Below are 55,675 nucleotides of genomic sequence, written 5' to 3'. Positions count from 1 at the left end.
TCCCGGCCGTGCGGGGTCAGCCAGTTGGACAGGTCGGGGCCGAGCGGCACCACGCCGGTCGGGTTGATGTCCCGGTGCACCTCGTAGTAGTGCCGCTTGATGTGGTCGAAGTCGACCGTGTCGCCGAAGCCCGGGGTCTGGAACAGGTCCCGCGCGTACGCCCAGAGCACCGGCATCTCGGTCAGCTTGCTGCGGTTGCACTTGAAGTGGCCGTGGTAGACCGGGTCGAAGCGGGTCAGGGTGGTGAAGAGCCGGATGTCCGCCTCGGTGATGGTGTCGCCGACCAGGTAGCGCTGCCCCGCCAACCGCTCGGTCAACCAGTCCAGCCGGTCGAAGAGCTGGTGGTACGCCTTCTCGTACGCCTCCTGACTGCCGGCGAAGCCGCACCGGTAGACGCCGTTGTTGACGTCCCGGAACAGCACCGCGCTCATCTCGTCGATCTCGTCGCGCAGCCGCTCCGGGTAGAGCTGCGGCGCGCCCTCGCGGTGGTAGGCCGTCCACTCGGTGGACAGGTCCAGGCTCATCTGCCCGAAGTTGTTGGTGACCACCTGCCCGGTCGGCACGTCGACGATCGCCGGCACGGTGATGCCCCGCTCGTAGCCGGGGAACCGGGCGAAGTACGCCTCCTGGAGGCGCTCGATGCCGAGCACCGGGTCACGCCCGCCCGGGTCCAGGTCGAACGTCCAGCTCCGGGCGTCGTGGGTCGGCCCGGCCACCGCCATCGAGATGGCGTCCTCCAGCCCGAGCAGCCGCCGTACGATGATCAGCCGGTTCGCCCAGGGGCAGGCGCGGCTGACCGCCAGCCGGTACCGCCCCGGCTCGACCGGGTAGCCGTCCCGCCCGTCGGCGGTGATCCGGGTGGCGATGTAGCGCTGGTCCCGGGTGAACTCACCGCCCGGCTCGACGTACTTGCCTCCGGTCGTTGCGCCTGTCGTCTCGCCCACGTCGCCCCCTGGAATCCGTCCGTCGTGTCCGTTCCCATCTTTGCCGATCTCCCGCGTCCCGACCCGGTGACCGCCGTTGTCGGGGCCGCACGTGTGGCGTCTGGGTCCCGGCGGCGGGTGGCTAGGCTGCCCGGATGACCGATCTGGAGGCGGTGGCGCGGCGCTTCGTCGCCGACGTGTGGAACGCCGGGCGCGAGGAGTCCGCGTACGAGCTGGTCGGGGCGGAGTGCCCGGGGCTCGGCGGGGCCGGGCCGGAGGCGACCCTGGCCTGGCATCGGGACCGCCGAGCGGCCTTCCCCGACCTCCGCTACAAGATCGTGGACGTGGTCGCCGCCGGTGACCGGGTGGCGGTGCGCTGGCGGGCGGCCGGCACCCAGGCCGGGCAGTTCGGCCCGGTGCCGCCGACCGGGCAGGTGGTCAGCTACACGGGAGCGACCTTCCTGCGCTTCGACGGCCAGGGGCGGATCGTCGACGTGTGGAGCGTCAACGAGCTGTTCCAGCTCCTCCAGCAGCTCGGCGTGGAGATGCTGCCGCCGGCCTGACCTGGATTTCCCTGCGGCTCGGCTCGTCCGGCTCCGTCACCGACGGTCACCTCGCCGGGGACGCGCGGGCGGATGAGCGTGATACCTCAGAGGCATCAAAATGACTCTGAGGTATCACGCTCGTACCGGCATCCGCCTCCGGCACCGGGCCGGCGCGCGGTCCGTCCACGGCACGGCGGTGGGAAGGGCCGCGGCCCGCGTCGGCGCCCTTCGCGGGGGACTGCCGGCACGGGCCGCGGACGCGCCGGGGCTCAGCCCGGCTTGGAGGGGCCCTCCCGGGTCGCGACCGGGACGGCCAGGCACGTGCTCCCCGGCACCAGGCGGATGCTGTCGATCACCTGCTGCGGGGCGAGGGTCACCACGGTCGGCCGGGGAGTGCTCCCGGCGCCCCCGGTCGCGCCGCCGGCCACGTACCAGCACGGCTTGCCGCTGCCCGGCAGGTAGCGCAGCAGCAGCGGACCGGCCGGCAGGCCGACCATCGCCTCGTCGTACGCCCGGTGGTAGACCGCCACCAGGTCTCCGGTGCTCGGGTGGTACGCCTCGACCGACCAGCTCGTGCCCGCGCCGGCGCCCACGTCGAACTGCCGGATCGTGCAGTCGTAGGGCAGCGTGACCGGCGGGGCGGTCACCGTCGCGTCCGCCTTCACCTGCACCGGGGTGGCGAGGTACCGGTTGGTGGCGTTGCCGGACCAGGCCAGCGCGAAGGGCGAGTCGTCGCCGATCCACTGCCCGGTGTACTGCAACGGCCACCGGTACGGGCCGAGCCCGCTGATGGTGAACCGGCCCTCGTACGGGGTGGTGAACACCGTGCACCCCTTGGCCGCTCCGCCGGGCAGATCCGGCTGGTCGGCGCCGGCCTGCACGCAGCCCTCGACGAACTTGCCGTCCGCGCCCTGGACGGTGCCGGTGATCGAGCCGGCCCGGTCGAGGCGGATCGGTGCGGTGCTCGTCACCGTGCCGGCGGCGAGGTTGAGGACGCTCGCGGTGCGCCGGTCGCCGGTGCCGCCGGTGGTGGCGTACCACTGGGCGCCCCACGGCTTCGTCGACTGCACGAAGAGCTGCGTCGGACCGGCGGGCAGCGGGCCGAGGGTCACCGTGCCCGAGGCGTCCGAGCAGTACCGGCGCTCCTGGTTCTCCTGCCGGAGCGGGGTGGTCGGGACCGAGTGGCCGGAGACGGGCTTGACGCAGACCCCGGCGACCTTGTTGCCCGCGCCGTCGACCACGCTGGTCTTCACCGTGGCCGCCGGCTCCATCTCGACCGTGAGCCGGGTGATCTTGCCTGACGTCACCCGAATGTTGCCCACCGAGCGCTGCCAGTACCCCGCGCCGGGCGTCACCCGGGCGGTCTCCGTCCGCTGGGTGGTGGCCCAGACCACCGGGAAGGTGACCCGGTTGGAGCCGCTCGGGGTGCAGGCCTTCTCGACCGACTCGACCAGTTCCACGCAGCCACTGACCGGGGCGCGGGTGCTCTGGTCGATCAGGTCGATCTCCACCGAGCCGGCGGGCACCAGCCGCTCGTCGACGACGGTCGTCCCGCCCTCGGCGACGTGGACGATGGCCGCCTCCTCCGCGGTGGCCACGCCCGGGTGGAACTGGCGGGTCCGGCCGGCGGCGTAGAAGTAGACCCGGTAGTCACCGGCCGGCACCCGGTCGAGCTGGTACTCGCCGTCGACGGCCATCACGCTGCCCCGCCAGGAGTCGTCGACCGCCTTGGCCGCCACGGACAGCGACCAGGGCATGGTGCCTCCCTCCTCCGGCGTGACCCGGCCGCGGATGGTGCCGCCACCGACCCGCAGGGCCACGTCGACCGTGGTGACCTCCTCCCCGGAGACCGCGTAGAGGGCCGCGTTGTCGAAGTCGTTGGCGTCCCTGGCCCACTGCTCCGGGAAGCCCGTCGCCTGCACCCGCAGCCGGTAGCGGTACTGGTACCAGAGGCGCTCGATCCGGTAGCGGCCGGTCGCGTCGGTGCACGACCGGCCGACCTCGCCGCCGAGGTCGGCGTTGACGGCGGTCACGCAGGCGCCGGCGACCGGCTCCCCGGTGGCCCGCGCCGTGACCAGGCCGGTGATCGTGCCGTTGCCGATGCTCGTCGGCGGCGCGACCGAGACGTACCGCTCGTCGACCGTGGTGGTGCTGCCGGCGGTGACCGTGAAGACGGTCCCGTCGCCCTGGCTCGCCTTGCCCGGCACCCACTGCTGGGGGACCCAGCCCTCCGGCCCCACGCCCAGCCGGTACGCGCCGACCGGCAGGTTGACCAGCCGGTACCGGCCCTCGTTGTCGGTCATGGCCCGGGCCCGCCAGTCACCGTCGACGGCGACGGCGGTCACCGCACTGGCGTACGCGGGGCTGCCGTCCGGGTGGGTGATCCGGCCCTGGAAGCCGCCCACCTCGGTGACCATGCTGAAGTCGGCCCGGCCGGTCGTGCCCGGATCGACGTGCAGCGGCTCGCCGTTGAGGTAGTCCGGGGCGCTCGGCCACCAGACGTCGGGCCGGCCGGTCGCCCGGGCCCGGAGGTGCACGCCCCAGAAGGACTGGCCGGTGACTCCGGTGAAGGTGTAGGTGCCGGCGGCGTCGGTGCAGCGCGTCGTCAGCGCCCGCTCCGCCGTCGACATCAGCGAGACGCAGGCGCCGGCGAGCGGCGCACCGGTCGCCCGGTCGGTCACCGTTCCGGTGATCGTGGCGCCGGGCTCGGCCTGGGCGGCCGTTGTGCCGAAAAGCACGGCGGCGAGCGCGGCCACCGCCGCGATCACCCGGGTGGTGGTCTTCTTCATCCGGCCGTGGTCCCCTCGTTCGTCGGCCGGAGCAGCATAGATGATCAGCTAAGTCCCCAGCCGCCTGCGCCGGTCCCGGGGGTCAGGTCACCCGCGGCGGGGGGTGATCCGGGCCAGGGGCACGTCGATCTCCCACGGCTCGGGCAGCAGGATGCCGTCGGTCATCCGGGCCTGCTCGACGTAGACCCGCAGTCGTCGTGCAGCGCGGCGGTCATCGACGGGTCCTTCCCGGTGCGTCGTTCTCCCCAGCGTCACGGTACCGCCGCCAACAGCCGGGTGGCGCTCGCGCGCGCCGGGGGCACAGGGCAGGATGAGCGTCATGAGCGAGCGCAGCGGCATTCCCGGCGAAGGGCTGGTGAAGGGGCTGGCGGTCACGCTGAAGACGATGACCCGCCGGTCGACCACCCAGCAGTACCCGGACGTGGCCCCCGAGCTGCCGCCCCGCTCCCGGGGCGTGATCGCGTTGCTGGCCGAGAACTGCACGGTCTGCATGCTCTGCGCCCGGGAGTGCCCGGACTGGTGCATCTACATCGACTCCCACAAGGAGGAGGTGGCGGTGGCCGGCGCCGCCCGCCCCCGCCAGCGCAACGTGCTCGACAAGTTCGACATCGACTTCTCGCTCTGCATGTACTGCGGCATCTGCGTCGAGGTCTGCCCGTTCGACGCGCTCTACTGGTCGCCCGAGTTCGAGTACGCCGAATACGACATCAAGGACCTGCTGCACGACAAGGACCACCTCGGCCAGTGGATGGCGACGGTTCCGCCGCCGCCCGCGCACGACCACAACGGCGAGCCGGCCAAGGAGGAGTCCACCGCCGCGCGCAAGGCCGCGGCCCCGACCAGCTCCGCCGCCCGCCCCACCGTGGTACGCCCCGAGCCCACCGCCGACGGGGGTACGCCCTGATGACCGGCGCGGATGTGCTGCTGCTCGCCCTCGGCGCGGTGGCGGTCGGGGCGGGCGCGCTGGTGGTGGGCACGAAGCACCTCGTCCGGGCCGGCCTCTACCTGGTGCTCTGCCTCGGCGCGCTGGCCGGGGACTACCTGGTGCTCACCGCCGAGCTGGTGGCCTGGGTGCAGGTGCTGATCTACGTCGGCGCGGTGGTGGTGCTGCTGCTGTTCGCGGTGATGCTGACCCGCGCCCCGATCGGCGCCTCCGACGACCTGGACCGGCCCGGTTGGCCGGCCGCCCTGATCGGCGGGGGCGCGGGCCTGGGCCTGGCCGTGCTGCTGGTCGACGCGTTCCGCTGGTCGCGGGTCGAGCTGCCGGCGGCGGGCACCGCCGAGCGCCTGGGGGAGCAGGTCTTCCGCACCTGGGTGCTGCCGTTCGAGGTGCTCTCGGTGCTGCTGCTGGCCGCCCTGGTCGGCGCGATCGTGCTCTCCCGCCCCGACATCGGCCGCCGCCCCGACGAGGGTGGTCGCCGGTGAGGCCGGTCATCCCGTACGTCACCGCCGCGCTGCTGTTCGGCCTCGGCGTCTACGGCGTGCTGCGCCGCCGCAACGCGGTGCTGGTGCTGATGGCGGTCGAGCTGATGCTCAACGCGGTCAACCTGATCCTGGTCACCGCCGACACCACGGCGAAGGCCGCGCTGCCGCACGGCGGGCAGGTCTTCGCGCTCTTCGTGATCGTGCTGGCCGCCGCCGAGATCGGCGTCGGGCTGGCCATCGTGCTCCAGCTCTACCGGCTGCGGGCCAGCGTGGCGGTGGACGAGGTGCCGCTCGCCGAGGCCCCGACGGAGGTATCGCGGTGACCGGGCTGCTCGGGGCCGCGCTGCCGGCCGTACCCCTGGTGGCGGGCCTGACCGGCCTGCTGCTGCCACCGTCGCCGCGCGGCGCGACCACCGGGGAGGACCGGGCCCGGCGGGTCGCGATCGGCCTCGGGGTGGCCGGCGCGGCCGGGGCGCTGCTGATCGCGCTGCTCCTGCTGGCCCGGGTCGGCGACCCGGTCGAGACCTCCGCCACCTGGATCGACCTGGGCGGCCTGCGGGTCACCCTCGGCGTCCGGCTGGACGGCACCGCGGCCCTGGTCGCGGTGGCCGTGGCGGCGGTGGCCCTGGCCGTGCAGGTCTACTCCACCGCCTATTTGAAGCGGGGCCCGCACGACGACGTCGAGGTCGACCACCGCTATCCGCCCTACGCGGCCCAGATCAGCCTCTTCACCGCGGCGATGCTGCTGGTGGTGGTCGCCGGTGACCTGGTCATGCTCCTGGTCGGCTGGGAGGTGATGGGCCTCTGCTCCTACCTGCTGATCGCCCACGACCGGCGGCTGCCCGAGGCGCCGGCCGCCGCGATGAAGGCGTTCCTGGTCACCCGGGTGGGTGACGTCGGCTTCCTGCTCGGCATCGCGCTGCTCGGCGTCTCGGCGGGCAGCTTCCGGATCGCCGACGTGCTCGCCCACGACCACGCCACCGGCACCCTCACCGCCGCCTGTCTGCTGCTGCTCGCCGGGGTGGCCGGCAAGAGCGCCCAGTTCCCGCTGCACACCTGGTTGCCGGACGCGATGGCCGGCCCGACCCCGATCTCCGCGCTGATCCACGCCGCGACCATGGTCGCCGCCGGCGTGTACGCGGTCGCCCGGCTCTTCCCGCTCTTCGAGGCCACCCCGACCGCGCTGGCCGTGCTCGGGGTGATGGCTTCGATCACCCTGCTGCTCGGCGCCCTCGCGGCGACCGCGCAGGACGACCTCAAGCGGGTGCTCGCCTGGTCGACGGTCTCCCAGATCGGCTACATGACCGGTGCGCTCGCCGTCGGCGCGCCGGCCGCCGCCCTGTTCCACCTGCTCACCCACGCGGCCTTCAAGGCGCTGCTCTTCCTCGCCGCCGGCGCGGTGATCCACGCCGTGGGCACCACGCTGATGTCCCGGATGGGCGGCCTGCGCCGGGACATGCCGGTGACCTTCTGGTGCATGCTGATCGGTCTCGGCGCGCTGGCCGGGGTGCCGCCGCTCTCCGGGTTCTGGAGCAAGGACGGCGTGCTCGCCGTCGCCGAGGCCGCCGCGCTGGACGGCACCGGTCCCGCGCCGACCTGGGTCGGCTGGCTGGTCTGGCTGACCGGGCTGCTCGGCGTGGTGGTCACCGCCTGGTACGCCACCCGCCTGCTGCTGCGCACCTTCCTCGGCGAGGCCCGGATGCCGCTGCTGCACCCGCACGATCCGCCGGCCGCGATGCGCTGGCCGGTGCTGCTGCTGACGATCCCCGCCGCGCTGCTCGGGCTGGTCGGCTTCGTGCAGACGTTCGCGGACCGGCTGCTCGTCCCGACCGTGCCGACGCTGGCGCCGGGCGAGGCGCTGCTGGTCCACGTCGGGCCGGCGCTGCTCCTGCCGACCGTGCTGCTGCTGGTCGGGGCCGGGCTGGCCTGGGCCGGCTGGCGCCGGGACCCCGCCGCCGACCCGGCCCGCGCGCTCGGTCCGCTGCGGCCGGTCTTCGCCCGGGCGTTCCGGCTCGACGACGTCCAGCACGCCCTGGTCGTACGCCCGGCGAGGGCGCTCGCCCGCGTTGCGCGTACCGGTGACGAGGTGGTGGTGGACGGCCTGGTGGAGGGGAGCGGCCGGGGTGCGTCCGGCCTCGGCGGCGGCCTGGCCGCGCTGCACCGGGCGGCGCTGCCCCGCGCGGCGGCGGCGGTGCTCGCCGGCGCGCTGCTGATCGGGGTCGCCGCCGTCCTGCTCGGAGGGCAGCCATGAGCTTCGGAGAGTTCCTGCTGGTCGCGGTGCTGGCCCTGCCGGCGGTCGGCGCGGTCCTGGTGGCCGCGACGCCCCGGGACCGGGCGGCCCGGCTGGTCGGCACGGCGGTGGCCGCGCTGACCCTGGTGGGCGCGGTGCTGCTGGTGCTCGGCGACCACGGCTGGTTCGGCTACGGATCGGCACCGGCCGTGCAGCCCTGGCACCGCCTCGACCTGCCCTGGGTGCCCGGCCTGGACCTGCGCTTCCATCTCGGCGTGGACGGGATCTCCTGGCCGCTGGTGGCGCTGACCGCCCTGCTCACCCTGCTCTGCTGCGGTTACACCCTCTGGCGGGTGCCGGAGGGCGGGAGCGGGCGGGCGCTGGTGGCGCTGCTGCTGGTGGTCGAGGTGGGCATCCTCGGCACCTTCCTCGCCCTGGACCTGGTGCTCTTCTTCGCGTTCTTCGAGGTCGTCCTGCTCCCCATGTACGCGATCATCGCGGGCTGGGGCGGCGCGGACCGGCGCCGGGCGGCGCGGAAGTTCGCCCTCTACACGCTCTTCGGCTCGGTGCTGCTGCTGGTCGGCGTCTACGTGGTGGTGGCCGCCGCGGGCACCGCCGACATCGTCGCGCTCACCGGCGGGGCCGGGCTGTCCCGGGGTACCCAGCTGGCCGCGTTCACCCTGCTGGGGCTCGCCTTCGCGGTGAAGGCCCCGCTCTGGCCGCTGCACTCCTGGCTGCCCGACGCGCACACCCAGGCACCCACCGTCGGCAGCGTGATCCTCGCCGGGGTGCTGCTCAAGATGGGTACGTACGGCCTGATCCGGGTCGCGGTCGGGGTCGCTCCCGAGGGGGCCCGCTGGGCCGCCCCGGTGCTCGGCGTGCTCGCCGTCGCGGCCATCCTGATCGGGTCGCTGGTCTGCCTCGCGCAGGACGAGCTGAAGCGGCTGATCGCGTACTCCAGCGTCGGGCACATGGGCTTCGTGCTGCTCGGGGTGGCCACGCTGACCGCCACCGGCATCCAGGCGGCCCTGATCGGCAACATCGCGCACGGGGTGATCACCGGTCTGCTCTTCTTCCTCGCCGGGGCGGTCAAGGACCGTACGCACACCGGCGCGCTCGCCGAGCTGTCCGGGCTGCGGGAGACCGCGCCCCGGCTCGCCGGGCTGCTCGGCTTCGCCGCGGTCGCCTCGCTCGGCCTGCCCGGGCTGGCCGGCTTCTGGGGCGAGGCGTTCGCCGTGTTCGCCGCCGTCCAGCGGGGCGGGCCGTTCTGGACCACCCTGGCCGTGCTGGCCGCGGTCGGCGGGGCGCTCACCGCCGCGTACTTCCTGCGGCTGCTGCGGCAGGTCACCCACGGGCGGCCCAGCCCGGCGGTGGGCCGGCTCACGCCCGGGCTGGCCGGGGCGGAGCTGACCGCCTGGGCGCCGCTGGTGCTGCTCGCCCTCGCGGTCGGGCTGGCGCCCACCCTCGTGCTCGGCCTCGCCAACGGTCCGGTGGACGCCCTGGTCGGAGTGCTCCGGTGAACGCGGGGACCGTGCCGCTCACGGTCGGCGGTGACCCGGTCAGCGGGCGGCGGGAGGGGTCGGCATGAGTCTCGTGCAGAGCGTGGACAACGTGGCGCTGCTGCCGGCGTACCTGGCCGCCGGCACCGCCGTACTGGTGCTCCTGGCCGACCTGCTGGTGGCCCGGCGCGGCGCGACGGTCGCCGTGGCCGCGGCGGGCGCCGTCGCCACCGCCGTCGGCGCGGCGCTGGTCGGCGCGGGGCAGACCCGGCGGACGTTCTGCGTCGGCGCCGACTGCTCCTGGGTCCTGGACGGCCGGGCGGCCCTGGTGGCCGCCGTCTTCGCCCTGCTCACCCTCGGGGTGCTGGGGCTCTCCGGGCCGCTGCTGCGAGACGGGCCGACGCCGCCGGGGGAGTACTGCTTCCTGCTCGCCTGCTCGATGACCGGCGGCGTGGTGCTCGGTGCCGCCGGCGACCTGATCACCCTGATCGTCGCGCTGGAGACGCTCACCCTCCCGCTGTACGTGCTGGTCGGGTTGCGCCGGGGCAGCCTGGCCAGCGCCGAGGCGGCGGTCACCTTCTTCGTGGTCAGCGTGGTCGCGACCACCCTGACCCTGCTCGGCGCGGCGCTGCTCTACGCGGCCACCGGCGGGCTGCACCTGGACCGGCTCGGCACGATCCTGGGCGAGCGCCCCGAGCTGCTCGACCTGCCGCTGACCACCGCCGCCGTCGCGCTGGTGGTGCTCGGGCTGGCCTTCAAGGTCGCGGCGGTGCCCTTCCACGCCTGGGCGCCGGCCACCTACGACGGCGCGCCGCTGCCGGTGGCGGCGTACCTCTCCACCGCCTCCAAGCTCGGCGGGGTCGTCGCCCTGCTCGCCGTGGTGCAGCGCGCGCTGCCGGCCGACGTGACCGGCCCGGTGCTCGCCCTGCTCGCCGTGGCGACCATGACGGTCGGCAACCTGGTGGCGCTGCGCCAGCGGCGTACGGTCCGGCTGCTCGCCTGGTCGTCGGTGGCCCAGGCCGGCTACATCCTGGCCCCGCTGGGCGCGTTGGCGCTGGCCGCCGGGCGCACCGACGAGGCCCGGTCGGCCGCGTACGCCGCCGCGGTCGCGTACGCGGTCTTCTTCGTCCTGCTGGAGCTGGCGGCCTTCGCGGCGCTGGTGGCGCTGCGCCCCGCCGGTGCGGACGGCGGCACGGTCGACGACCTTCGCGGCGCGGCCCGCCGGCATCCGTGGGTGGCGGCGGCCCTCGCGCTGGCGCTGATCGGCCTGGCCGGTCTGCCGCCGGGACTGGCCGGGCTCTTCGCCAAGGTCACCGTGGTCCGGTCGCTGCTGACCGGCGGCGCGGGCTGGCTGGCCCTGGTGGTGGCGGTCAACGCCGTGATCGGGCTCGCCTACTACCTGCGCCTCGCCGCCACCCTCTACGCCGGCGACGGCCGGGTGGCGGGCTCGGGCGACCGCCCGGCTGCTCGACCGGCCTGGACGGTCGCGGCGGCGCTGGGCCTCGCCACCGCCGCCGCCGTGGTGGTCGGCTTCGCCCCGCAGCTCGTCCTCGACCTCGCCGCCCGCTGACCCCTTCGGCGCGACTCCGGCCCGTCGGGCCGGAACGGCCCCGCCCGGCCTGTTCGTGCCCGCCTGCCCCGTCGCGCCCGCCCGGCCCCTTCGGGCCGGGCTGACCCCTTCGCGCCCAGCGCTGCCGCTCCGCTTTGCGGCGTGTCGGGGTGTCCCCGTCGAGGGAAGCCCCCACACGCCGCAAACCGGGCCTGCAGGGGCGCTGCCAGCACGCCCTCAGCGACCTCCAGCCAACTCTCAGTCATGAGCAGGATGGTTGACGGGTACCGGTGACGTTGGACCGGTCAGCGGGTCCCGCGTGGCCCGCGCACCGAAGGAGCGATCGTGCATCACAACCGTTTGAAGACCGCAGCGCTGCTCGGCCTGTTGACCTCGCTGATCCTCGCGATCGGCTACTGGTTCGGCGGCAGCGCCGGCCTCGTCATCGCCGTCGTCGTCTCGTTGCTGATGAACGGCGTGAGCTACTTCTACTCCGACAAGCTGGCGCTGCGCTCGATGCGGGCGCAACCGGTCAGCGAGGCGGAATTCCCCGAGCTGTACCGGATGGTCCGCGAGCTGGCCACCGAGGCGCGGCAGCCGATGCCTCGGCTCTACATCAGCCCGACCTCGCAGCCCAACGCGTTCGCGACCGGGCGTAACCCGGCCAACGCGGCGGTCTGCGTCACCCAGGGGATCACCGAGATCCTGGACTACCGCGAGCTGCGCGGGGTGATCGGGCACGAGCTGTCGCACGTCTACAACCGGGACATCCTCATCTCCAGCGTCGCGGCCGGTCTGGCCGGCATCATCACCGCGCTGGCCAACATCGCCTGGTTCATCCCGCTCGGCGGGGGCGACGACGAGGACGCCCCGAACCCGGCCGTGCTGCTGCTCACCCTGATCGTCGGCCCGATCGCGGCCACCGTGATCCAGCTGGCGATCAGCCGGAGCCGGGAGTTCCAGGCGGACGCCTCCGGCGCCCAGCTCACCCGGGACCCGCTGGCGCTGGCCAGCGCCCTCCGGAAGATCCACATGGGTACCCAGACCCGTCCGCTGCCCGCGCAGGGCCAGCTGACCAGCACCGCCCACCTGATGATCGACAACCCGTTCAAGCGGGGCGGCGGCATCGCCGCGCTCTTCTCCACCCACCCCCGGATGGAGGAGCGGGTCGCCCGGCTGGAGCAGCTGGCCGCCAGCAGCGGCCCGGTCCAGTTCGAGCGCTGACGTACGACACCTGCGCCCGCGTCCGGCCCGCCGGACGCGGGCGCAGTCGTGTCGGAAGGCACTAACCCGTTTCCCCGGCGAGGCGGCCGGCGTTAGGGTCGAAACGTCTCCCACCCGTTACACCGATGGAGGTCGACCGTGGCCGCACTGCGCCAGTACCTGGGCGTCTGGCGGATCCCCGGCGCGCCGATGCTGCTGATCTTCGGCATCATCGGGCGGCTCGGGATCGGCATGACGCCACTGGCGTTGCTGCTGGTGGTCGAGCAGGTGACCGGGCGATACTCGCTCGCCGCGGTCGCCGGGGGCGTCTACGCCCTCTCCGGTGCCGCGCTCAGCCCCGTGGCCGGCCGGATCGCCGACCGGATCGGCCCCACCCCGGTGCTGCTGACGACCGCCGTCGCCCACCCGTTCGCCCTGTTCGGGCTGCTCTGGGCGAGCCGGTCGGAGGCCGGCAGCCTCGGCCTGATCTACCTGGCCGCCGGCGTGGCCGGTGCGACGTACCCGCCGCTGACCGCCGCGATCCGGGGCGCCTGGAACGACCTCACCGGCCCCAACTCCGGGCGGTACCACCTGCGCAACACCGCGCTGGCCGCCGAGACCTCGCTCTTCGAGGTCGTCTTCGTGCTCGGCCCGCTGCTGGTGGCCGGCTTCGTGCTGGTCGCCGACGCCGCCACCGCCCTGGTCGGCGCCGCCCTGGTGACCCTGGTCGGCACCGCCGCGGTGGCGCTCGGGCGGGTCATGCGCGGCTGGCGGCCGCACCCGCGCGAGCACCACGCCAAGGGTCTCGGCCCGCTGCGGGTGGGGGGCTTCCCCGCGCTGCTGGTCTGCGTCGCCAGCCTCGGCATCGCGTTCGGCGCGGCCGGGGTGATCGTGCCGGCCTTCGCCGGCAACCAGCCCACCGGCGACCCGGAGAGCCTCGCCGGCGTCCTGCTCGCGGTCTGGGGCGTCGGCAGCGCCGCCGGGGGCTTCTGGTTCGGCGTACGCAAGCCGTCGGCGAACATGACCCGGCAGTTCGCCTGGCTGCTCGGCGCGGTGGCCGCCAGCTTCGCCGTCTTCGCGGTGATGCCCACCCCGGTGGCGCTGGGCGTCGCGCTGGTCGTCGGTGGAGCCACCATCGCGCCGGCGCTCACCCTGGAGAACACCCTGGTCGGGCGGATCGCCCCGAGCGGCATGCTCAACGAGGCGTACACCTGGGTGGTGACCATGTCGGTGGCGGCGAGCGCCGCCGGCGGCGCGGTGGCCGGGCTGATCGTCGACCATGGCGGCGGCGTGCCGTGGGCGTTCCTCTTCGCGGGGGCCGCCGTCGCCGTCGGGGCCGCGGTGGCCGCGCTCCCCGCCGGGCCGATCGCCCGGGCCGAGGCGACCGCGGTACGCGCCGAGCAGCCGAGCCTGGTCTGACCGGCCGCCCGACCCGGAAACGTCTTCGCGGCCGTTCCCTGCGGGGAACGGCCGCGATGGTCTGCATCCCGTCGATCGGGGTACAGCGTCCGCATGTTCTTCTTCTTCTCGAACCGGGTGGGATGCCTCGGCTCCCTGCTGATCAGCGCGATCCTGACCGTGGTGCTGCTGTTGATCTTCGCGGCCTGAACCAGCCATGCTTTCGGCGACCGATGCCCGTGGGCGGGTGTCGGTGCTGCTTGAGCTTCAGTCGTCGTCTTCCTTCTTCTCTTCCTCCTCCCTCTTCTTCTTCTCCTCATCCTTCTTCTCTTCGTCCTTCTTCTTGTCGTCGTCCTTGTTCTCGCGCGGGGGCGTGACCGGCCGGGCGGTCTGGCCGGCCACGGAGAGCAGCGATTGGCAGGTAGTGCCATTGAGCGTGAAGGTGGTGGGAAGGGCGTTCGTGCCTCGATAGGTCGCGTCGAAGCGGGCCGCGACGGAGGCCTTGGCCGCTAGGTCGCCGCCGTGAACCTGCACGGAACGGCCGCTCTGTTTCCACGTACCTGGCGAGCCCTGTAGGAGACGCTGGCCCCCAGGTAGGGCGAAGGTCAGCTGCCAGCTGTTGACGGGCGTGGTTCCGGTGTTGGAGATGGTGAGGGCGCTGGAGAAACGACCCGCGACGGCACGTCGGACGGTGTAGTGGACCGTGCATTCTGGTTTCCGTTGGCCCATGGCGCTGATGGCGGCGGGAGCTTCGACCGGCACCTGGTCATCTCCCCGGTGTGATCCTCGGGCCAGCCAGTTGACGCCACCCAGGCACAACACGAGCAGCGCGGCAGCAGCGGCCGCCCCGGCATGGCGACGTCTGGCCTGGGGAAGTTGACTCCACCGGCCGAGGAACCGCTCGTACGGGAGTGGTGCCAGGAACCCGACGGCGGTCCTGGTCGGGTTTCCACCGCGAGCATTCGGCGGGAACGGCGATACGGCCTCAGTGGTTCCGGTCTCGGTGCTGGCATCCAGGTGGGGCAGCACGAGGGTGGTCGGGGCGAGTCCGGCGAGGTCGCCGAGAATGGCGGCTACCTCAGCCGCCTTGGGCCGCTGACTGGGCTCTTTACTCAGGCAGCGCCAGCACAGCTGGGTCACCTCGGGCGGGAGGTTCTCGATGGCCGGCAGTCTGGCTGGTTCCTGGTAGCGGTGGGCGGTCAGCATCTGCGTGGTGGTGGAGGCGTGCCACGGCAGGGTCCCGGCCAGCGCCCGGTACAGCAGCAGACCCAGCGCGTACACGTCGGTCGCCGGCTGTACCACCCCTTTGGTCAGCCGTTCGGGAGCCAGGTAGGCGGGAGTGCCGAGCAGGGGCCCGCCAGAACCGTCCGCGTCGCCGGAAGCGGCAGAGACGCCGAAGTCGACCAACTTCACCCCGGCCGCGGTCACCATCACGTTGCCGGGTTTGACATCACGATGGACGATGCCGCGGTCATGGGCTGCGGCCAGCGCGGCGGCGACCTGCGCGCCGATCAGCACCGCCAACCGCCACGGCAGGGCACCGCCGGTCAACAGTTGCGCGAGCGAGCGGCCCTCGACCAGCTCCATGACCACGTACGGCAGCCGGCGCCGGTCGCCGTCTGCAGTTTCGCCGTAGTCGTAGACCTCGACGATGTTCGGGTGGCGCAGTCGCGCCGCCGAACGAGCCTCCAGCCGGACGCGCTGCAGCAGTTGCGGGTCAGCGGCCAACTCGGGCGACAGCATCTTGACTGCCACGTCCCGTCCGAGCACCTCGTCGTGGGCACGCCAGACAACTGCCATGCCGCCCGCGCCCAAGCGGTCGGCCAGTCGGTAACGACCGTTGAGCAGCCGCCCGGTCTCCATGCCCAATTCGTGCCCAGGTAGGCACCGGACGAAACAGCCGTCCCGGCCGGTCAGAGCGATGCGGTCGGCTCCGACCGAAGACCGATCAGCGGCTGGGCACGACCTGCGCGAGCTGCGCCAGCCCGGCGGCGAGGGTCTGATAGCCGGCGGCGGAAAGCTTGTCCTGCTTCCGCAGTTTGACCACCTTCTCGCCAAACTCGGCGAGCTTCTCCCGGGCCTTGTCCCCTTCTCCGGCGGCCAGCTTCTCCTCGGCTTCCCGCAGGCGCTTGGTCAGTTCCTCACCGGCGTCCGAGGACAGCTGCCCGTCGCGAACGAGCCCGGTAATCGTGGTGTGCAGACCCGCGATCAGCTGCGCGGGGCGCAGCCTGGGACGGGAAGACGGGGTCGGCGAGGGCGAGGCTGACGCAGACTCCGTGGGTGCCTCAGTCATCGCCGGTTCGGAAGCCTCAGGTGCAACGTCTCCGCTGGCCGCAGGGAACGCCGGCCTGGCGGCGGACGGTTCAGGATCGCCGCCCGTGAACGTCACGACAATGGCCGCAAGGAGCACCGCGACCAGAGCACCAGCCACGGCCGCCCACATGAACCACCGCGTCCGATCAGGCTCGGTCCGCCGGTGTCCGCCCCTGCGGACCACCGGCATCATGCGAGTCACCGAGTCGTCCGGACCGCGCGGAGTAGGGGTGGCACGGATGTCGGAAGTCATGCCAGAGCCCCCGGCGCCATCCAAACGACGAGGTTCAAACGGTGTGCCCCACCCGTGGGGCACAGGTGCTGCGCCAGCTCACGGCAGCGCAGACGGGAGACCGGAATGTGTCGCTTCATCGGCTCAGCAGCACCACGCTGAGAGCAATGGACCCGACCACAAGGATGATGCCCCCGAACATGGCATATGACCACGGGTCCGAGCGCCTCGGCAGGACCGGGTCAGGGCGAGTTGGCGAGTTCCAGCCGTGAGATGTCGAGGGCCTGGCGTTGGAACCATTGACGTGGGGCCACAGAGCCGACGACCTTCGGTGTGCTGACTGAGCCACGACAACTCCCTACGGCGTACCGGACGGGGATCCGAGGCTGGTCCAGGCGTGCCTGAGGCTGAACAACGTCGCTCCTCAACCACGCCACTCCACGCCGCCCTTCCCTACCTGCGTGAAAGACGGGGCGGGTGTTACACGGGAGTAATGCCCTGCTCCGCCGGGACCCGATGGCTTTACGCCTGTCCGCCAGGTACGAGCGGAAATGATGAAGCGGCCACTCACGGGGGAGCGGCCGCTTCATCGCGCCTGCCCAGGTTGCGCACCGTGGCTGCGGTGACCTGTGGGGTAGCTGGTGCCTTACCTGTAGTTGGTGAACTGCAGGGCCACCCCGAAGTCCTCGCCCTTGAGAAGCGCGATGACGGCCTGGAGGTCGTCCTTCTTCTTGCCGGTGACCCGGAGCTGGTCGCCCTGGATCTGGGCCTGGACGCCCTTCGGGCCCTCTTCGCGGATCTTCTTGCTGATCGCCTTGGCCTTGTCCGAGTCGATGCCCTGGATGACCTTGCAGTCGATCTTGAACACCTTGCCCGAGGATCGGGGGTCGCCGGCGTCCAGGGACTTCAGCGAGATGTTCCGCTTGACCAGCTTCTCCTTGAAGACGTCCAGCGCGGCGCTGACCCGCTCCTCGGTCTCCGCCTGGAGGCTGATCGCCTCCTCGCCCGACCAGGAGATCTCCGCGCCGGTGCCGCGGAAGTCGAACCGCTGCGCGAGCTCCTTCTCCGCCTGCCGGAGGGCGTTGTCGACCTCCTGACGGTCGACCTTGCTCACGATGTCGAACGACGGGTTCGCTGCCATGCTCATGCTCCTGCTGTCCGGCGGTCAGTCACGTACCGTCGTCCGCTGACCAGCGGCACGACCCCCTGACCGTACCCGGTTGCGACGTGGCCGGGGGCAACCGCTATCCTTGTCTCCGCTGCCGCGCGCGAGTGCGGTGGTACGCCCTGGCGGGTTGCCCGAGCGGCCAATGGGAGCGGACTGTAAATCCGTCGCGAAAGCTACAGAGGTTCGAATCCTCTACCCGCCACCAGGTGCGAGAACGGCCCCTGACCAGCAGAAATGCTGATCAGGGGCCGTTGTCGTTGATCCTGCGGACTCCGGCTGAATCCAGCCCGTTGCGACTCGTTGTGAGCAGATCGTGGGCAGGTCGATCATGGCGCTGAGGGCGTACGTGAGCAGTCCTGGCGGCGCGTCGTCGTTCGCCGCGATCACCGACTGGCTGCACGATCTGGACGAGCAGTCCCGCAGCCGGCTCGGCCTCCAGCTATCCGCGAGAAGTGGTGGCGGGGGCGCTTTCCGCGTCTACATGCGGGCTTGGCGGCGGCCTGCAATTGTGCCGGCGGCAAGCGTGATCACCATGACCGCCGTGAGGATAAGGATCGTGGTGATGGAGATTTCTAGTTCCCACCCTGCTTGTTTGAAATAGAGCTGGTAGGTGGCTTGCGCCAAGGCTGGCACCAGGAGAAGCACCGTGGCGACGATGGGCATCCGTGCATCGATGGGCGCGGTGATGACGGCCAGTGCGGCGAACGCGTACAGGGACATCAGTCGTGCGTCCGACCAGCCGTTGATCGGGCTCGGCGTCAAAGCGACGACTGCCAGCGCCCCGAGGACGGGCCAGGCCCACGGTTTGGTCACGGGCGTTCGGGGTGCGCGGAGCAGTAGCAGCAAGGCCAGCGAAGCCAACAGCGCTGGCCAAGACTTGGGAACAATCGCGTGCTGGAGGCTATGAATCGACCAGAACCAGGACGATTGGTCCCACCAATTTGCCGACCAATGTTGCGCGACCACGGTCAAGATCGCCGCAGCGGATGCCAGCCGGTAGCTGCCCCACGCCGCAGCGAAAAGCGCGATGGTCAGCAGCGCCGGAATGACGATGAACCACCATGTGTCGGGTTTGTACGGGTCCTCCGACAGCATGGTCACCAGGACTGAGATCGGATCTCCGGCCCAGAGCGTCATGCCGTACACGAGCAGGGACAGCGCGGACAGTCGCAGCGCGGAGTATCCCAGCGCCGATCGCGAGCCGAGACGGTCAACACCGGTGCGGGCGCGTAGCCCTCCGACCACGAGCGCCGCCGCTTCTCGAAGGCTCGGCCGCCGCCGCTCGTCGTCAGCCGAGGCGAGCAGGGTTTCGAGCATCTCGTCGGCGCGATACTGCCGGTAGGCGCGGGGGTAAGCCCGCAGTAGCCACCGGTAGCGGCGCTCTAGCTCAGTCATGCCGGCACCACCCAACCCGCCGCAGGCGTCGAGCGGACGGAACGGTCACGAACGACGCTGGCCGCCGCAGCCATCCGCTCTGCTTCCGCACGCAGCGCGGACAAGCCTCGCTGGGTCAGCTCGTAGGTGCGGCGGGCGCGGCCGTTGACCACCGCCTCCTCGGCCACCCGCACCATCTCTTCACCGGTGAGCCGGTCCAAAGCGGCGTAGAGGGTGCCCGTCGTGAGGCGCACCCGCCCGTCGGACAACTCCTGCGCCCGCTTGACGATCGCGTAGCCGTGCAAGGGTTCGTCCTGCAACGCGGCCAAGATGAAGTAGGTGGGTTCGCGCATCGACGCCAAGGAACCAGTCATGCTGTCGACATAAGCAGATGATCGACGTATAGGTCAAGACTCGATCTGCGCGACGGCAGCTACGAGGGGTGGATGGCGGCCGCTCGAAGCCGGGCGCGAGTCCTGTGGACGCTCCGGGGTGCGGCTGCCTTCGGCAGTTCCGTGTGGCGGCCATGTCGCCGACGCTGGTCGGAACGGTGTTTGTGCTGGTCAGCGTGGTGGCGTTGGCGCTTTGTAAATCCGTCGCGAAAGCTGGAGAGGTTCGAATCCTCTACCCGCCGCCAGGCAGCGATTAGGCCTGTGATCTGCGGAAACGCAGGTCAAGGGCTTTGTCGTCTCATGCCGGTGGCGGGGGAGGCTGGTAACCCTTGGTGACTTCTGCCCCCGCGCCGACCGGCGACGTTCCGCAGGGCACCCCCATCCGGGGTCGCGCTCCTATCCTGGCCCGATGGAGCTGGAGTTCAGCGGCGACGTGTGGTTCTGGAAGGGCCCGGCGCCCTGGCACTTCGTCACCGTCCCGGAAGAGGACTGCCAGGAGTTGACCGCCACGGCAGCGTCGGTGAGCTACGGCTGGGGCATGGTCCCGGTCACGGCCCGGATCGGCCGGACCCGGTGGGCGATATCGCTGTTCCCCAAGGACGGGCGGTACGTGGTGCCCGTGAAGGCGAGCGTGCGCGAGGCCGAGGGGCTCCAGGTCGGCGACAGGGTCACCATCCACCTGCTCGTCGACCGCTGATTCGGCCGGGCGGTGCGACCGGCACGAGCCCAGCTGACCAGCGAAATTCGGCCGCCGCTCCTCGTCACCGCCGCCGCGGTCCGGTGGTGAGCGTATTCACGTCACTGTCTGTCGGATAGGGGCTGGCGCTTCGGCGTCGGGTGGAGCATTCTGACGGTCGTGGATGTGTGGGCGGTCGGTTGTCGGGGGGAGCGACGGTCGCCCGATTCCCCGCTCGGCTGCGACCGCGACGTCCGGCGGAGCGCAGCCGCGGCCCCGGTCCCCGGGAGGGCTCATCCGGAGGTGCCACCACCCCCCCCCGTCGCTTCTGACCGGATCTTCTGACCGGTTGGCCGTCGGGGCAAAGGTCCCACTCGCGGTGGACGAGGGGAATCGCGGCTAAAGACGGAAGACGCGTCATCTGTGCGCTGCTCAGAGCCGCGAGCCGCCCCGTCTGGCGACTTGTCGTCGACCGTCCGAACCGGCCGGTACGGCCCACGCTGATCGGCCGTCCGTCCGCTTTGCGGGTCGACCCGCTTGTGGCACGATCGTGGAATCTTCACCTCCGACAACCCTGCCGACAGGAGCACGCGAATGTCTGGTCGAAGGCTGGCCCGGCGGGTCAGCGTGATGCTCATGCTCGTCGCCCTCGCCGCTGGTTTCGGCACTGGGCTGGTCGGCCACGGGCCGGTTGAGGTCCAGACCTTTGACTATGTCTGGACGGCCCCGCCGGCTCCGTAGTTTCGTCGGCGCCCGCCCGGGTCTGGGCGCACCTGTCGATGGCGACCTGACGCCGATCAGTCCACGGTCCTCGGCGCGATGACCGATGAGGAGAGTTATGGCCGACCGTCGGTCGTCATCGGCGGGGGCATCGTCCCCTCGGCGGCCCGCCGAACACGCCTGGCTGGTCACCGGCCCGCTGACCCTTGTGGCCATCGTCTTCTCCACCGCGATCGGCCTGGTCACGTCGCCGCCGCTCGGGTCATGGAGCATTGCCGCGGTTCTGCTCACCGTCATGGTGGTGGCGGGCCTGCCGATGCTCAACTTCGTGATCGGCCGACAGTCCTTCGGGGTGCGGCTCACCGAGATCCCGCTGGTCCTGGCCTTCTACTTCCTGCCACCGCTGATGGTGGTGCTGGCGTACACGCTGGCCACCCTGCTCACCCACCTGCGCTACCGCTTCGGCTTCGCGAAGCTCGCGTTCAACGTGGCCAACGCCTCCGCCGCCGCGTCCATCGCCGCGCTGGTGCTGCTGGCCCTCCCGCCGATCCGTGGGGTGGGGCCGGGCACCTGGGGCATCCTCTTCGCCTCGGTCAGCACGTTCACGGTGGCCACCCTGTTCGGCGTGGCAGGGGTCATCACGGTCATGCACGGCTGGCAGGCCGGTGCCAAGGTGTTGCGGAATGCGCCGTCGACGCTGCCGACCTCTGCGATCAACGTGGTGGTCGGTCTGGTCGTCCTCATCGTGCTGAACACCACCTGGTGGTCGGCGGTCCTGATCGCGACGCTGGCGGGCGCCGTCGCCATGGTCTACCGCTCCTATGCCCAGTTCTTCCGCCAGCACCGCACGCTCGGGGGCATGTACGACCTGACCAAGGCGATGACCGCGGAGGGGCAGAGCGGCAACCTGGTGGACGTCCTGCTCGGCCGGATCCGGGCGCTCATGCAGGCCGAGTACGCGACCCTCTGGCTGCCGGCCCAGGGCCGGCACCCGGAGGTCATGCTGACCGCCCGGGTGGACGACTCGGGGCTGCTCGACGTCGCGCCCACGCCCGAGGTGATCCGGGAGGAGACCCGGCGGCAGCAGCGGAGCCTGGCGCTCGGCGTGCGGCTCGGCGGGGACGAGCAGCTGCGCGCGTCGCTGCGCACCACCGGCGTCAAGGACGTCATCGCCGTGCCGCTGCGCTCCGGGCAGGCCGTCATCGGCACCCTGGAGGTGGCCAACCGGCTCAGCGACGTCGGCCACTTCACCGCCAGCGACATCCCCATCTTCGAGACCGTCGCCGCGCACGCCGCGGTCGCCCTGGAGAACTCCCGCCTGGTCGACCGGCTGCGGCACGACGCGTACCACGACGCGCTCACCAAGCTGCCCAACCGCCGCCGGATCAGCGGCGCCCTCGACGAGGCGGTCAAGATCCGCGCGCCGGGCGAGGTGGTGGCGGTACTGCTCTTCGACGTGGACGGCCTGCGCCAGGTCAACGAGTCGCTCGGCCACGCCGCGGGCGACAAGGTCCTGGTCGAGGTGGCCGAGCGGCTGCGCGCCTGCGCCCCCTCCTCGGCGCTGGTCGGCCGGGCCGGCGGGGACGAGTTCCTGGTCACCCTCCGGCTGGAGAACGCCGAGGCGGCGCTGGAACTCGCCGCCCAGTTGCGCGAGCAGATCCGCGACGAGATGGTCTTCGACGCGCTCACCCTCGACGTGGACACCGCGGCCGGGGTGGCCGTCCACCCGGACCACGGCAGCGACGCCGCCTCCCTGCTGCAACGGGTCGACCTGGCCGCGACGGCGGCCAAGTCGGTCCCGGGCAGCGTGCAACTGTTCAACCCCGCACTGGAGTCCCGGTCGCTGCGCCGGCTCGGGCTCGCCGGCGACCTGCGCCGGGCGCTCGACGAGGGCGCGCTGGAGGTCTACTTCCAGCCGAAGGTGACGCTGCGGGACCGGCGACTGGTCGGCGTGGAGTGCCTGGCCCGGTGGGAGCACCCGACCCACGGGACGGTGAGCCCGGAGGACTTCGTCGCGGTGGCGGAGCACACCGGCCAGCTGGACCGGCTCACCGAGGTGGTGCTGCGGGAGGGGCTGCGGCGCAGCCGGGACTGGAGCCACACCGGCCAGCCGCTCGCCGTCGCGGTCAACCTCGCCGCGCGTACGCTGACCGACCAGCACTTCCCGGACCGGGTACGCGAGCTGCTGACCGAGTACGGCGTGCCGCCGCAGCGGCTCACCTTCGAGATCCGCGAGTCCGGGGTGCTGGACGGCACCGACCGCCCGATCCCCACCCTGCGCCGCCTGCGCGACCTGGGCGTACGGCTCTCGGTGGACGACTTCGGCACCGGCGACTCCTCACTGGCGCACCTGCGCCGCCTGCCGGTGCATGAGGTCAAGGTCGACCGCTCCTTCGTGCAGGGCATGGCGACCGATCCGGGGGACCTGGCGATCGTCAACGCGGTGGTCACGCTCTCCCAGCAGTTCGGTCTCGCCGTGGTGGCCGAGGGCGTGGAGAGCGAGCTGACCCTGGAACTGCTCCAGGACATCGGCTGCGAGATCGGCCAGGGCTTCCTGTTCAGCCGGCCCCTGCCGTACGAGCGCCTGGAGGCCTGGTTCGGCGCCCAGGTGGACCCGGAGACGATCTCCGCCGGCGAGTCGCCGAGGCTGCGGGTTGTGCCCTGACCTGCGGAAACGCGGTGCAGGGGGATCCGATTTCACCTCGGCGGCGAGGTCATGTACTGTTACCCCTGCGCGACGCCCTCCGGGGTGATCGGGCAGGCCCCCTTAGCTCAGTCGGCAGAGCGTCTCCATGGTAAGGAGAAGGTCTACGGTTCGATTCCGTAAGGGGGCTCAGAGGGTCCGGCTGGACCCGCCTGCGGCGGTGTAGCTCAGATGGCAGAGCAAGCGGCTCATAATCGCTGTGTCGCCGGTTCAAGTCCGGCCACCGCTACTCTCGTCCTCCGGGCCTGGTTCCCGGCGGCCGGTGGGACGGGCGCCACAGGGCGCCCACTTTGCATGTCCGCGCATCGACCGCGTAGGCTGATGCGTCGTAGTTGATACCCCAGCGAGGAAGGCACTCCGCCGTGGCGAAGGCGACCGATGTCCGGCCGAAGATCACTTTGGCGTGTGTGGAGTGCAAGGAGCGCAACTACATCACGCGCAAGAACCGTCGTAACGACCCGGACCGCATCGAGCTGAAGAAGTTCTGCCCCCGGGACGGTCGGCACACGGTCCACCGCGAGACCCGCTGACCTGCGGCCGGCACTGCCGGCCCGCTCCCTGAGCAGTTCCCGAACGCCGATCCGCATGCGATGGCGCGGCCCTGTGCCGCCCTCCCGTACGGATCGGCGTTCGTGCTTTCCGTGTAGGTTCGGCGGCATGTCTCTGGACCCGTCCTTCGTCGGCCGGACCTATCCGCCGACCGCCCCCTACCAGGTGGGCCGAGAAAAGATCCGCGAGTTCGCCAGCGCCATCGGCGCCACCGACCCGGCCCACCACGATCCGGAGGCGGCCCGGGCGCTGGGCCACCCGGACGTGGTCGCCCCGCCGACCTTTCCCTTCGTGATCACGATGGCGGCGAGCCGTCAGATCGTCGAGGACCCGGCGCTCGGCGTCGACTACAGCCGGGTGGTGCACGGCGACCAGCGCTTCGCGTACACCCGGCCGGTGGTGGCCGGTGACGAGCTGGTCTGCGTGAACACCATCGAGGAGGTCACCAGCCGGGGCGGGCACGGCTTCCTGACCACCCGCACCGACGTGAGCACCGTCACCGGCGAGCCGGTGGTCGCGGTCTGGTCCAAGCTCGTCGTACGCGGGGAGGGCTGACATGGAGCTGCCGACGCAGACGTTCCGGATCACCCGGGCGGATCTGGTCCGCTACGCGGGCGCCTCCGGCGACTTCAACCCGATCCACTGGAGCGACCGGACCGCCACCAAGGTGGGCCTGCCCGGGGTGATCGCCCACGGGATGTTCACCATGGCGCTGGTCGGCCGCGCCGTCACCACCTGGGCGGGCGCCGACGCGGTGGTCGACTTCGGCGTCCGGTTCACCCGGCCGGTGGTGGTCCCGGACGACGACCAGGGCACCGAGATCGAGGTCAACGCGGTGGTCCGGGAGGTCACCGAGGCGGGCCTGACCAGGCTCGACGTGACCGCCACCTGCCTGGGGGAGAAGGTTCTCTCGCAGGCCCGGGCGACCGTGCGGACCCCGCGCTGACCGCTGCCCGGCAAGGCATGGGCGGTACCGGTTGGGAAAGTCGGGGCACTACCCGTACACTGGTCCGCCGTGGGGCAAGTGACTCCTGCCCGGCCCTCGTGGCCGAGCGGGGCGAGCGTTGCCGCACAGGGGTGTAGCTCAATTGGCAGAGCAGCGGTCTCCAAAACCGCAGGCTGCAGGTTCAAGTCCTGTCACCCCTGCGCCTCAGGCCTGACCGTTCCCGTGGGTCGCGCCGCCGAACGGCGGCGTCCGGCCCGTGGTGGTGGCATCGGCGGGGTGGTTCCGAGGCATCGGGGCCCTTCGTCCGGTCCGCCGGCCGCGGCCCGTCGCGGGACGGCTGGTCCGGCCGGCGTGACCACACGCCGCGTACGCCCATGAGGCGTGCGACCGACATCCCGCGACGGAGGGCGAAGTGGCCGAGAGCAAGCGGCGCGGCGAGGACGCCGGCGACGAGGGTCTGCGCGACGAGCGCGACGAGCTCGTCGACGACGTGGCTGCCGACGACGACGCCACCGGCGCGGACGAGCCGGTTTCCCGGGGCGGCACGGCGACCCGCGCGCGGGCCCGTGCCGGGTCGGCCGACAGCAAGCCGAAGACCCGTACGGATTCCGACCGGGTCGGACTGTTCGCCCGCATCGCGCGTTTCTTCCGCGAGGTGGTCGCCGAACTGCGTAAGGTCATCTGGCCGACCCGCAAGGAGCTGTTGACCTACACGGCCGTGGTGGTGGCGTTCGTCGCGGTGGTGCTGACGATCGTCGCCCTTCTCGACTACGGGTTCGCGAAGGGCGTGCTGTGGGTCTTCGGCAACCCCAGCTGACCGGCCGACTGAGCCGATAGTGACGGAAGTGAGCGAGCGTGCCTGAGTACGACGAGACCGCCGAGACCGCGGACGACCAGTCCGCGGTGGCGACGGCGGCCAGTGACGAGTCGGCCGAGGCCGCCAGCGAGCCGGAATTCCCGACCACCGAGCCGGCCCCGGACGAGGAGTACGACCCGGTCGCCGAGCTGCGCCAGAAGCTGCGCTACGCCCCGGGCGACTGGTACGTGGTGCACTCGTACGCCGGCTACGAGAACAAGGTCAAGACCAACCTCGAGACCCGGATCACCTCCCTCGACATGGAGGAGTTCATCTACCAGGTCGAGGTGCCGACCCGGGAAGAGGTCGAGGTCAAGAACGGCAAGCGGTCCCAGGTCCAGGCCAAGGTCTTCCCGGGCTACATCCTGGTCCGGATGGAGCTGACCGCCGAGTCGTACTCCTGCGTGCGCAACACGCCCGGGGTCACCGGCTTCGTCGGTGCCACCGACCGGGCCGACCGCCCCGCGCCGCTGAGCCTCGACGAGGTGCTGAAGTGGCTGGCCCCGGCGGTCGAGGCGGTGGAGAAGAAGGCCAAGCCCGAGGTCAGGGTCCTCGACTTCGAGGTCGGCGACTCGGTCACCGTCACCGACGGCGCGTTCGCCTCGCTGCCGGCGACGATCAGTGAGATCAACGCCGACCAGCAGAAGCTCAAGGTGCTGGTGTCGATCTTCGGCCGGGAGACTCCGGTCGAGCTGAACTTCAACCAGGTCGCCAAGATCTGACGTACGGGTCGCCGGCGGTGGGCACTCGCCCGCCGCCGGCGTACCCGTTTCCGCCCCTCCGTTGGACCTCGACGGACCTCGACGGACGGGGCGGTGCAACGCTGCGCTACCCTAGAACGTCGTCGCTGTCGCATCGCGCTGACCGTGCGCGCCCGCGGCCCGGCACCTTTCCCAGTTCCAAGCCCCAGGAAGTGACATGCCTCCGAAGAAGAAGCTCGTCAAGACGTTCACGCTTCAGCTGAAGGCGGGCCAGGCCACGCCGGCGCCGCCGGTGGGCCCCGCGCTCGGTCAGCACGGCGTGAACATCATGGAGTTCTGCAAGTCCTACAACGCGCAGACCGAGTCCCAGCGGGGCGACATCGTCCCCGCCGAGATCAGCGTGTACGAGGACCGGTCCTTCACGTTCGTCCTGAAGACCCCGCCCGCCGCCCGGCTGCTGCTCAAGGCCGCCGGCGTGGAGAAGGGCTCCGGCGTCCCGCAGAAGGACAAGGTCGGCTCCGTGTCGCAGGCCCAGGTGCGTGAGATCGCCGAGAAGAAGATGGTCGACCTCAACGCCAACGACATCGACCAGGCTGCGAAGATCATCGCCGGCACCGCCCGGTCGATGGGCATCGTCGTCAACGACTGACGTCGGCTCAGCACTCACCCGATCAGTTCGTGGGAGGGCACGCGACGACCGCGGGCCCGCCAGAGACCACAGGAGTAACCAGAAATGCAGCGCAGCAAGAGCTACCGCAAGGCCGCCGACGTCATCGACCGGTCGAAGCTCTACACCCCCGCCGAGGCCGTGAAGCTGGCCAAGGAGACCACCAACGTCAAGTTCGACGCCACGGTCGAGGTCGCGATGCGCCTCGGCGTCGACCCCCGCAAGGCGGACCAGATGGTCCGCGGCACGGTCAACCTGCCGCACGGCACCGGTAAGACCGCCCGCGTGATCGTGTTCGCCGCCGGCGCGAAGGCCGAGGAGGCCGCCGCCGCCGGTGCCGACGAGGTGGGCACGGACGAGCTCGTCGCCCGGATCCAGGGCGGCTGGCTGGACTTCGACGCCGCGATCGCCACCCCCGACCAGATGGCCAAGATCGGCCGGATCGCGCGGATCCTGGGCCCGCGCGGCCTGATGCCGAACCCGAAGACGGGCACGGTGACCATGGACGTCACCAAGGCCGTTCAGGACATCAAGGGCGGCAAGATCACCTTCCGGGTGGACAAGCACTCCAACCTGCACCTGATCATCGGCAAGGCCTCGTTCTCCGAGGCCCAGCTGGTGGACAACTACGCCGCCGTCCTCGACGAGGTGCTCCGCGCCAAGCCGTCGGCGGCCAAGGGCACGTACCTCAAGAAGGTCGTCCTCACCACCACCATGGGCCCGGGCGTTCCGGTCGACCCGAAGCTGGTGAAGAACCTCCACGAGGCTCCGGCCGAGAGCTGAGCACGACCCGCGCAGGGGCCCCGCCACGTACTCGTGGCGGGGCCCCTGCCGTTCGTCCGGCTGTGGCAGGCTCGCGGGCATGCGGCTGGAGGACGTCTGGCTCCGGTACCACCGACGCGGCCCGTGGGTGCTGAGGGCGGCACAGGCCCGGATCGCGCCGGGTGAGGTGGCTCTCGTGCTCGGCCGCAACGGCGCGGGCAAGTCCACCCTGCTCCAGCTCGCGGCCGGGGTGCTCCGGCCGGGCCGGGGCCGGGTCGTCGACCGGCCCCGCCACGTGGGCTGGGTCCCCGAGCGGTTCCCCGCCGACCAGCCCTTCACCGTGGCGGGCTACCTCACCGCGATGGGCCGGGTCGCCGGGCTGTCCCGGCCGGGGGCGGTGCGGGAGGCCGACCGGTGGACCGAGCGGCTGGGCCTGACCCGGTTCCGGGGCGTGAAGCTGCCCGAGCTGTCCAAGGGCACCGCGCAGAAGGTCGGCCTGGCCCAGGCAATGCTCCGCCGGCCGGGCCTGCTGGTGCTCGACGAGCCCTGGGAGGGCCTGGACGCCGCCGCCCGGGACCTGGTCCCTGCCCTGGTCGACGAGGTGCTGGCGGCCGGCGGGTCGGTGCTGGTCAGCGACCATCGGGGGGAGACCGTCCGGCTGCCGGGCGCCCGCCGGTGGACCGTCGCCGACGGCGCGGTGACCGAGGAGACGTCCGCCGGGACGGAGCCGATGGCCGTGGTCGAGCTGGCGGTACCGGCCGCGCGGGTGGCCGGCGCCGTCGCCCGGTTGCGCGCCGAGGGCCACCAGATCCTGCGGGTACGCCCCGACGCCGTCCCGCCCGAGGCCGGGTCACCCGAGCCGGCGGCGGGAGAGGGCGTCGGGTCGGACGGCCCGCCACGGGAGGTGTCCCGGTGATCGCGCTCGTGCGGCTGCGGCTGGCCGGCTTCCTGCGTACCGGACGGGCGCTGGCGCCGCTCCTGGCCGGCCTGCTCGCCCTCGGCGTCCTGTACGGCGGCGGCCGGGCACAGCCGGCGGAGGCGTACGGCGTCTCCGCGGTGGTGCTCTTCCCGGTGCTGGCCTGGCAGACGAAGATCCTGCTCGACGTGGAGCCGGACGTGCAGCGCCGGCTCGCCCTGGTGCTCGTCGGCCCGGCCCGGGAGCGCGCGGCCGGCCTGCTGGCGGCGACCGTGGCCGCGCTCGGCACGGTGGCGATCGCGATGATCTTCCCCTGGCTGGTCGGTGGGGTGACCGGCCCGGTGGGGCTGGGGGACCGGTCGCTGGCGGCGGGTGTCGCCCTCGGGCTCTGGGCCCACCTGCTCGCCCTGCCGGCGGCGGTGGCGCTCGGTGCCCTGGCCAGCCGGGCGGTGACCGGCAGCGCCGGGTACGGCGTCGCCGTGCTGGCCCTGGGCGCGGTCGGCGCCCTGGTGCTCGGCCTGAGCGGCTCGGTGGCGCCCTGGCTGGCACCGCCGGTGATGGCGACCGCCCGCGCGCTGACCGGCCCGCTGGCCGTTTCGACGGCGCTCCTGCTCAGCGCGGGTGCGCTGGCCTGGGCCGCGGTGGCCCTGGCCGGCTACGCCTGGCGGCGTCGGGTCCGCCCGTGAGCGGGGCCGCCGAGGTCGCCGGGCCGGGTCTGGCGGACGGGTGCCGGCCGCGGGGTGACCGGGCGCACGTGGGGGCGATTTGGTGCCCACGGTCGGGTGGCGTAACCTGATGACGAAGTTCCACCCAGAGACCGCTGGTCACCGTGCCCCGGCACGGTCGAAGGTCCCGCGATGACGGGCGACCCGCGCAGGGCGGCAAGCGAAAATCGGTTCCTCCCGTGGTCCGCCGACCATGGTGATCGTGCCGGCCCTCGCCCCGTGCGCCCTGCGCCGGGGCTTTTCTCGTTGTCGTGATCCTCCGCCGCCGTCGGAAGGCCTTCCGGCCTGCCGATGGCGACCAGCCTCGAGCAACGAGAGAGGAGGGACATGGCGGACAAGCCGATCCGGGCCGACAAGGCCACGGCCGTCGCTGAGCTGACCGAGAGCTTCCGTAACGCGGGGGCTGCGGTGCTGACCGAGTACCGTGGTCTGACGGTTTCCCAGCTCACCCAGCTGCGGCGCTCGCTCGGCAAGGAGACCACCTACACGGTCGCGAAGAACACGCTGGCGAAGCGTGCCGCGACCGAGGCGGGCATCTCCGGCCTCGACGAGCTGTTCACCGGTCCTACCGCGCTGACTTTCGTTTCGGGCGACGTCGTCGAGGCGGCGAAGGGGCTTCGCGACTTCGCGAAGGCCAACCCGAAGCTCGTCATCAAGGGCGGTGTCTTCGAGGGCAAGGCCATTTCCGCGGCCGAGGTCACGAAGCTCGCCGACCTGGAGTCCCGTGAGGTGCTGCTGGCCAAGCTGGCCGGCGCGATGAAGGGCAACCTGAGCAAGGCCGCGGCCCTGTTCCAGGCTCCGCTCTCCAAGACCGCCCGTCTGGCGGCCGCCCTGCAGGACAAGCGCGAGAAGGAGGGCGCCGAGGTGGCCTGAGGCCACCCGGCGCACCCAGTTCTTACCTAACAGATTCAGGAAAGGACGCCAGACATGGCGAAGCTCAGCACCGACGAGCTGCTCGACGCGTTCAAGGAGATGACGCTGATCGAGCTCTCCGAGTTCGTGAAGCAGTTCGAGGAGACCTTCGAGGTCACCGCCGCGGCCCCGGCCGCGATGATGATGGCCGGCCCGGGTGGCGGCGGCGCCGCTGCCGAGGCCGAGCCGGAGAAGGACGAGTTCGACGTCGTCCTCGAGGGTGACGGTGGCAAGAAGATCCAGGTCATCAAGGTCGTGCGTGAGCTGACCGGCCTGGGCCTCAAGGAGGCCAAGGACGCGGTCGAGTCCGCGCCGAAGGCCATCCTGGAGAAGGTCAACAAGGAGACCGCCGAGAAGGCCAAGGCCAAGCTCGAGGGCGAGGGCGCCAAGGTCACCCTCAAGTAATTGAGGTACGACCAGGCGCGCGTCCGGCTCACGTGAGCCGGGGCACACCGCATCGCGGCGGGCGGTGATCCGGGAACGGATCACCGCCCGCTGTGGTTGGTGGCTACCGGTGGCAGCGGCGTGAGCAGGACGTCCGACGCCCGGCGTACGGCGCCACGGCGGTGTCCAGTGGTAGTCCTCCGGTGGGAAAGACGGCGGCGACCCGAGAGCGGCCCTTGACGCGGCACCCGGCTCCCAGGCACGCTGACACCAGCAAGACCTTCCGCGCTTGCGACGGCCACCACTTGGGTAATGGCAGCGGCAGCACCGCCGGCTGCGAGACCTGAGCGGCCCGCAGGGACGACGCGTTCCGAGCGGCCCGGCAGACCCGGTTTTCCGGGGTCCCGAGGCACGTTCCGCGCCGACCTGCGGGGTGGGCTGGACAGCGGTTAGCCTCTCGGCTACACTGCTAGTTTGCGCTGCCTTCCGACTTGGCCCCTGCTCGGAAATGTCCGTTTACGGATATTTCTGGTGGGGTCATTGGAGTGCACGCGTACCAGCCGTTCTGCAGCACCGGTCCTCGGAAGGACGCATCTTGGCAGCTTCCCGCCCTGCGAAGACCAGTCGTACGTCGAGCGCTTTCGCTCCCCGCCGAGTTTCTTTCGGCAGGATCACCGAACACCTCGAGGTCCCCAACCTCCTCGCCATTCAGAACGAGTCCTTCGACTGGCTCGTCGGCAACGAGGCTTGGCAGGGCCGGTCGGCGGACGACCCGCACGCACGATCGGGTCTCGCGGAGATCCTCGACGAGATCAGTCCCATTGAGGACTTCTCCGGCACCATGTCGCTCTCCTTCTCGGCTCCGCGCTTCGACGAGGTCAAGGCCTCGATCGAGGAGTGCAAGGAGAAGGACCTGACCTACTGCGCGCCGCTCTTCGTGACCGCGGAGTTCACCAACAACACCACTGGCGAGATCAAGAGCCAGACGGTGTTCATGGGTGACTTCCCGATGATGACGCCGAAGGGCACCTTCATCATCAACGGCACCGAGCGCGTCGTGGTCAGCCAGCTCGTCCGGTCCCCGGGCGTCTACTTCGACAAGCAGCCGGACAAGACCTCCGACCGCGACCTCTCCAGCGTCAAGGTCATCCCGAGCCGGGGTGCCTGGCTGGAGTTCGACATCGACAAGCGCGACACGGTCGGCGTCCGCATCGACCGCAAGCGTCGGCAGGCCGTCACGGTCCTGCTCAAGGCCATCGGATGGTCCGCCGAGCAGATCCGCGAGCGGTTCGGCTGGTCCGAGCTGATGATGACCACGCTCGAGAAGGACCACATCGCCGGCCAGGACGAGGCGCTGCTCGACATCTACCGGAAGCTCCGCCCTGGCGAGCCGCCGACCCGTGAGAACGCCCAGACCCTGCTCGACAACCTCTTCTTCAACCCGAAGCGGTACGACGTCGCCAAGGTCGGTCGTTACAAGTTCAACAAGAAGCTCGAGGTGGACGTCCCGATCACCACGGGCACGCTCACCGAGGACGACATCGTCGCCACCGTGGAGTACCTCTGCCGGCTGCACGCAGGTGAGGACGGCTACGAGGCCGACGACATCGACCACTTCGGCAACCGGCGCCTGCGTACGGTCGGCGAGCTGATCCAGAACCAGGTTCGGGTCGGCCTGTCCCGGATGGAGCGGGTTGTCCGCGAGCGGATGACCACCCAGGACGTCGAGGCGATCACGCCGCAGACCCTGATCAACATCCGCCCGGTGGTGGCGGCGATCAAGGAGTTCTTCGGTACGTCGCAGCTGTCCCAGTTCATGGACCAGACCAACCCGCTGGCGGGCCTGACCCACCGGCGCCGGCTGAGCGCGCTCGGCCCGGGTGGTCTGTCCCGGGAGCGGGCCGGCTTCGAGGTCCGTGACGTGCACCCGTCCCACTACGGCCGGATGTGCCCGATCGAGACGCCGGAAGGCCCGAACATCGGCCTGATCGGCGCGCTCTCCACCTTCGCCCGGGTCAACCCGTTCGGCTTCATCGAGACGCCGTACCGGAAGGTCGTCGAGGGTCGGGTCACCGACCAGATCGACTACCTGACCGCGGACGAGGAGGACCGGTACGTCAAGGCGCAGGCCAACGCGCCGCTGAAGGCCGACGGCACCTTCGCCGAGGACCGGGTCCTGTGCCGCCGTAAGGGCGGCGAGACCGAGGACGTGGTTCCCAGTGCCGTCGACTACATGGACGTCTCGCCGCGGCAGATGACCTCCGTCGCGACCGCGATGATCCCGTTCCTCGAGCACGACGACGCCAACCGGGCGCTGATGGGCGCGAACATGCAGCGCCAGGCGGTGCCGCTGGTCAAGGCGGAGTCGCCGCTGGTCGGCACCGGCATGGAGTACCGGGCCGCCGTCGACGCCGGTGACGTGGTCGTCGCCGAGGTCGGCGGTGTCATCGAGGACCTCTGCGCCGACTACATCACCATCCACCAGGACGACGGCCACCGCCGGACGTACCTGCTGCACAAGTTCCGCCGCTCCAACGCCGGCTCCTGCGTCAACCAGAAGCCGGTCGTCTTCGAGGGCGACCGCGTCGAGGCCGGTCAGGTCATCGCCGACGGTCCGTGCACCGACGAGGGCGAGATGGCGCTCGGGCGCAACCTGCTCGTGGCGTTCATGACCTGGGAGGGCCACAACTACGAGGACGCGATCATCCTGTCGCAGCGCCTCGTGCAGCAGGACGTGCTCACCTCGATCCACATCGAGGAGCACGAGGTCGACGCCCGGGACACCAAGCTCGGCCCGGAGGAGATCACCCGCGACATCCCGAACGTCAGCGAGGAAATGCTCGCCGACCTCGACGAGCGCGGCATCATCCGGATCGGCGCCGAGGTCGTCCCCGGCGACATCCTGGTCGGCAAGGTCACGCCCAAGGGCGAGACCGAGCTGACCCCGGAGGAGCGGCTGCTCCGCGCGATCTTCGGTGAGAAGGCGCGTGAGGTCCGGGACACCTCGCTGAAGGTGCCGCACGGCGAGACCGGCACGGTCATCGGTGTGCGTACCTTCTCCCGCGAGGACGGCGACGAGCTGCCGCCGGGCGTCAACGAGCTGGTCCGGGTGTACGTCGCCCAGAAGCGCAAGATCCAGGACGGTGACAAGCTCGCCGGCCGGCACGGCAACAAGGGCGTCATCTCCAAGATCCTGCCGATCGAGGACATGCCGTTCCTGGAGGACGGCACCCCGGTCGACATCGTGCTCAACCCGCTGGGTGTGCCCTCCCGGATGAACATCGGCCAGGTCCTGGAGACCCACCTCGGGTGGGTGGCCAAGACCGGTTGGAGCGTCGAGGGCGACGATGCCGAGTGGAAGCGCCAGCTCCGCTCGATCGACGCCCACGAGTCCGAGCCGGACACCAACGTGGCCACGCCGGTCTTCGACGGTGCCCGCGAGGAGGAGATCTCCGGTCTGCTCTCGTCGACCCTGCCCAACCGGGACGGCAAGCAGCTGATCGGTGCCTCCGGCAAGGCGCAGCTGTTCGACGGTCGCTCCGGCGAGCCGCTGCCGGACCCGATCGCGGTCGGCTACATCTACATCCTGAAGCTCAACCACCTGGTCGACGACAAGATCCACGCCCGGTCGACCGGTCCGTACTCGATGATCACGCAGCAGCCGCTGGGTGGTAAGGCGCAGTTCGGTGGTCAGCGCTTCGGTGAGATGGAGTGCTGGGCCATGCAGGCGTACGGCGCCGCCTACGCCCTGCAGGAACTGCTGACCATCAAGTCCGACGACGTCCTGGGCCGCGTGAAGGTCTACGAGGCGATCGTCAAGGGCGAGAACATCCCCGAGCCGGGCATCCCGGAGTCGTTCAAGGTGCTGCTCAAGGAGCTGCAGTCGCTGTGCCTCAACGTTGAGGTGCTCTCCAGCGACGGTGTGGCCCTGGAGATGCGCGAGACCGACGACGAGGTGTTCCGGGCGGCGGAGGAGCTGGGCATCGACCTGTCCCGGCGCGAGCCGAGCTCGGTCGAAGAGGTCTGAGGTGAGCGGTCGGGAGCCGGCTCGCCGGCTCCCGACCCCACCCACTAGCTAGCAGTACAGACGACGACATAGGGGACATAGTGCTCGACGTCAACTTCTTCGACGAGCTGCGCATCGGCCTCGCCACCGCCGACGACATCCGTCAGTGGTCGCACGGTGAGGTCAAGAAGCCTGAGACGATCAACTACCGCACCCTGAAGCCGGAAAAGGACGGGCTCTTCTGCGAGAAGATCTTCGGTCCGCAGCGGGACTGGGAGTGCTACTGCGGTAAGTACAAGCGGGTCCGCTTCAAGGGCATCATCTGCGAGCGCTGCGGCGTCGAGGTGACCCGTTCCAAGGTCCGTCGTGAGCGGATGGGGCACATCGAGCTCGCCGCTCCGGTGACCCACATCTGGTACTTCAAGGGCGTGCCGAGCCGGCTGGGCTACCTGCTGGACCTCGCCCCCAAGGATCTCGAAAAGATCATCTACTTCGCCTCGTACGTCGTGACGAGCGTGGACGCCGAGTCGCGTCACCGTGACCTCTCGACCATCGAGAACGAGATCCTCGCCGAGAAGCGGCAGTCCGAGAACAGCCGCGACTCGGAGATCGAGAAGCGGGCCGCCAAGCTCGAGGCCGACCTGGCCGAGCTGGAGGCCGAGGGTGCCAAGGCGGACGTCCGGCGCAAGGTCAAGGAAGGCGGAGAGCGCGAGATGCGCCAGATCCGCGACCGGGCCCAGCGCGAGATCGACCGTCTCGACGAGGTGCTGGACACCTTCCGCAAGCTGGAGCCGAAGCAGCTGGTCACCGACGAGCTGCTCTACCGCGAGCTGCGCGACCGGTTCGGCGAGTACTTCACCGGCGGCATGGGCGCCGAGGCCATCAAGGCGCTGGTCCAGAACATGGACCTCGACGCCGAGGCCGAGAGCCTGCGGGAGACCATCCGCTCCGGCAAGGGCCAGCGGAAGATCCGGGCGCTCAAGCGGCTCAAGGTCGTCGCGGCGTTCCTGAACACCCGCAACTCGCCGCTCGGCATGGTGCTGGACTGCGTTCCGGTCATCCCGCCGGACCTGCGCCCGATGGTGCAGCTCGACGGTGGCCGCTTCGCGACCTCCGACCTGAACGACCTGTACCGCCGCGTGATCAACCGGAACAACCGCCTCAAGCGGCTGATCGACCTCGGCGCGCCCGAGATCATCGTCAACAACGAGAAGCGGATGCTCCAGGAGGCCGTCGACGCGCTGTTCGACAACGGCCGTCGCGGCCGGCCGGTCACCGGCCCGGGTAACCGTCCGCTGAAGTCGCTCTCCGACATGCTCAAGGGCAAGCAGGGCCGGTTCCGCCAGAACCTGCTCGGCAAGCGCGTCGACTACTCCGGCCGTTCGGTCATCGTGGTCGGCCCGAAGCTGAAGCTGCACCAGTGCGGCCTGCCCAAGCAGATGGCGCTGGAGCTGTTCAAGCCGTTCGTGATGAAGCGGCTGGTCGACCTCAACCACGCGCAGAACATCAAGTCCGCCAAGCGGATGGTCGAGCGGCAGCGCCCGGTCGTGTGGGACGTGCTGGAAGAGGTCATCGGCGAGCACCCGGTGCTGCTGAACCGCGCGCCCACCCTGCACCGTCTGGGCATCCAGGCCTTCGAGCCGCAGCTGGTCGAGGGCAAGGCGATCCAGATCCACCCGCTCGTCTGCACCGCGTTCAACGCGGACTTCGACGGTGACCAGATGGCGGTGCACGTGCCGCTGTCCGCCGAGGCCCAGGCCGAGGCGCGGATCCTGATGCTGTCGTCGAACAACATCCTCAAGCCGGCCGACGGCAAGCCGGTCACCATGCCCACCCAGGACATGGTCATCGGTCTCTACCACCTCACCCACCTCACCCCGGGTGGCAAGGGCGAGGGCCGGGCGTTCAGCTCGGACGCCGAGGCGCGGATGGCGTTCGACGCCGGTGAGCTGCACCTGCAGACCCCGGTCAAGATCCGCCTGCGCGGCGTGATCGGTGTCGACAACGGCGCCGGCGCCGAGCCGTGGACCGCCCCGGAGGGCTGGGTCGAGGGCGAGCCGCTGACCGTGGAGACCACGCTCGGCCGGGTCCTGTTCAACGAGACGCTGCCGCAGGGCTACCGCTTCGTGAACTACGAGATCCGCAAGGGCCAGCTCTCCGCGATCGTCAACGACCTTGCCGAGCGCTTCCCGAAGGTGGCCCTCGCGGCCACCCTCGACGGGCTCAAGGAGGCCGGTTTCCACTGGGCCACCTGGTCCGGCGTCACCATCGGCATGGAGGACGTCATCGCTCCGCCGCGCAAGCGGGAGATCCTGGAGAAGTACGAGAAGGAAGCCGACCGGATCGACAAGCAGTACCAGCGTGGTCTGATGACCGCCGAGGAGCGCCGCGGCGAGCTCATCGAGATCTGGACCAAGGCGACCAACGAGGTCGCCAAGGAGATGGACACCGCGCTGCCGCAGGAGAACCCGCTGTGGAAGATGATCCACTCGGGTGCCCGCGGTAACCTGCTCCAGCTCCGGCAGATCGCGGCGATCCGTGGTCTGGTGGCCAACCCCAAGGGTGAGATCATCCCGCGGCCGATCAAGGCCAGCTACCGGGAGGGTCTGTCCGTGCTGGAGTACTTCATCTCCACGCACGGTGCCCGCAAGGGTCTCGCCGACACCGCGCTGCGGACCGCCGACTCGGGTTACCTGACCCGTCGTCTGGTGGACGTCTCGCAGGACGTCATCATCCGCGAGGAGGACTGCGGCACCGACCGGGCGATCCCGATGCAGATCGGGGAGCGGCTGGAGGGCAAGCTGGTCGTGCACGAGCACGCCGAGACCAGCGTGCACGCCCGTACCCTGGCCGACGACATCAAGGGGCCGGACGGCACCGTGGTGGCCCACCGGGGTCAGGACATCAACTCGATCCTGGTCGACAAGATCGTCGCCGCCGGGGTGGAGACCGTCCGGGTGCGCAGCGTGCTCACCTGCGAGTCGAAGCTGGGCGTCTGCGGTGCGTGCTACGGCCGCTCGCTGCCGACCGGCAAGACCGTGGACGTCGGCGAGGCGGTCGGCATCATCGCCGCCCAGTCGATCGGTGAGCCGGGTACGCAGCTGACGATGCGTACCTTCCACACCGGTGGTGTCGCGGGTGAGGACATCACCCAGGGTCTGCCGCGTGTCCAGGAGATCTTCGAGGCCCGGATCCCGAAGGGCAAGGCGCCCATCGCCGACACCCCGGGTCGGATCCGGATCGAGGACGGCGAGCGGTCGCGGAAGATCATCGTGGTGCCGGACGACGGCAGCGACGAGATCGTCTACGACAAGATCTCCAAGCGGGTCCGGCTGCGGACCCACGACGGGGACCACGTCGAGGTCGGCGAGAAGCTCACCGAGGGCACCATCGACCCGCACGAGCTGCTGCGCATCCTCGGCCCGCGCGCGGTCCAGGTCCACCTGACCCAGGAGGTCCAGGAGGTCTACCGCTCGCAGGGTGTGCTCATCCACGACAAGCACATCGAGATCATCATCCGCCAGATGCTCAAGCGGGTGACGGTCATCGACTCCGGCTCGACCGAGTTCCTGCCGGGCGTGCTGGTCGACCGGGCGCTGTTCGAGTCGGAGAACCGCCGGCTCGTCGGCGAGGGTGGCGAGCCCGCCGCCGGTCGCCCGGTGCTGATGGGTATCACCAAGGCCTCGCTGGCCACCGACTCCTGGCTCTCGGCGGCCTCCTTCCAGGAGACCACCCGGGTGCTGACCGACGCGGCGATCAACTCGCGCAGCGACTCGCTGGTCGGCCTCAAGGAGAACGTGATCATCGGTAAGCTCATCCCGGCCGGTACCGGCATCAGCAAGTACCGCAACGTCCGGGTCGAGCCGACCGAGGAGGCGAAGGCCAAGGTCTACTCGATGACCGGCTACCCGGAGACCGACTACGGCTTCGGACCGGCCAGCGGCCAGGCCGTGCCGCTGGACGACTTCGACTTCGGGTCGTACCGCTAAGCAGTGAACGACGAGGCCCCCGGCGTGAGCGCCGGGGGCCTCGTCGCGTTCCGGGATGGTCGCGCAGGTGCCCGGTCCGGGCGGACGCCGGCGGGCATGATGGGGGTATGACGACCGCTCCCGGGCCGCTGCCCGTGGCGCACCAGCTGCCACGCCACCCGCTCGACCCCGACCCGGCTCCCGCCACGAAGGCCCGCGCCGTCTTCGCGCTGGGCCTGATCGGGGCGCTGACCGGGCTCTTCGTCGGCGGGGTGGTGCCCGCGACGGTGGCGCTCCAACTGGCCCGGCAGGCCCGGCGGGAGGCATACGCCTCGGGTGGGTACCTCACCGGCGCGGCCTGGCTGCGGCAGGGGGAGCGGCTGGCCTGGACGGGCCTGGTGCTGGTCGCGGTCGCCGTGGTGACGCTGGTGGTGATCGGCGTGGTCCGGCTGGCCAACGCCCCGTTCGGGCAGGACTTCGCCCCGAACGTGGACTGAGCGCCGGCGGTGCTCGTGCGCCCTGCGCGGCGGTGCGCGCCGACGGTAGCCTGGCCGGTGTCCGTCGCGCGGCGAGGGATCTGGCTTGTCGACAGGAGGACCACGTGACGGAACCGGCGCCGCCGTCGGGAGCCGACCCGGGCGGGCAGCCCGCCGGGCCCCCGGAGACGGGCGCGCCCGGGACCGCTGCGACCCCGTCCGGCGGTACGACCGCCGAAGCGCCAGTGTCGCCCTGGTCGCCGCAGGGGTCCGCCGGCGGTGACCGGCCGGACCAGGGCATCGGCACCGCGCCGGAGGCCGCCCCGATCGGGTACGCGTCGCCGACCGGCCCGCCGCCGGGGCAGCTCTCGCCGGTGCATCCGGGCCAGTTCTCCGGGGCGCATCCCGGGCAGGTCTCGCCTGTGCAGCCGGGCCATTTCCCCGGGGGGTATCCCGGGCAGCTCTCGCCGGTGCACCCGGGTCAGGTCTCCGGGGCGTACCCAGGGCAGTCGTCGCCGGGGCCGGCCGGGGCGTACCCCGGTGGGTTTCCGGGCGGCGCGTGGGGGCGCGGTCCGGGGCAGCTGCCCCCGCCGCCACGGGAGACGCCCAGACCGCCCAAGCGGGTCGATCCGGTACCGGGTACCCCGTTCGGGGTGGTCCATCTCGACGTGCCGGCGGTGACCTCCGGCCCTGCGGTGGGTGCGCTGGTGGCCGGGGTGGTCTCGATCCTGGTGTCGGTGCTGGTCGCCTGCTTCGGCGTCGGCGCGGCACGGTACGGGGGAGCCTGGGCCGCCGGTGCGTTCACCGTGCCGGGCACCCTGGCCGGCGCGGCCGCGATCGTCGCCGGCCTGCTGGCCCGGCGGCAGATCGGGCGGGCGGCGCCACCGCCGGCGGTCCGGTTCACCGGGCGGGGGCTGGCCACGGCGGGTATCAGCTGCGGGGCGGTGGGTGTGCTGCTCTGCCTGTCCGCGCTGGGGCTGGCGCTGCTGCTGCAGTTCGCGTGACGGCCATCGCGGCGGGGGCGACGGGCCGCTTCCGCGGCCAGCCGGTACACTTGGATCCGTAGGTGCCCATCACGGGTGAGCAGGCACCACGGTGTGGCAGACCGGCGGGGTTTGAGATCCGCCGGACCATTCCGTTTTGACCTGCGAGGCTGTGCTAGGTACTCTTTCCCCTTGTGCCCGGGCCTGCCCGGGCAACTCGTGCGTGCGCGGGATCCGGTCCATCCGGTGACGAGCGGCCGCACGACACAGTCCAAGACCCGGCGCGTGGTCCACCGCGTGCCGGCGAACAAATCCGGTGCGCGCGCGAGCGACGGCACCGGGACCGTGAGCTGGGCGACACGCCCGACCGCGGGTGCCGGGACCTCCACCAGGTGGCCCTGGCCGGAATGTAGGAGAGCCTTCCACCAGGACGGCTAACGAGCAGACGGCGCGGCCGCGGAAGCGGCCGAAGGGAGCGGAGAAACCCGGTGCCCACCATCCAGCAGCTGGTCCGAAAGGGCCGCCAGGCCAAGACGACCAAGACCAAGACCCCGGCGCTGAAGGGCAGCCCTCAGCGGCGCGGTGTGTGCACCCGCGTGTACACCACCACCCCCAAGAAGCCGAACTCGGCGCTCCGCAAGGTCGCTCGTGTCAAGCTCAGCAGCCAGATCGAGGTGACCGCCTACATCCCGGGCGTCGGTCACAACCTGCAGGAGCACTCGATCGTGCTCGTCCGCGGCGGCCGGGTGAAGGACCTCCCCGGCGTGCGTTACAAGATCGTCCGCGGTTCGCTGGACACCCAGGGTGTCCGCAACCGCAAGCAGGCGCGCAGCCGGTACGGCGCGAAGAAGGAGAAGAGCTGACATGCCGCGTAAGGGACCCGCTCCGCGGAAGCCGCTGGTCGCTGACCCGGTGTACAACTCGCCGTTGGTCACCCAGCTGGTGAACAAGATCCTGCTGCGCGGCAAGCGTCAGCTCGCCGAGCGCATCGTGTACGCCGCCCTGGAGGGCTGCCGCGAGAAGAGCGGCACCGACCCGGTCGTCACCCTCAAGCGGGCGATGGACAACGTCAAGCCGACCCTCGAGGTCCGCAGCCGCCGTGTCGGTGGCGCGACCTACCAGGTGCCGGTCGAGGTCCGTCCGGCTCGGGCCACCACCCTCGGGCTGCGCTGGCTGGTGACGTACTCCAAGGCTCGTCGTGAGAAGACCATGGTCGAGCGGCTGATGAACGAGCTGCTGGACGCGAGCAACGGTCTGGGTGCCGCCGTCAAGCGGCGCGAGGACACGCACAAGATGGCCGAGTCGAACAAGGCCTTCGCGCACTACCGCTGGTAACACCCTGGTTCCGGCGCCGGACCGGCGCCGGAACCGCCACCAGTTGTGTCGAGACGACGATAAGTAGGGATTGAAGTGGCCGCCGCAGACGCGCTCGCCAACGTACGCAACATCGGCATCATGGCGCACATCGATGCCGGTAAGACCACGACCACCGAGCGGATCCTGTTCTACACCGGTATCACGTACAAGATCGGTGAGGTCCACGAGGGCGCTGCCGTCATGGACTGGATGGAGCAGGAGCAGGAGCGTGGTATCACCATCACCTCCGCTGCCACCAAGTGTGAGTGGAAGGGCCACACGATCCAGATCATCGACACGCCCGGTCACGTCGACTTCACGGTCGAGGTCGAGCGGTCGCTGCGGGTGCTGGACGGTGCGGTCGCGGTCTACGACGGTGTCGCCGGCGTGGAGCCGCAGACGGAGAACGTCTGGCGTCAGGCCGACAAGTACCACGTCCCCCGGATGTGCTTCGTCAACAAGCTCGACCGGACCGGTGCCGACTTCTTCCGCTGCGTGCAGATGATGATCGACCGGCTCAACGCCACCCCGCTGGTGCTCCAGATCCCGATCGGCCTCGAGGGCGACCACATCGGTGTCGTCGACCTGATCGGCATGCGCGCCCTCACCTGGCGCGGGGAGACCCAGAAGGGTGAGGACTACGCCATCGAGGAGATCCCGGCCGAGCTGGCCGACTCCGCGGCGGAGTGGCGCGAGAAGCTGATGGAGACCCTGGCCGACGTCGACGACGCGGTGATGGAGAAGTACCTGGAGGGCGACGAGATCTCCGTCGAGGAGATCAAGGCCGCCATCCGTCGGGCCACCATCGCCAGCAAGGCCAACCCGGTGCTCTGCGGCTCGGCGTTCAAGAACAAGGGCGTGCAGCCCATGCTCGACGCCGTCGTCGACTTCCTGCCGTCGCCGCTGGACGTTCCGGCGATCGAGGGTACGGCCACCGACGGCGAGACCCCGATGCAGCGGAAGCCGTCCAAGTCGGAGCCCTTCTCCGGCCTGGCCTTCAAGATCCAGACCGACAAGCACCTCGGCAAGCTCACCTACGTCCGGGTCTACTCCGGCGTGGTCGAGACCGGTACCCAGGTGGTCAACTCCACCAAGGACCGCAAGGAGCGGATCGGCAAGATCTACCAGATGCACGCCAACAAGCGGGAAGAGCGCAGCTCGGCCCAGGCTGGCGACATCATCGCGGTGCAGGGTCTCAAGCAGACCACCACCGGTGACACGCTGTGCGACCCGGCGAACCCGGTCATCCTGGAATCGATGACCTTCCCGGAGCCGGTCATCGAGGTCGCCATCGAGCCGAAGACCAAGGCCGACCAGGAGAAGCTCAGCACCGCCATCCAGCGGCTGGCCGAGGAGGACCCGACCTTCCGCGTCAAGCTGGACGAGGAGACCGGTCAGACGGTCATCTCCGGCATGGGCGAGCTGCACCTGGACATCCTGGTCGACCGGATGCGCCGCGAGTTCAACGTCGAGGCGAACATCGGCAAGCCGCAGGTGGCGTACCGCGAGACGATCCGCCGCAAGGTGGAGAAGATCGAGTACACCCACAAGAAGCAGACCGGTGGTTCCGGCCAGTACGCCCGCGTCATCGTGAGCATCGAGCCGCTGCCGCTGGACAACGACTCGCCGACCTACGAGTTCGCCAACGCCGTCACCGGTGGCCGCATCCCCCGGGAGTTCATCCCCTCGGTGGACGCGGGTGCCCAGGACGCGATGCAGTACGGCATCCTCGCCGGCTTCCCGCTGGTGGGTGTCAAGCTGACGCTGCTGGACGGTCAGTACCACGAGGTCGACTCGTCGGAAATGGCATTCAAGATCGCCGGCTCGATGGTGATGAAGGAGGCGGCCCGCAAGGCCGACCCCGCGCTCCTCGAGCCGATGATGGCCGTTGAAGTCACCACTCCGGAGGAGAACATGGGTGACGTCATCGGCGACCTCAACTCCCGGCGCGGCATCATCCAGGCGATGGAGGAGCGCAGCGGCGCTCGTATCGTCCGGGCCCTGGTGCCGCTGTCGGAGATGTTCGGCTACGTCGGCGACCTGCGGTCGAAGACCCAGGGCCGGGCTAGCTACAGCATGCAGTTCGACTCCTACGCCGAGGTTCCGCAGAGCGTGGCGAAGGAGATCATCGCCAAGGCGACTGGTGAGTGACGCTCACCTGAGTTGATCCGATGGTTCGAGGCTGGTCGCGGGAGGGCACTCCCCGCCCGCGGCCACCTCGATCGGGTTGTGTGAGACCGGGCCTGTAGGCTTCATCGCCGCAGAACCCACCAAAGCTCTCCGGCCGCCAGGCCGGAAAGGCTGTCGACAGAGTCCTAAGCGCCAATCGGCGCGCCGGGGCGAACGAACCAAGAAGTCCACAGGAGGACACCAGTGGCGAAGGCGAAGTTCGAGCGGACTAAGCCGCACGTCAACATCGGCACCATTGGTCACATCGACCACGGTAAGACGACGCTGACGGCGGCCATCACCAAGGTCCTGCACGACCAGTTCCCGGACCTGAACCCGTACACGCCGTTCGACGAGATCGACAAGGCGCCGGAGGAGAAGGCCCGCGGCATCACGATCTCCATCGCGCACGTCGAGTACCAGACCGAGGCGCGTCACTACGCGCACGTCGACTGCCCCGGTCACGCCGACTACATCAAGAACATGATCACCGGTGCCGCGCAGATGGACGGCGCGATCCTGGTGGTGGCGGCGACCGACGGCCCGATGCCGCAGACCCGCGAGCACGTGCTGCTGGCCCGTCAGGTCGGTGTGCCGTACATCGTCGTGGCGCTCAACAAGAGCGACATGGTCGACGACGAGGAGCTCCTGGAGCTCGTCGAGCTCGAGGTCCGTGAGCTGCTCTCCTCGCAGGAGTACCCGGGTGACGACCTGCCGGTCGTCCGGGTCTCGGCGCTGAAGGCCCTCGAGGGCGACCCGGAGTGGACCGGCCGCCTCATGGACCTGATGAACGCCGTGGACACCGCGATCCCGCAGCCGGAGCGCGAGACCGAGAAGCCGTTCCTCATGCCGATCGAGGACGTCTTCACGATCACCGGTCGTGGCACCGTCGTCACCGGTCGCGCCGAGCGCGGCATCCTCAAGCCGAACGAGGAGGTGGAGATCGTCGGCATCCGCGAGAAGTCGATGAAGACCACCTGCACCGGCATCGAGATGTTCCGCAAGCTGCTCGACGAGGCCCGCGCGGGTGAGAACGTCGGTCTGCTGCTGCGCGGCATCAAGCGCGAGGACGTCGAGCGCGGCATGGTCGTCATCAAGCCGGGCACCACGACCCCGCACACGGAGTTCGAGGCGACGGTCTACATCCTCTCCAAGGAGGAGGGCGGCCGGCACACCCCGTTCTTCCAGAACTACCGTCCGCAGTTCTACTTCCGGACCACGGACGTCACCGGCGTCGTCACGCTGCCCGAGGGCACCGAGATGGTCATGCCGGGCGACAACACCACCATGACCGTGAAGCTGATCCAGCCGATCGCCATGGAGGAGAACCTCAAGTTCGCGATCCGCGAGGGTGGTCGTACGGTCGGCGCTGGTCGCGTCACCAGCATCATCAAGTGAACTGGGTAACCCCGATTAGCGTCGCCGCCGGTAGTGCGGCATACTAGTCAGGTTGCGTAACGACGGTTAGTCACCTGCGTCCGGTGAAAGCTGGACCTCCGGGAGACCAACAGTCGCGCGTAGGGTGGTTGATCGCCCCAGGCGGTCAACCACCCTCGCACGGCGTCCAGATCGCTGTGATGCGATCGGCGCCTTGACCCACCGTGTGGTCTGAGAATCGCTCCGGAGTCCCGGGGCGGAGCCTGGCCCGAGGGCGCGACACGCCCGACCGCGGGGGTCGGCGAAGTGGGCCTGTACCAGCCGGTACAGGCGCCCGCAACACAGCGGCATCGAGAGAAGGAACAGAAGCCACCATGGCGGGACAGAAGATCCGCATCCGGCTCAAGGCCTATGACCACGAGGTCGTCGACTCCTCGGCGCGGAAGATCGTCGAGACGGTGACGCGCACCGGGGCGCAGGTCGCGGGCCCGGTGCCGCTGCCCACGGAGATCAACCGTTTCTGCGTTATCCGCTCGCCGCACAAGTACAAGGACTCGCGCGAGCACTTCGAGATGCGCACGCACAAGCGGCTGATCGACATCATCGACCCGACCCCGAAGACGGTCGACTCGCTCATGCGCCTCGACCTGCCGGCTGGCGTCGACATCGAGATCAAGCTGTAGGGACCGGACAAATGGACAGGCAAGTCAAGGGGATCCTGGGCGCAAAGCTCGGCATGACCCAGGTCTGGGACAACAACCGCGTTGTCCCGGTGACCGTGGTTCAGGCCGGCCCGTGCGTCGTCAGCCAGGTTCGTAGCGCCGAGAAGGACGGTTACTCCGCGGTCCAGCTCGCCTACGGCACGATCGACCCGCGCAAGGTCAAGAAGCCGATCAGCGGGCACTACGCGAAGGCGGACGTGGCGCCGCGCCGGCACATCGTCGAGCTGCGCACCTCGGACGCGGCCGACTACACCCTCGGTCAGGAGGTCACCGTCGCGGAGTTCGCCCCGGGCACCTCCATCGACGTGACCGGCAAGACCAAGGGCAAGGGCTTCGCGGGCGTCATGAAGCGGCACGGCTTCCACGGTCTGCGCGCCAGCCACGGTGTCGAGCGCAAGCACCGCTCGCCGGGCTCCATCGGCGGCGCGTCGACCCCCGGCCGCGTCTTCAAGGGCGTCCGGATGGCCGGCCGGATGGGTGGCGAGCGCTTCACCGTCCAGAACCTGACCGTCCAGGCGGTCGACACCGAGAACAACCTCCTGCTCGTCCGTGGCGCCATCCCCGGCCCCAAGGGCGCGCTGGTCCTGGTCCGTACCGCGGCCAAGACCAAGGTGAAGAAGGGCGGTGCGGCCAAGTGACCACCGTTGACGTCCGCAACGTCGAGGGCGCCAAGAGCGGCTCCGTCGAGCTGCCGGCCGACATCTTCGACGTCCAGGCCAACCTCGCGCTGATGCACCAGGTCGTGGTGGCTCAGCTCGCGGCGGCCCGGCAGGGCACGCACAAGGCCAAGACCCGCGGCGAGGTCGCCGGTGGCGGCAAGAAGCCGTACAAGCAGAAGGGCACCGGTCGTGCCCGGCAGGGCTCGATCCGCGCGCCGCAGTTCGCCGGCGGTGGCGTGGTGCACGGCCCGGTCCCGCGCGACTACAGCCAGCGCACCCCCAAGAAGATGAAGGCCGCCGCCCTGCGTGGCGCCCTCTCCGACCGGGCGCGCGCCGGCCAGGTGCACGTCGTCGAGGCCTTCGTCTCGGGCGAGAAGCCGTCGACCAAGGCCGCTCTGGCCACGCTGGCGAAGCTGACCGAGGCCCGTCGGGTCCTGGTCGTGCTGAGCAGCACCGACGAGCTGAACTGGGTGTCGCTGCGCAACGAACCGCGGGTGCACCTGATCGAGGCCGGCCAGCTCAACACGTACGACGTGCTGGTGGCCGACGACGTGGTCTTCACCAAGGAGGCCCTGGACGAGTTCCTGGGCGTTCCCGCCGAGACCACCGAGGAGGGTGGCAAGTGAGCACGATCGCCGATCCGCGCGACATCATCGTCGCGCCGGTCGTCTCGGAGAAGAGCTACAGCGAGCTGAACCGCAACTGGTACACCTTCCTGGTGCACCCGGACGCCAACAAGACCGAGATCAAGATCGCTATCCAGCAGATCTTCAACGTCCGCGTCCTGACGGTCAACACGCTCAACCGCGAGGGCAAGCGCAAGCGCACCAAGACCGGGTTCGGTCAGCGCAAGGCGACCAAGCGGGCGATCGTGAAGCTGGCTGACGGTGACCGTATCGAGGCCTTCGGCGGCCCGGTCAGCTGAGGGGTGTAGACAATGGCTATCCGTAAGTACAAGCCGACGACGCCGGGCCGGCGTGGCTCCAGCGTCGCCGACTTCGCCGAGATCACCCGGTCGACGCCCGAGAAGTCGCTGCTGGCTCCGCTGCCGAAGAAGGGCGGACGCAACGCCCACGGCCGGATCACCACCCGGCACCACGGTGGCGGCCACAAGCGGCAGTACCGCCTGATCGACTTCAAGCGGGTCGACAAGGACGGCGTGCCGGCGAAGGTCGCGCACATCGAGTACGACCCGAACCGCACCGCGCGCATCGCGCTGCTGCACTACGCCGACGGCGAGAAGCGGTACATCATCGCGCCGAAGGACCTGAAGCAGGGCGACCGCGTCGAGTCCGGTCCGGGTGCCGACATCAAGCCGGGCAACAACCTGCCGCTGCGCAACATCCCGGTCGGTACGACGATCCACAACGTGGAGCTTCGTCCGGGCGGCGGCGCCAAGCTGGCCCGCTCGGCCGGCGTCGGCATCCAGCTGCTCGGCCGTGAGGGTGTGTACGCGACCCTCCGCATGCCGTCCGGTGAGATCCGGCGGGTCGACGTGCGCTGCCGCGCCAGCATCGGCGAGATCGGCAACGCCGACCAGTCGAACATCAACTGGGGCAAGGCCGGCCGGATGCGGTGGAAGGGCAAGCGCCCGACCGTCCGTGGTGTCGCGATGAACCCGGTCGACCACCCGCACGGTGGTGGTGAGGGTAAGACCTCCGGCGGCCGCCACCCGGTCAACCCGCAGGGTAAGCCCGAGGGCCGCACCCGTCGTAAGGGCCAGCCGAGTGACCGGCTGATCGTCCGCCGTCGCTACGCCACGCGTAAGCGCGGCTGAGGGAGATAAGACATGCCTCGCAGCCTGAAGAAGGGCCCGTTCGTCGACGACCACCTGCTCAAGAAGGTGGAGACGCAGAACGACAAGGGCTCGAAGAACGTCATCAAGACCTGGTCGCGGCGCTCGACGATCATCCCGGAGATGCTGGGTCACACGATCGCCGTGCACGACGGACGCAAGCACGTCCCGGTGTTCGTGACCGAGGCGATGGTCGGGCACAAGCTCGGCGAGTTCGCGCTGACCCGCACGTTCAAGGGTCACGAGAAGGACGACCGGAAGAGCCGTCGGCGCTGACGCCGCGGGCATACGGATAGAGGAACAAGGGGTTACAGCGATGCCAGGAAAGGGCGACGCTCCGGTGCTTCCGGGCGCGCGGGCGGTTGCGCGGCACGTGCGCATCTCGCCGATGAAGGCGCGCCGGGTGGTCAACCTCGTCCGCGGCCTGCCCGCGAAGGAGGCGCTCACGGTGCTGCAGTTCGCGCCGCAGGCTGCGAGCGAGCAGGTGTACAAGGTGCTCGCGAGCGCGATCGCCAACGCGGAGAACAACGAGCGGCTGGACCCCGACGCGCTGCTCGTCAGCGAGGCGTTCGTCGACGAGGGCCCGACCATGAAGCGGTTCCGGCCGCGGGCGCAGGGCCGGGCGTACCGGATCCGCAAGCGCACCTGCCACATCACCGTGGCGGTCGAGGCGGTCGCGCCGGCTGCGCCGAAGAAGGCCGCCGCGAAGAAGGCCGCCCCGGCGAAGCAGGCCGAGGCCGCTGAGACGGAGAGCAAGACGGAGGGCGCCGAGTAATGGGTCAGAAGGTTCACCCCACTGGGTTCCGGCTCGGCATCTCGACCGACTGGAAGTCCCGCTGGTTCGCGGACAAGCTCTACAAGGACTACATCGGCGAGGATGTCAAGATCCGCCGGATGATGTCCAAGGGCCTCGAGCGCGCCGGCATTTCCAAGGTCGACATCGAGCGCACCCGCGACCGGGTCCGCGTGGACATCCACACCGCCCGGCCGGGCATCGTCATCGGCCGTAAGGGTGCGGAGGCCGACCGGATCCGCGGCGAGCTGGAGAAGCTCACCGGCAAGCAGGTCCAGCTGAACATCATCGAGGTGAAGAACCCCGAGTCGGATGCGCAGCTGGTCGCCCAGGGCGTTGCCGAGCAGCTCTCCAGCCGGGTCAGCTTCCGTCGGGCGATGCGCAAGGCGATGCAGTCGGCGATGAAGAACCCGGTCTGCAAGGGCATCCGGGTTCAGGTCTCGGGTCGCCTCGGCGGCGCCGAGATGAGCCGGACGGAGTTCTACCGCGAGGGTCGGGTTCCGCTGCACACGCTGCGGGCCAACATCGAGTACGGCTTCTTCGAGGCCCGTACCACCTTCGGCCGGATCGGCGTGAAGGTCTGGATCTACAAGGGCGACGCCGTCCCGGGCCGGGAGGCTCCGGCCGAGGCCGGTCCGTCCCGCCCGCGCCGTGACCGCGGCGACCGCCCCGAGCGGCCGCGCCGTGGCCGGTCGGGTTCGTCCGGCACGACCGCCGGTGGTACCGAGGCCGGCCGGGCTGCTGCGACCACTATCGCTCAGCAGGCCGAGACGCCGAGTGGCGAGCCGATCGACAGTGCTGCTGTCGCCTCGGCCGCGGCTGCTCCGGCAGAAACGCAGCAGGAGGGCTGACAGATGCTGATGCCGCGCAAGCCCCCGAAGGGCTTCCGCAAGCCGCACCACCCGGACCGCAGTGGCGCGTCCAAGGGTGGTAACCGGGTGGTGTTCGGCGAGTTCGGGATCCAGGCTCTCGAGCCGGCGTACGTGACCAACCGCCAGATCGAGTCGGCGCGTATCGCGATGACCCGTCACATCAAGCGTGGCGGCAAGGTCTGGATCACGATCTTCCCGGACCAGGCCCTCACCAAGAAGCCGGCGGAAACCCGCATGGGTTCCGGTAAGGGCTCGCCCGAGTGGTGGGTCGCCAACGTCAAGCCGGGGCGGGTTCTCTTCGAGATGTCCTTCCCCAACGAGCAGATCGCGCGAGAGGCGATGCGTCGCGCGATCCACAAGCTCCCGATGAAGTGCCGCATTGTTACGCGCGAAGTGGGTGAATCCTGATGGCAGCGGGCGTCAAGCCTTCCGAGCTGCGTGAGCTCTCCGAGGAGGAGCTGGTCACGAAGCTGCGTGAGGCCAAGGCGGAGCTGTTCAACCTCCGCGTGCAGGCCGCAACCGGGCAGCTGGACAACAACCGGCGGCTGCAGGTCATCCGTCGGGAGATCGCCCGGATCTACACGATCATGCGTGAGCGCGAGCTGGGTCTCTCGGCCGCGCCGACTGAGGTGACTGCATCATGAGCGAGAACACCACCGCCGCCGCGCGGGCCCGCCGTAAGGTGCGTGAGGGCCTCGTGGTCAGCGACAAGATGGAAAAGACCGTCGTGGTCGAGGTCGAGGACCGGGTCAAGCACGCGCTGTACGGCAAGATCATGCGCCGGACCAGCAAGCTGAAGGTGCACGACGAGCAGAACTCGGCCGGCATCGGCGACCGGGTCCTGATCATGGAGACCCGGCCGCTCTCCGCCACCAAGCGGTGGCGGCTCGTGGAGATCCTCGAGAAGGCCAAGTAGCGAAGGCTCGAGCTCGGCCGGTATCGGTCGGGCGCAGGTTCCGCCAGGCTCCGGCCGCCTCCGGGCGGCCGGAGAACCGGCAGACATAGGAGATAGACGTGATTCAGCAGGAGTCGCGACTGCGCGTCGCCGACAACACGGGTGCCCGGGAGATCCTGTGCATCCGGGTTCTCGGTGGCTCCGGTCGGCGCTACGCGAGCATCGGCGACGTCATCGTGGCCACCGTCAAGGACGCGATCCCGGGTGCCGGTGTGAAGAAGGGCGACGTCGTCAAGGCTGTCGTCGTCCGCACCGCCAAGGAGAAGCGGCGGCCGGACGGCTCGTACATCCGCTTCGACGAGAACGCCGCCGTCATCATCAAGGACGGCGGGGACCCGCGCGGTACCCGTATCTTCGGCCCGGTGGGTCGGGAGCTGCGGGACAAGCGGTTCATGAAGATCATCTCTCTCGCGCCGGAGGTGTTGTGACCGTGAAGGTCAAGAAGGGCGACACGGTCGTCGTCATCGCCGGCAAGGACAAGGGTGCCAAGGGCAAGGTCATCGCGGCCTACCCGCGGCAGGACAAGGTCCTGGTCGAGGGCGTGAACCGGGTCAAGAAGCACACCCGCATCAGCACCACCCAGCGTGGCGCCAAGACCGGTGGCATCGTCACCCAGGAGGCCCCGATCCACGTCTCCAACGTGCAGGTCCTGGACTCCGACGGGAACCCGACCCGCATCGGGTACCGGATCGACGACAACGGCCAGAAGGTCCGCATCGCGCGTAGCACCGGTAAGGACCTGTGATGACCACGGCTACCGAAACCAAGACCATGCCGCGCCTCAAGGAGCGGTACCGTAACGAGATCGTGGCGCAGCTGCAGGAGCAGCACAGCTACGCGAACCCCATGCAGGTTCCGCGGCTGGTCAAGATCGTCGTCAACATGGGTGTCGGCGAGGCTGCTCGCGACGCCAAGCTGATCGACGGCGCGGTCCGCGACCTCGCCACGATCACCGGCCAGAAGCCGCAGGTGCGGCGGGCGACCAAGTCCATCGCGCAGTTCAAGCTGCGTGAGGGCATGCCGATCGGCGCGAAGGTGACCCTGCGCGGCGACCGGATGTGGGAGTTCCTGGACCGGCTGCTGTCGATCGCGCTGCCGCGTATCCGCGACTTCCGCGGTCTCGACGGTCGCAAGCTCGACGGGCACGGCAACTACACGTTCGGTCTGACCGAGCAGTCGGTGTTCCACGAGATCGACCAGGACAAGATCGATCGCCAGCGGGGCATGGACATCACGGTGGTCACGACCGCCACGACCGACGACGAGGGCCGGGCGCTGCTCAAGCTCCTGGGCTTCCCGTTCAAGGAGAACTGAGATGGCCAAGAAGGCGCTGATCATCAAGGCGGCCGCGAAGCCGAAGTTCTCGGTTCGCGCGTACACCCGCTGCCAGCGGTGTGGTCGTCCGAAGGCGGTCTACCGCAAGTTCGGTCTCTGCCGGGTCTGCATCCGGGAGATGGCCCACCGCGGTGAGCTGCCCGGCGTGTCCAAGGCTTCCTGGTAATAGCTATTGCTCTTCGCCGTAGGCCCGGGGCGGAACGCCCCGGGAACCCCGGCGAGAAAGGCTGACGAATTCCATGACGATGACCGACCCGATCGCAGACATGCTCACGCGTCTGCGTAACGCCAACCAGGCGTACCACGACCGGGTGACGATGCCCTACTCGAAGATCAAGGCGAACATCGCCGAGGTCCTCAAGGCCGAGGGTTACATCGCCACCTGGTCGGTCGAGGAGCCCGAGGAGGGTGCCGTCGGCAAGCGACTGGTCGTCGAGCTGAAGTACGGCCAGAACCGCGAGCGGAGCCTGGCCGGCATCAAGCGCGTGTCCAAGCCCGGTCTCCGGGTGTACGCCAAGTCGGACGGGCTCCCGCGGGTGCTCGGCGGGCTGGGCGTGGCGATCATTTCGACGTCCCAGGGGCTGCTCACCGACCGGCAGGCCCGCAAGCGGAGCGTTGGCGGGGAAGTCCTCGCCTTCGTCTGGTAACGGGAGACAGGTAGAAATGTCGCGTATTGGACGTAAGTCGATCCCGGTACCGGCCGGCGTCGACATCACGATCGAGGGCCAGACCGTCAAGGTCAAGGGTCCCAAGGGCGAGCTGTCGCACACGCTCGCCGAGCCGATCACGGTGGAGCGTGGCGAGGACGGCCAGGTGCACGTCAACCGGCCGAACGACGAGCGCAAGGCCAAGGAACTGCACGGCCTCAGCCGTACCCTGGTCGCCAACATGATCGTCGGTGTGACCGAGGGCTACCGCAAGAGCCTGGAGATCGCCGGTACCGGTTACCGCGTCACCGCCAAGGGCAAGGACCTGGAGTTCGCTCTCGGGTTCTCGCACCCGGTGCTGGTGCCGGCTCCGGACGGCATCACCTTCACGGTGGAGAAGCCGACGCTGTTCCACGTGGCCGGCATCGACAAGCAGCAGGTCGGTGAGGTCGCCGCCAACATCCGGAAGATCCGCCCGCCGGAGCCCTACAAGGGCAAGGGCGTGAAGTACCAGGGCGAGGTCATCCGCCGCAAGGCTGGAAAGGCAGGTAAGAAGTGAGCGCCACGCTGCTCAAGCGCCGCCGCGGCGTCGCCGCCAAGCGTGCCGTCGGGCGTGCGCGCCGGCACTTCCGGGTCCGCAAGAACGTCAGCGGCACCGCCGAGCGCCCCCGCCTGGTGGTCACCCGCTCCCTGCGGCACATCGTCGCCCAGATCGTGGACGACACCAAGGGTCACACCCTGGCGTCGGCCTCGACCCTGGACGCGTCGCTGCGTGGTGCGGAGGGCGACAAGAGCGCCCTGGCCGGCAAGGTCGGCGCCCTGCTCGCCGAGCGGGCCAAGGCCGCCGGCGTCTCCAAGGTCGTCTTCGACCGCGGTGGCAACCGGTACGCGGGGCGGGTCGCCGCGCTTGCCGACGCCGCCCGCGAAGCCGGGCTCGAGTTCTAGAAACCCCGTCACGAGAGATAAGGAAGGCTGCTGATGCCAGGTCAACAGCGCCGTGGCGGCGGGTCCGGTGGCAACGAGGGTGGTCGCCGCGACAACCGCCGTGAGGGCGGCCGCGGAAACGCGCCCGTCGAGAAGACCCCGCACCTCGAGCGGGTCGTCGCGATCAACCGCGTCGCCAAGGTCGTGAAGGGTGGTCGTCGCTTCAGCTTCACCGCCCTGGTGATCGTGGGCGACGGCGACGGCACCGTCGGCGTGGGCTACGGAAAGGCCAAGGAGGTGCCCGCGGCGATCGCCAAGGGTGTCGAGGAGGCCAAGAAGCACTTCTTCAAGGTGCCGCGGATCGGCCAGTCGATCCCGCACCCGGTGCAGGGCGAGGCCGCTGCCGGCGTCGTGCTGCTGAAGCCGGCGTCCGCCGGTACCGGTGTCATCGCCGGTGGCCCGGTGCGTGCCGTGCTGGAGTGCGCGGGCATCCACGACGTGCTCTCCAAGAGCCTCGGCTCGTCCAACCCGATCAACATCGTGCACGCCACGGTGGCGGCGCTGAAGGGGCTCGAGTCCCCGGAGGCCGTCGCGACCCGTCGTGGTCTGCCGGTCGAGGACGTCGCGCCGGCCGCCATGCTGGCGTCGCGGGCGGGGGTGACGTCCTGATGGCGCGCCTGAAGGTCACCCAGGTCCGGTCCGGTATCGGTACCAAGCAGAACCAGCGTGACTCGCTGCGTTCGCTCGGTCTGAAGCGGATCAACGACGTGGTGGTCAAGGAGGACCGGCCCGAGATTCGGGGCATGATCTTCGCGGTCAACCACCTCGTGAAGGTCGAGGAGGTCGAGTAATGACGATCAAGGTTCACCACCTGCGCCCGGCCCCGGGTGCCAAGACCGCGAAGACCCGTGTGGGTCGCGGTGAGGGCTCCAAGGGCAAGACCGCCGGTCGCGGTACCAAGGGCTCGAAGGCCCGTAAGAACATCTCGGCGGCGTTCGAGGGTGGGCAGATGCCCATCCACATGCGCCTGCCGAAGATGAAGGGCTTCAAGAACAAGTTCAAGGTCGTCTTCCAGGTGGTCAACCTGGACCGGCTCGCTGAGCTGTTCCCGAACGGCGGCCAGGTCGGCCCGCAGGAGCTGGTCGAGGTCGGTGCGGTCCGCAAGGGCCACCCGGTCAAGGTCCTCGGCACCGGCGACCTCGGCGGTGTGGCTCTCCAGGTGTCGGCGCACGCGTTCAGCGCGTCGGCCAAGGAGAAGATCGCCGCTGCCGGTGGCTCCGTCACCGAGCTGTAAGGCACGACCCATGGCGCCCGCTCAGTTGACCCCAACTGGGCGGGCGCCATGGTCTACCTGGCATGTGTGCGCCGGGTAACATCGGATTCGGTTTATGTAGCCGGGCACATCTGCCCGGACCGGGAGCGGACTGTTAGAGTCCCATCCCAGCTATGGATATCGGGCGCTCGCCCGGCACCCACCCCGCCCCGCCAGGGATCACCGGCGGCCCGCCTCGCGCAGGAGGAAGAAGTTGCTGTCCGCCTTTCTCAGTGCGTTCCGTACGCCTGACCTGCGCAAGAAGCTGCTGTTCACAGTAGGCATCATCGCGGTCTACCGGCTCGGCGCCACTCTGCCCAGCCCCGGCGTCTCGTACGGCAACGTGCAGAAGTGCCTCGACACCATCCAGGACGGCGGCAGCACCGGGGTGCTGAACCTGCTGGACCTCTTCTCCGGGGGTGCGCTGCTGCAGCTCTCGGTCTTCGCGCTGGGCATCATGCCCTACATCACCGCGTCGATCATCCTGCAGCTGCTGACGGTGGTCATTCCCCGGCTGGAGCACCTCCGCAAGGAGGGGCAGGCCGGCCAGGCGAAGATCACCCAGTACACCCGCTACCTCACCCTCGGCCTGGGCATCCTCCAGTCGTCGGCCTTCGTGGCGCTGGCCCGCTCCGGGCAGCTCTTCCAGAACCGCTGCGACCAGTTCCCGATCATCCCCGAGGGGACCGGTATCCCGGACTGGCTGACGCTGAGCATCCTGGTCATGACGATGACCGCCGGTACCGGCATGGTGATGTGGCTCGGTGA

60 protein-coding genes and 4 tRNA genes (2 of these 64 running past the window's edge) are annotated in these 55,675 nt (G+C 70.2%); 56 read left to right on the top strand and 8 right to left on the bottom strand.

The annotated features are described in order from the left end of the window. A protein-coding gene (locus V6U88_RS02705) for a glutathione S-transferase family protein (protein WP_442934553.1) crosses the window boundary here: on the bottom strand, positions 1-944 show its 5' portion. It extends 94 nt beyond the left edge of the window; the window shows 944 of its 1,038 coding nt (coding positions 1-944); the start codon lies at positions 942-944; its stop codon lies beyond the left edge, outside the window. Positions 945-1,078: 134 nt separating this feature from the next. On the opposite strand from V6U88_RS02705, the gene V6U88_RS02700 reads away from it, so the two are divergent. Beyond that, positions 1,079-1,486 carry an ester cyclase gene (locus tag V6U88_RS02700; protein WP_334449540.1) on the top strand — a complete coding sequence of 136 codons (408 nt, stop codon included), beginning with the start codon at positions 1,079-1,081 and terminating at the stop codon, positions 1,484-1,486. A gap of 251 nt (positions 1,487-1,737) precedes the next feature. Here the strand turns inward: V6U88_RS02700 and V6U88_RS02695 are convergent, their stop codons facing one another. Both V6U88_RS02695 and V6U88_RS02690 read right to left on the bottom strand, forming a co-directional pair. Beyond that, positions 1,738-4,257 (bottom strand): MSCRAMM family protein, encoded by a 2,520-nt coding sequence (locus V6U88_RS02695; RefSeq protein ID WP_334449539.1) that lies wholly within the window; start codon positions 4,255-4,257, stop codon positions 1,738-1,740. Between the two features lie 87 nt (positions 4,258-4,344). After that, a complete protein-coding gene (locus V6U88_RS02690; protein WP_334449538.1) occupies positions 4,345-4,578 on the bottom strand; it encodes a hypothetical protein in 234 nt (77 codons plus the stop codon). On the opposite strand from V6U88_RS02690, the gene V6U88_RS02685 reads away from it, so the two are divergent. The 8 genes from V6U88_RS02685 (at position 4,577) to V6U88_RS02650 (ending at position 13,582) form a co-directional block, all read left to right on the top strand. Further along, the gene (locus tag V6U88_RS02685; RefSeq protein WP_334449536.1) at positions 4,577-5,161 is read left to right on the top strand and encodes a NuoI/complex I 23 kDa subunit family protein; all 585 of its coding nucleotides are present in this window, start codon (positions 4,577-4,579) and stop codon (positions 5,159-5,161) included. The genes V6U88_RS02690 and V6U88_RS02685 overlap by 2 nt on opposite strands. Next, on the top strand, positions 5,161-5,682 hold the full coding sequence (locus tag V6U88_RS02680; protein ID WP_334449534.1) for an NADH-quinone oxidoreductase subunit J family protein: 522 nt from the start codon (positions 5,161-5,163) through the stop codon (positions 5,680-5,682). The genes V6U88_RS02685 and V6U88_RS02680 overlap by 1 nt, the downstream gene beginning before the upstream one ends. Further along, entirely contained in the window at positions 5,679-6,005 is a 327-nt protein-coding gene (gene nuoK / locus V6U88_RS02675) for an NADH-quinone oxidoreductase subunit NuoK (RefSeq protein WP_334449888.1), read from the top strand. Before V6U88_RS02680 ends, nuoK begins: the two co-directional genes overlap by 4 nt. Then, positions 5,996-7,933, top strand: a complete 1,938-nt coding sequence (locus V6U88_RS02670; protein WP_334449887.1) for an NADH-quinone oxidoreductase subunit 5 family protein — start codon at positions 5,996-5,998, stop codon at positions 7,931-7,933. Before nuoK ends, V6U88_RS02670 begins: the two co-directional genes overlap by 10 nt. Beyond that, positions 7,930-9,432 carry a complex I subunit 4 family protein gene (locus tag V6U88_RS02665; RefSeq protein ID WP_334449532.1) on the top strand — a complete coding sequence of 501 codons (1,503 nt, stop codon included), beginning with the start codon at positions 7,930-7,932 and terminating at the stop codon, positions 9,430-9,432. Before V6U88_RS02670 ends, V6U88_RS02665 begins: the two co-directional genes overlap by 4 nt. A 64-nt stretch (positions 9,433-9,496) precedes the next feature. Then, the gene (locus V6U88_RS02660; protein WP_334449531.1) at positions 9,497-10,981 is read left to right on the top strand and encodes an NADH-quinone oxidoreductase subunit N; all 1,485 of its coding nucleotides are present in this window, start codon (positions 9,497-9,499) and stop codon (positions 10,979-10,981) included. A gap of 324 nt (positions 10,982-11,305) precedes the next feature. Then, positions 11,306-12,184, top strand: a complete 879-nt coding sequence (gene htpX / locus V6U88_RS02655; RefSeq protein ID WP_334449529.1) for a zinc metalloprotease HtpX — start codon at positions 11,306-11,308, stop codon at positions 12,182-12,184. Between the two features lie 138 nt (positions 12,185-12,322). Beyond that, complete coding sequence (locus V6U88_RS02650) at positions 12,323-13,582, top strand: MFS transporter (protein ID WP_334449526.1); 1,260 nt, start codon at positions 12,323-12,325, stop codon at positions 13,580-13,582. 246 nt (positions 13,583-13,828) lie between these two features. On the opposite strand, the gene V6U88_RS02645 is transcribed toward V6U88_RS02650, so the two are convergent. From V6U88_RS02645 to V6U88_RS02635, 3 genes are all read right to left on the bottom strand, one after another. Beyond that, a complete protein-coding gene (locus V6U88_RS02645; protein ID WP_334449523.1) occupies positions 13,829-15,424 on the bottom strand; it encodes a serine/threonine-protein kinase in 1,596 nt (531 codons plus the stop codon). 85 nt (positions 15,425-15,509) lie between these two features. After that, positions 15,510-15,992 (bottom strand): FIMAH domain-containing protein, encoded by a 483-nt coding sequence (locus V6U88_RS02640; protein ID WP_334449521.1) that lies wholly within the window; start codon positions 15,990-15,992, stop codon positions 15,510-15,512. Between the two features lie 760 nt (positions 15,993-16,752). Beyond that, complete coding sequence (locus tag V6U88_RS02635; protein ID WP_334449518.1) at positions 16,753-17,247, bottom strand: YajQ family cyclic di-GMP-binding protein; 495 nt, start codon at positions 17,245-17,247, stop codon at positions 16,753-16,755. Positions 17,248-17,395: 148 nt separating this feature from the next. Between V6U88_RS02635 and V6U88_RS02630 the strand changes: the two genes are divergently transcribed. Continuing rightward, positions 17,396-17,479, top strand: a tRNA-Tyr gene (locus V6U88_RS02630). A gap of 272 nt (positions 17,480-17,751) precedes the next feature. Here V6U88_RS02630 and V6U88_RS02625 read toward each other — a convergent pair. Beyond that, positions 17,752-18,669 carry a hypothetical protein gene (locus V6U88_RS02625; protein ID WP_334449515.1) on the bottom strand — a complete coding sequence of 306 codons (918 nt, stop codon included), beginning with the start codon at positions 18,667-18,669 and terminating at the stop codon, positions 17,752-17,754. Then, a complete protein-coding gene (locus V6U88_RS02620; protein ID WP_334449514.1) occupies positions 18,666-19,001 on the bottom strand; it encodes a PadR family transcriptional regulator in 336 nt (111 codons plus the stop codon). The genes V6U88_RS02625 and V6U88_RS02620 overlap by 4 nt, the downstream gene beginning before the upstream one ends. A 448-nt stretch (positions 19,002-19,449) precedes the next feature. On the opposite strand from V6U88_RS02620, the gene V6U88_RS02615 reads away from it, so the two are divergent. From V6U88_RS02615 to secY, 46 genes are all read left to right on the top strand, one after another. Beyond that, the gene (locus V6U88_RS02615) at positions 19,450-19,737 is read left to right on the top strand and encodes a DUF1905 domain-containing protein (protein ID WP_334449512.1); all 288 of its coding nucleotides are present in this window, start codon (positions 19,450-19,452) and stop codon (positions 19,735-19,737) included. An 817-nt stretch (positions 19,738-20,554) separates the two neighbouring features. Further along, positions 20,555-23,101 (top strand): putative bifunctional diguanylate cyclase/phosphodiesterase, encoded by a 2,547-nt coding sequence (locus V6U88_RS02610; RefSeq protein WP_334449511.1) that lies wholly within the window; start codon positions 20,555-20,557, stop codon positions 23,099-23,101. Positions 23,102-23,197: 96 nt separating this feature from the next. Continuing rightward, positions 23,198-23,270 (top strand) — tRNA-Thr (locus tag V6U88_RS02605). A gap of 26 nt (positions 23,271-23,296) precedes the next feature. Beyond that, positions 23,297-23,369: transfer RNA gene (locus tag V6U88_RS02600), tRNA-Met, on the top strand. 133 nt (positions 23,370-23,502) lie between these two features. Then, positions 23,503-23,670: a 50S ribosomal protein L33 gene (gene rpmG / locus V6U88_RS02595; RefSeq protein ID WP_007073056.1), complete on the top strand. Its 168-nt coding sequence runs from the start codon at positions 23,503-23,505 to the stop codon at positions 23,668-23,670. 127 nt (positions 23,671-23,797) lie between these two features. Beyond that, the gene (locus V6U88_RS02590; RefSeq protein WP_334449504.1) at positions 23,798-24,244 is read left to right on the top strand and encodes a MaoC family dehydratase N-terminal domain-containing protein; all 447 of its coding nucleotides are present in this window, start codon (positions 23,798-23,800) and stop codon (positions 24,242-24,244) included. 1 nt (position 24,245) lies between these two features. Next, on the top strand, positions 24,246-24,635 hold the full coding sequence (locus V6U88_RS02585; RefSeq protein WP_334449502.1) for a MaoC/PaaZ C-terminal domain-containing protein: 390 nt from the start codon (positions 24,246-24,248) through the stop codon (positions 24,633-24,635). 127 nt (positions 24,636-24,762) lie between these two features. Next, a tRNA-Trp gene (locus V6U88_RS02580) sits at positions 24,763-24,835 on the top strand. 212 nt (positions 24,836-25,047) lie between these two features. Beyond that, positions 25,048-25,452: a preprotein translocase subunit SecE gene (gene secE / locus V6U88_RS02575; protein WP_334449499.1), complete on the top strand. Its 405-nt coding sequence runs from the start codon at positions 25,048-25,050 to the stop codon at positions 25,450-25,452. A gap of 38 nt (positions 25,453-25,490) precedes the next feature. Next, positions 25,491-26,213, top strand: coding sequence for a transcription termination/antitermination protein NusG (gene nusG / locus V6U88_RS02570; RefSeq protein WP_334449490.1), 723 nt, complete (start codon positions 25,491-25,493; stop codon positions 26,211-26,213). Between the two features lie 196 nt (positions 26,214-26,409). After that, positions 26,410-26,841 (top strand): 50S ribosomal protein L11, encoded by a 432-nt coding sequence (rplK, locus tag V6U88_RS02565; RefSeq protein WP_132230892.1) that lies wholly within the window; start codon positions 26,410-26,412, stop codon positions 26,839-26,841. A gap of 84 nt (positions 26,842-26,925) precedes the next feature. Further along, positions 26,926-27,642, top strand: coding sequence for a 50S ribosomal protein L1 (gene rplA, locus V6U88_RS02560; protein WP_334449487.1), 717 nt, complete (start codon positions 26,926-26,928; stop codon positions 27,640-27,642). 79 nt (positions 27,643-27,721) lie between these two features. Further along, positions 27,722-28,537, top strand: coding sequence for an ABC transporter ATP-binding protein (locus V6U88_RS02555; RefSeq protein WP_334449485.1), 816 nt, complete (start codon positions 27,722-27,724; stop codon positions 28,535-28,537). Further along, positions 28,534-29,223 carry a hypothetical protein gene (locus tag V6U88_RS02550; protein WP_334449483.1) on the top strand — a complete coding sequence of 230 codons (690 nt, stop codon included), beginning with the start codon at positions 28,534-28,536 and terminating at the stop codon, positions 29,221-29,223. Before V6U88_RS02555 ends, V6U88_RS02550 begins: the two co-directional genes overlap by 4 nt. Before the next feature lie 366 nt (positions 29,224-29,589). Beyond that, positions 29,590-30,135 carry a 50S ribosomal protein L10 gene (gene rplJ / locus V6U88_RS02545; RefSeq protein WP_334449481.1) on the top strand — a complete coding sequence of 182 codons (546 nt, stop codon included), beginning with the start codon at positions 29,590-29,592 and terminating at the stop codon, positions 30,133-30,135. Positions 30,136-30,189: 54 nt separating this feature from the next. Further along, positions 30,190-30,579 (top strand): 50S ribosomal protein L7/L12, encoded by a 390-nt coding sequence (gene rplL, locus V6U88_RS02540; protein WP_334449479.1) that lies wholly within the window; start codon positions 30,190-30,192, stop codon positions 30,577-30,579. Between the two features lie 574 nt (positions 30,580-31,153). Continuing rightward, complete coding sequence (gene rpoB / locus V6U88_RS02535; protein ID WP_334449478.1) at positions 31,154-34,585, top strand: DNA-directed RNA polymerase subunit beta; 3,432 nt, start codon at positions 31,154-31,156, stop codon at positions 34,583-34,585. 80 nt (positions 34,586-34,665) lie between these two features. Beyond that, a complete protein-coding gene (locus V6U88_RS02530) occupies positions 34,666-38,553 on the top strand; it encodes a DNA-directed RNA polymerase subunit beta' (RefSeq protein ID WP_334449476.1) in 3,888 nt (1,295 codons plus the stop codon). 107 nt (positions 38,554-38,660) lie between these two features. Further along, complete coding sequence (locus V6U88_RS02525) at positions 38,661-39,029, top strand: hypothetical protein (RefSeq protein ID WP_334449474.1); 369 nt, start codon at positions 38,661-38,663, stop codon at positions 39,027-39,029. Positions 39,030-39,589: 560 nt separating this feature from the next. After that, positions 39,590-40,012 carry a hypothetical protein gene (locus tag V6U88_RS02520; RefSeq protein WP_334449886.1) on the top strand — a complete coding sequence of 141 codons (423 nt, stop codon included), beginning with the start codon at positions 39,590-39,592 and terminating at the stop codon, positions 40,010-40,012. A gap of 467 nt (positions 40,013-40,479) precedes the next feature. Beyond that, positions 40,480-40,854: a 30S ribosomal protein S12 gene (rpsL, locus tag V6U88_RS02515; protein WP_007465318.1), complete on the top strand. Its 375-nt coding sequence runs from the start codon at positions 40,480-40,482 to the stop codon at positions 40,852-40,854. 1 nt (position 40,855) lies between these two features. Continuing rightward, entirely contained in the window at positions 40,856-41,326 is a 471-nt protein-coding gene (gene rpsG, locus V6U88_RS02510; RefSeq protein WP_091079418.1) for a 30S ribosomal protein S7, read from the top strand. A 75-nt stretch (positions 41,327-41,401) separates the two neighbouring features. Continuing rightward, complete coding sequence (gene fusA, locus V6U88_RS02505; RefSeq protein WP_334449471.1) at positions 41,402-43,498, top strand: elongation factor G; 2,097 nt, start codon at positions 41,402-41,404, stop codon at positions 43,496-43,498. A gap of 222 nt (positions 43,499-43,720) precedes the next feature. Next, positions 43,721-44,914 carry an elongation factor Tu gene (gene tuf / locus V6U88_RS02500; RefSeq protein ID WP_334449469.1) on the top strand — a complete coding sequence of 398 codons (1,194 nt, stop codon included), beginning with the start codon at positions 43,721-43,723 and terminating at the stop codon, positions 44,912-44,914. Between the two features lie 353 nt (positions 44,915-45,267). After that, positions 45,268-45,576, top strand: coding sequence for a 30S ribosomal protein S10 (gene rpsJ, locus V6U88_RS02495; protein ID WP_007073037.1), 309 nt, complete (start codon positions 45,268-45,270; stop codon positions 45,574-45,576). A gap of 11 nt (positions 45,577-45,587) precedes the next feature. After that, positions 45,588-46,253 (top strand): 50S ribosomal protein L3, encoded by a 666-nt coding sequence (gene rplC, locus V6U88_RS02490; protein ID WP_334449467.1) that lies wholly within the window; start codon positions 45,588-45,590, stop codon positions 46,251-46,253. Continuing rightward, positions 46,250-46,900: a 50S ribosomal protein L4 gene (gene rplD, locus V6U88_RS02485; protein WP_334449465.1), complete on the top strand. Its 651-nt coding sequence runs from the start codon at positions 46,250-46,252 to the stop codon at positions 46,898-46,900. The genes rplC and rplD overlap by 4 nt, the downstream gene beginning before the upstream one ends. After that, positions 46,897-47,199 carry a 50S ribosomal protein L23 gene (rplW, locus tag V6U88_RS02480; protein WP_073834931.1) on the top strand — a complete coding sequence of 101 codons (303 nt, stop codon included), beginning with the start codon at positions 46,897-46,899 and terminating at the stop codon, positions 47,197-47,199. Before rplD ends, rplW begins: the two co-directional genes overlap by 4 nt. A 12-nt stretch (positions 47,200-47,211) precedes the next feature. Then, on the top strand, positions 47,212-48,051 hold the full coding sequence (gene rplB, locus V6U88_RS02475) for a 50S ribosomal protein L2 (protein WP_088998353.1): 840 nt from the start codon (positions 47,212-47,214) through the stop codon (positions 48,049-48,051). Positions 48,052-48,063: 12 nt separating this feature from the next. Then, entirely contained in the window at positions 48,064-48,345 is a 282-nt protein-coding gene (gene rpsS, locus V6U88_RS02470) for a 30S ribosomal protein S19 (RefSeq protein WP_007073032.1), read from the top strand. 40 nt (positions 48,346-48,385) lie between these two features. Beyond that, on the top strand, positions 48,386-48,844 hold the full coding sequence (rplV, locus tag V6U88_RS02465; protein WP_088960255.1) for a 50S ribosomal protein L22: 459 nt from the start codon (positions 48,386-48,388) through the stop codon (positions 48,842-48,844). Then, entirely contained in the window at positions 48,844-49,713 is an 870-nt protein-coding gene (rpsC, locus tag V6U88_RS02460; RefSeq protein ID WP_088960256.1) for a 30S ribosomal protein S3, read from the top strand. Before rplV ends, rpsC begins: the two co-directional genes overlap by 1 nt. A gap of 3 nt (positions 49,714-49,716) precedes the next feature. After that, positions 49,717-50,142, top strand: a complete 426-nt coding sequence (rplP, locus tag V6U88_RS02455; protein WP_007465292.1) for a 50S ribosomal protein L16 — start codon at positions 49,717-49,719, stop codon at positions 50,140-50,142. Next, positions 50,142-50,378: a 50S ribosomal protein L29 gene (gene rpmC / locus V6U88_RS02450; RefSeq protein WP_013288628.1), complete on the top strand. Its 237-nt coding sequence runs from the start codon at positions 50,142-50,144 to the stop codon at positions 50,376-50,378. The genes rplP and rpmC overlap by 1 nt, the downstream gene beginning before the upstream one ends. Continuing rightward, positions 50,375-50,650 carry a 30S ribosomal protein S17 gene (gene rpsQ / locus V6U88_RS02445; protein ID WP_091262798.1) on the top strand — a complete coding sequence of 92 codons (276 nt, stop codon included), beginning with the start codon at positions 50,375-50,377 and terminating at the stop codon, positions 50,648-50,650. The genes rpmC and rpsQ overlap by 4 nt, the downstream gene beginning before the upstream one ends. A 98-nt stretch (positions 50,651-50,748) precedes the next feature. Beyond that, entirely contained in the window at positions 50,749-51,117 is a 369-nt protein-coding gene (gene rplN, locus V6U88_RS02440) for a 50S ribosomal protein L14 (RefSeq protein ID WP_007073026.1), read from the top strand. Then, positions 51,114-51,434, top strand: coding sequence for a 50S ribosomal protein L24 (rplX, locus tag V6U88_RS02435; protein ID WP_334449455.1), 321 nt, complete (start codon positions 51,114-51,116; stop codon positions 51,432-51,434). The genes rplN and rplX overlap by 4 nt, the downstream gene beginning before the upstream one ends. Further along, on the top strand, positions 51,434-52,003 hold the full coding sequence (gene rplE / locus V6U88_RS02430) for a 50S ribosomal protein L5 (RefSeq protein WP_154941822.1): 570 nt from the start codon (positions 51,434-51,436) through the stop codon (positions 52,001-52,003). The genes rplX and rplE overlap by 1 nt, the downstream gene beginning before the upstream one ends. 1 nt (position 52,004) lies before the next feature. Then, positions 52,005-52,190 (top strand): type Z 30S ribosomal protein S14, encoded by a 186-nt coding sequence (locus V6U88_RS02425; protein WP_007465272.1) that lies wholly within the window; start codon positions 52,005-52,007, stop codon positions 52,188-52,190. Positions 52,191-52,263: 73 nt separating this feature from the next. Next, the gene (rpsH, locus tag V6U88_RS02420; protein WP_013288624.1) at positions 52,264-52,671 is read left to right on the top strand and encodes a 30S ribosomal protein S8; all 408 of its coding nucleotides are present in this window, start codon (positions 52,264-52,266) and stop codon (positions 52,669-52,671) included. Between the two features lie 16 nt (positions 52,672-52,687). Next, positions 52,688-53,230 carry a 50S ribosomal protein L6 gene (gene rplF / locus V6U88_RS02415; RefSeq protein WP_334449450.1) on the top strand — a complete coding sequence of 181 codons (543 nt, stop codon included), beginning with the start codon at positions 52,688-52,690 and terminating at the stop codon, positions 53,228-53,230. Further along, a complete protein-coding gene (gene rplR, locus V6U88_RS02410; RefSeq protein ID WP_088960261.1) occupies positions 53,227-53,616 on the top strand; it encodes a 50S ribosomal protein L18 in 390 nt (129 codons plus the stop codon). Before rplF ends, rplR begins: the two co-directional genes overlap by 4 nt. Positions 53,617-53,649: 33 nt before the next feature. Further along, positions 53,650-54,264, top strand: a complete 615-nt coding sequence (gene rpsE, locus V6U88_RS02405) for a 30S ribosomal protein S5 (protein ID WP_334449448.1) — start codon at positions 53,650-53,652, stop codon at positions 54,262-54,264. Beyond that, positions 54,264-54,446, top strand: a complete 183-nt coding sequence (rpmD, locus tag V6U88_RS02400; protein WP_179801875.1) for a 50S ribosomal protein L30 — start codon at positions 54,264-54,266, stop codon at positions 54,444-54,446. Before rpsE ends, rpmD begins: the two co-directional genes overlap by 1 nt. Next, on the top strand, positions 54,446-54,889 hold the full coding sequence (rplO, locus tag V6U88_RS02395; protein ID WP_334449446.1) for a 50S ribosomal protein L15: 444 nt from the start codon (positions 54,446-54,448) through the stop codon (positions 54,887-54,889). Before rpmD ends, rplO begins: the two co-directional genes overlap by 1 nt. 232 nt (positions 54,890-55,121) lie before the next feature. Continuing rightward, on the top strand, positions 55,122-55,675 hold the 5' end (the start) of the coding sequence (secY, locus tag V6U88_RS02390; protein ID WP_334449444.1) for a preprotein translocase subunit SecY. 778 nt of this gene lie beyond the right edge of the window; the window shows 554 of its 1,332 coding nt (coding positions 1-554); its start codon is at positions 55,122-55,124; the stop codon falls past the right edge of the window.

This window comes from Micromonospora sp. CPCC 205739, assembly GCF_036906795.1.
Lineage (GTDB): Bacteria > Actinomycetota > Actinomycetes > Mycobacteriales > Micromonosporaceae > Micromonospora.
This window is presented reverse-complemented; position numbering and strand designations above follow the sequence as displayed.

Excerpts from the sequence above, each read along its gene's own strand:
- V6U88_RS02700 (WP_334449540.1), top strand. The coding sequence starts at position 1,079 with ATGACCGATCTGGAGGCGGTGGCGCGGCGCTTCGTCGCCGACGTGTGG.
- V6U88_RS02695 (WP_334449539.1), bottom strand. The coding sequence starts at position 4,257 with ATGAAGAAGACCACCACCCGGGTGATCGCGGCGGTGGCCGCGCTCGCC.
- V6U88_RS02685 (WP_334449536.1), top strand. The coding sequence starts at position 4,577 with ATGAGCGAGCGCAGCGGCATTCCCGGCGAAGGGCTGGTGAAGGGGCTG.
- V6U88_RS02690 (WP_334449538.1), bottom strand. The coding sequence starts at position 4,578 with ATGACGCTCATCCTGCCCTGTGCCCCCGGCGCGCGCGAGCGCCACCCG.
- V6U88_RS02680 (WP_334449534.1), top strand. The coding sequence starts at position 5,161 with ATGACCGGCGCGGATGTGCTGCTGCTCGCCCTCGGCGCGGTGGCGGTC.
- V6U88_RS02665 (WP_334449532.1), top strand. The coding sequence starts at position 7,930 with ATGAGCTTCGGAGAGTTCCTGCTGGTCGCGGTGCTGGCCCTGCCGGCG.
- V6U88_RS02660 (WP_334449531.1), top strand. The coding sequence starts at position 9,497 with ATGAGTCTCGTGCAGAGCGTGGACAACGTGGCGCTGCTGCCGGCGTAC.
- V6U88_RS02645 (WP_334449523.1), bottom strand. The coding sequence starts at position 15,424 with ATGGAGACCGGGCGGCTGCTCAACGGTCGTTACCGACTGGCCGACCGC.
- V6U88_RS02635 (WP_334449518.1), bottom strand. The coding sequence starts at position 17,247 with ATGGCAGCGAACCCGTCGTTCGACATCGTGAGCAAGGTCGACCGTCAG.
- V6U88_RS02625 (WP_334449515.1), bottom strand. The coding sequence starts at position 18,669 with ATGACTGAGCTAGAGCGCCGCTACCGGTGGCTACTGCGGGCTTACCCC.
- V6U88_RS02620 (WP_334449514.1), bottom strand. The coding sequence starts at position 19,001 with ATGCGCGAACCCACCTACTTCATCTTGGCCGCGTTGCAGGACGAACCC.
- V6U88_RS02615 (WP_334449512.1), top strand. The coding sequence starts at position 19,450 with ATGGAGCTGGAGTTCAGCGGCGACGTGTGGTTCTGGAAGGGCCCGGCG.
- V6U88_RS02610 (WP_334449511.1), top strand. The coding sequence starts at position 20,555 with ATGGCCGACCGTCGGTCGTCATCGGCGGGGGCATCGTCCCCTCGGCGG.
- V6U88_RS02590 (WP_334449504.1), top strand. The coding sequence starts at position 23,798 with ATGTCTCTGGACCCGTCCTTCGTCGGCCGGACCTATCCGCCGACCGCC.
- V6U88_RS02585 (WP_334449502.1), top strand. The coding sequence starts at position 24,246 with ATGGAGCTGCCGACGCAGACGTTCCGGATCACCCGGGCGGATCTGGTC.
- rplK (WP_132230892.1), top strand. The coding sequence starts at position 26,410 with ATGCCTCCGAAGAAGAAGCTCGTCAAGACGTTCACGCTTCAGCTGAAG.
- rplA (WP_334449487.1), top strand. The coding sequence starts at position 26,926 with ATGCAGCGCAGCAAGAGCTACCGCAAGGCCGCCGACGTCATCGACCGG.
- V6U88_RS02555 (WP_334449485.1), top strand. The coding sequence starts at position 27,722 with ATGCGGCTGGAGGACGTCTGGCTCCGGTACCACCGACGCGGCCCGTGG.
- rplJ (WP_334449481.1), top strand. The coding sequence starts at position 29,590 with ATGGCGGACAAGCCGATCCGGGCCGACAAGGCCACGGCCGTCGCTGAG.
- rplL (WP_334449479.1), top strand. The coding sequence starts at position 30,190 with ATGGCGAAGCTCAGCACCGACGAGCTGCTCGACGCGTTCAAGGAGATG.
- V6U88_RS02525 (WP_334449474.1), top strand. The coding sequence starts at position 38,661 with ATGACGACCGCTCCCGGGCCGCTGCCCGTGGCGCACCAGCTGCCACGC.
- rpsG (WP_091079418.1), top strand. The coding sequence starts at position 40,856 with ATGCCGCGTAAGGGACCCGCTCCGCGGAAGCCGCTGGTCGCTGACCCG.
- rpsJ (WP_007073037.1), top strand. The coding sequence starts at position 45,268 with ATGGCGGGACAGAAGATCCGCATCCGGCTCAAGGCCTATGACCACGAG.
- rplC (WP_334449467.1), top strand. The coding sequence starts at position 45,588 with ATGGACAGGCAAGTCAAGGGGATCCTGGGCGCAAAGCTCGGCATGACC.
- rplB (WP_088998353.1), top strand. The coding sequence starts at position 47,212 with ATGGCTATCCGTAAGTACAAGCCGACGACGCCGGGCCGGCGTGGCTCC.
- rpsS (WP_007073032.1), top strand. The coding sequence starts at position 48,064 with ATGCCTCGCAGCCTGAAGAAGGGCCCGTTCGTCGACGACCACCTGCTC.
- rplV (WP_088960255.1), top strand. The coding sequence starts at position 48,386 with ATGCCAGGAAAGGGCGACGCTCCGGTGCTTCCGGGCGCGCGGGCGGTT.
- rpsC (WP_088960256.1), top strand. The coding sequence starts at position 48,844 with ATGGGTCAGAAGGTTCACCCCACTGGGTTCCGGCTCGGCATCTCGACC.
- rplP (WP_007465292.1), top strand. The coding sequence starts at position 49,717 with ATGCTGATGCCGCGCAAGCCCCCGAAGGGCTTCCGCAAGCCGCACCAC.
- rpmC (WP_013288628.1), top strand. The coding sequence starts at position 50,142 with ATGGCAGCGGGCGTCAAGCCTTCCGAGCTGCGTGAGCTCTCCGAGGAG.
- rpsQ (WP_091262798.1), top strand. The coding sequence starts at position 50,375 with ATGAGCGAGAACACCACCGCCGCCGCGCGGGCCCGCCGTAAGGTGCGT.
- rplE (WP_154941822.1), top strand. The coding sequence starts at position 51,434 with ATGACCACGGCTACCGAAACCAAGACCATGCCGCGCCTCAAGGAGCGG.
- V6U88_RS02425 (WP_007465272.1), top strand. The coding sequence starts at position 52,005 with ATGGCCAAGAAGGCGCTGATCATCAAGGCGGCCGCGAAGCCGAAGTTC.
- rpsH (WP_013288624.1), top strand. The coding sequence starts at position 52,264 with ATGACGATGACCGACCCGATCGCAGACATGCTCACGCGTCTGCGTAAC.
- rplF (WP_334449450.1), top strand. The coding sequence starts at position 52,688 with ATGTCGCGTATTGGACGTAAGTCGATCCCGGTACCGGCCGGCGTCGAC.
- rpsE (WP_334449448.1), top strand. The coding sequence starts at position 53,650 with ATGCCAGGTCAACAGCGCCGTGGCGGCGGGTCCGGTGGCAACGAGGGT.
- rpmD (WP_179801875.1), top strand. The coding sequence starts at position 54,264 with ATGGCGCGCCTGAAGGTCACCCAGGTCCGGTCCGGTATCGGTACCAAG.
- rplO (WP_334449446.1), top strand. The coding sequence starts at position 54,446 with ATGACGATCAAGGTTCACCACCTGCGCCCGGCCCCGGGTGCCAAGACC.